This is a genomic window from Pedobacter sp., assembly GCF_041645105.1.
GTDB lineage: Bacteria > Bacteroidota > Bacteroidia > Sphingobacteriales > Sphingobacteriaceae > Pedobacter.
In genome coordinates this window covers 1-57,504 of record NZ_JBAZQQ010000012.1, presented here as the reverse complement: position 1 = coordinate 57,504, position 57,504 = coordinate 1, and the positions used below count along the sequence as shown (strand labels likewise).

43 protein-coding genes are annotated in these 57,504 nt (G+C 36.9%); 27 read left to right on the top strand and 16 right to left on the bottom strand.

The window, feature by feature from the left end:
- Positions 1-6: 6 nt before the first annotated feature.
- On the top strand, positions 7-99 hold the full coding sequence (locus tag WC623_RS24000) for an IS3 family transposase (protein ID WP_372854749.1): 93 nt from the start codon (positions 7-9) through the stop codon (positions 97-99).
- Between the two features lie 66 nt (positions 100-165).
- Here WC623_RS24000 and WC623_RS23995 read toward each other — a convergent pair whose 3' ends face one another.
- Genes WC623_RS23995 through WC623_RS23980 form a run of 4 tightly spaced genes read right to left on the bottom strand, consistent with a single transcriptional unit; the run spans position 166 to position 2,907 of the window.
- Positions 166-972: a M48 family metallopeptidase gene (locus WC623_RS23995; RefSeq protein ID WP_349785985.1), complete on the bottom strand. Its 807-nt coding sequence runs from the start codon at positions 970-972 to the stop codon at positions 166-168.
- A gap of 9 nt (positions 973-981) precedes the next feature.
- A complete protein-coding gene (plsY, locus tag WC623_RS23990) occupies positions 982-1,629 on the bottom strand; it encodes a glycerol-3-phosphate 1-O-acyltransferase PlsY (RefSeq protein WP_349785984.1) in 648 nt (215 codons plus the stop codon).
- Between the two features lie 3 nt (positions 1,630-1,632).
- Positions 1,633-2,475, bottom strand: coding sequence for a carboxylating nicotinate-nucleotide diphosphorylase (gene nadC, locus WC623_RS23985; protein ID WP_372855965.1), 843 nt, complete (start codon positions 2,473-2,475; stop codon positions 1,633-1,635).
- A 36-nt stretch (positions 2,476-2,511) separates the two neighbouring features.
- Positions 2,512-2,907: a DUF4783 domain-containing protein gene (locus WC623_RS23980; RefSeq protein WP_372855963.1), complete on the bottom strand. Its 396-nt coding sequence runs from the start codon at positions 2,905-2,907 to the stop codon at positions 2,512-2,514.
- 149 nt (positions 2,908-3,056) lie between these two features.
- On the opposite strand from WC623_RS23980, the gene gpmI reads away from it, so the two are divergent.
- On the top strand, positions 3,057-4,577 hold the full coding sequence (gene gpmI / locus WC623_RS23975; RefSeq protein ID WP_372855961.1) for a 2,3-bisphosphoglycerate-independent phosphoglycerate mutase: 1,521 nt from the start codon (positions 3,057-3,059) through the stop codon (positions 4,575-4,577).
- Positions 4,577-5,101: a hypothetical protein gene (locus tag WC623_RS23970; RefSeq protein ID WP_372855959.1), complete on the top strand. Its 525-nt coding sequence runs from the start codon at positions 4,577-4,579 to the stop codon at positions 5,099-5,101. Before gpmI ends, WC623_RS23970 begins: the two co-directional genes overlap by 1 nt.
- 68 nt (positions 5,102-5,169) lie before the next feature.
- Here the strand turns inward: WC623_RS23970 and WC623_RS23965 are convergent, their stop codons facing one another.
- The 7 genes from WC623_RS23965 to WC623_RS23935 all read right to left on the bottom strand — a co-directional run bounded on the left by WC623_RS23965 (position 5,170) and on the right by WC623_RS23935 (position 15,138).
- A complete protein-coding gene (locus WC623_RS23965) occupies positions 5,170-6,036 on the bottom strand; it encodes an endonuclease/exonuclease/phosphatase family protein (protein WP_372855957.1) in 867 nt (288 codons plus the stop codon).
- A gap of 19 nt (positions 6,037-6,055) precedes the next feature.
- The gene (locus WC623_RS23960; RefSeq protein ID WP_372855955.1) at positions 6,056-6,928 is read right to left on the bottom strand and encodes an endonuclease/exonuclease/phosphatase family protein; all 873 of its coding nucleotides are present in this window, start codon (positions 6,926-6,928) and stop codon (positions 6,056-6,058) included.
- Positions 6,929-6,940: 12 nt separating this feature from the next.
- Entirely contained in the window at positions 6,941-8,719 is a 1,779-nt protein-coding gene (locus WC623_RS23955) for a RagB/SusD family nutrient uptake outer membrane protein (protein ID WP_372855953.1), read from the bottom strand.
- A 21-nt stretch (positions 8,720-8,740) separates the two neighbouring features.
- A complete protein-coding gene (locus WC623_RS23950) occupies positions 8,741-12,226 on the bottom strand; it encodes a TonB-dependent receptor (protein WP_372855951.1) in 3,486 nt (1,161 codons plus the stop codon).
- Positions 12,227-12,515: 289 nt separating this feature from the next.
- A complete protein-coding gene (locus tag WC623_RS23945; protein WP_372855949.1) occupies positions 12,516-13,655 on the bottom strand; it encodes a FecR family protein in 1,140 nt (379 codons plus the stop codon).
- 70 nt (positions 13,656-13,725) lie between these two features.
- The gene (locus tag WC623_RS23940) at positions 13,726-14,298 is read right to left on the bottom strand and encodes an RNA polymerase sigma factor (protein ID WP_372855947.1); all 573 of its coding nucleotides are present in this window, start codon (positions 14,296-14,298) and stop codon (positions 13,726-13,728) included.
- Positions 14,299-14,511: 213 nt separating this feature from the next.
- On the bottom strand, positions 14,512-15,138 hold the full coding sequence (locus WC623_RS23935; protein ID WP_372855945.1) for a tetratricopeptide repeat protein: 627 nt from the start codon (positions 15,136-15,138) through the stop codon (positions 14,512-14,514).
- A 262-nt stretch (positions 15,139-15,400) separates the two neighbouring features.
- On the opposite strand from WC623_RS23935, the gene lon reads away from it, so the two are divergent.
- Together lon and WC623_RS23925 are read left to right on the top strand one after the other, a co-directional pair.
- The gene (gene lon / locus WC623_RS23930; protein ID WP_372855943.1) at positions 15,401-17,875 is read left to right on the top strand and encodes an endopeptidase La; all 2,475 of its coding nucleotides are present in this window, start codon (positions 15,401-15,403) and stop codon (positions 17,873-17,875) included.
- Between the two features lie 109 nt (positions 17,876-17,984).
- Positions 17,985-18,932: a lipid A deacylase LpxR family protein gene (locus tag WC623_RS23925; protein ID WP_372855941.1), complete on the top strand. Its 948-nt coding sequence runs from the start codon at positions 17,985-17,987 to the stop codon at positions 18,930-18,932.
- A gap of 23 nt (positions 18,933-18,955) precedes the next feature.
- Here WC623_RS23925 and arfB read toward each other — a convergent pair whose 3' ends face one another.
- Positions 18,956-19,366 (bottom strand): alternative ribosome rescue aminoacyl-tRNA hydrolase ArfB, encoded by a 411-nt coding sequence (gene arfB / locus WC623_RS23920; RefSeq protein WP_372855939.1) that lies wholly within the window; start codon positions 19,364-19,366, stop codon positions 18,956-18,958.
- A 146-nt stretch (positions 19,367-19,512) separates the two neighbouring features.
- On the opposite strand from arfB, the gene WC623_RS23915 reads away from it, so the two are divergent.
- The 8 genes from WC623_RS23915 (at position 19,513) to WC623_RS23880 (ending at position 28,712) form a co-directional block, all read left to right on the top strand.
- Complete coding sequence (locus tag WC623_RS23915) at positions 19,513-19,806, top strand: type II toxin-antitoxin system HigB family toxin (protein WP_372855937.1); 294 nt, start codon at positions 19,513-19,515, stop codon at positions 19,804-19,806.
- Positions 19,807-19,834: 28 nt separating this feature from the next.
- Positions 19,835-20,224 (top strand): type II toxin-antitoxin system HigA family antitoxin, encoded by a 390-nt coding sequence (locus WC623_RS23910; RefSeq protein WP_372855935.1) that lies wholly within the window; start codon positions 19,835-19,837, stop codon positions 20,222-20,224.
- Between the two features lie 49 nt (positions 20,225-20,273).
- On the top strand, positions 20,274-20,951 hold the full coding sequence (gene cmk, locus WC623_RS23905) for a (d)CMP kinase (RefSeq protein ID WP_372855933.1): 678 nt from the start codon (positions 20,274-20,276) through the stop codon (positions 20,949-20,951).
- A gap of 165 nt (positions 20,952-21,116) precedes the next feature.
- Positions 21,117-21,704 (top strand): TetR/AcrR family transcriptional regulator, encoded by a 588-nt coding sequence (locus tag WC623_RS23900; protein ID WP_372855931.1) that lies wholly within the window; start codon positions 21,117-21,119, stop codon positions 21,702-21,704.
- A 48-nt stretch (positions 21,705-21,752) separates the two neighbouring features.
- Positions 21,753-22,925: an efflux RND transporter periplasmic adaptor subunit gene (locus WC623_RS23895; protein ID WP_372855929.1), complete on the top strand. Its 1,173-nt coding sequence runs from the start codon at positions 21,753-21,755 to the stop codon at positions 22,923-22,925.
- Positions 22,926-22,956: 31 nt separating this feature from the next.
- Entirely contained in the window at positions 22,957-26,133 is a 3,177-nt protein-coding gene (locus WC623_RS23890; protein ID WP_372855928.1) for an efflux RND transporter permease subunit, read from the top strand.
- Positions 26,134-26,143: 10 nt separating this feature from the next.
- Positions 26,144-27,547, top strand: a complete 1,404-nt coding sequence (locus WC623_RS23885) for an efflux transporter outer membrane subunit (protein WP_372855927.1) — start codon at positions 26,144-26,146, stop codon at positions 27,545-27,547.
- 190 nt (positions 27,548-27,737) lie between these two features.
- Positions 27,738-28,712, top strand: a complete 975-nt coding sequence (locus tag WC623_RS23880; protein WP_372855926.1) for a GlxA family transcriptional regulator — start codon at positions 27,738-27,740, stop codon at positions 28,710-28,712.
- Here the strand turns inward: WC623_RS23880 and WC623_RS23875 are convergent.
- The 3 genes from WC623_RS23875 to WC623_RS23865 form a co-directional block, all read right to left on the bottom strand.
- Positions 28,693-30,048 (bottom strand): PepSY-associated TM helix domain-containing protein, encoded by a 1,356-nt coding sequence (locus WC623_RS23875; protein ID WP_372855924.1) that lies wholly within the window; start codon positions 30,046-30,048, stop codon positions 28,693-28,695. The genes WC623_RS23880 and WC623_RS23875 overlap by 20 nt on opposite strands.
- 125 nt (positions 30,049-30,173) lie before the next feature.
- Complete coding sequence (locus tag WC623_RS23870; RefSeq protein WP_372855922.1) at positions 30,174-31,706, bottom strand: SusD/RagB family nutrient-binding outer membrane lipoprotein; 1,533 nt, start codon at positions 31,704-31,706, stop codon at positions 30,174-30,176.
- A gap of 30 nt (positions 31,707-31,736) precedes the next feature.
- Positions 31,737-34,784 (bottom strand): SusC/RagA family TonB-linked outer membrane protein, encoded by a 3,048-nt coding sequence (locus tag WC623_RS23865; RefSeq protein WP_372855920.1) that lies wholly within the window; start codon positions 34,782-34,784, stop codon positions 31,737-31,739.
- 76 nt (positions 34,785-34,860) lie between these two features.
- Here WC623_RS23865 and WC623_RS23860 point away from each other — a divergent pair, with 76 nt between their 5' ends.
- From WC623_RS23860 to WC623_RS23795, 14 genes are all read left to right on the top strand, one after another.
- Positions 34,861-35,817 (top strand): helix-turn-helix domain-containing protein, encoded by a 957-nt coding sequence (locus WC623_RS23860; RefSeq protein ID WP_372855918.1) that lies wholly within the window; start codon positions 34,861-34,863, stop codon positions 35,815-35,817.
- A 125-nt stretch (positions 35,818-35,942) separates the two neighbouring features.
- The gene (gene rpsA / locus WC623_RS23855) at positions 35,943-37,880 is read left to right on the top strand and encodes a 30S ribosomal protein S1 (protein WP_372855916.1); all 1,938 of its coding nucleotides are present in this window, start codon (positions 35,943-35,945) and stop codon (positions 37,878-37,880) included.
- Positions 37,881-37,999: 119 nt separating this feature from the next.
- Entirely contained in the window at positions 38,000-39,607 is a 1,608-nt protein-coding gene (locus WC623_RS23850; protein ID WP_372855914.1) for a beta-N-acetylhexosaminidase, read from the top strand.
- Positions 39,608-39,746: 139 nt separating this feature from the next.
- Positions 39,747-40,295, top strand: a complete 549-nt coding sequence (gene pyrR / locus WC623_RS23845; protein ID WP_372855912.1) for a bifunctional pyr operon transcriptional regulator/uracil phosphoribosyltransferase PyrR — start codon at positions 39,747-39,749, stop codon at positions 40,293-40,295.
- A 1-nt stretch (position 40,296) separates the two neighbouring features.
- Complete coding sequence (locus WC623_RS23840; protein WP_372855910.1) at positions 40,297-41,229, top strand: aspartate carbamoyltransferase catalytic subunit; 933 nt, start codon at positions 40,297-40,299, stop codon at positions 41,227-41,229.
- Between the two features lie 166 nt (positions 41,230-41,395).
- On the top strand, positions 41,396-44,413 hold the full coding sequence (locus WC623_RS23835) for a tetratricopeptide repeat protein (RefSeq protein ID WP_372855908.1): 3,018 nt from the start codon (positions 41,396-41,398) through the stop codon (positions 44,411-44,413).
- A 9-nt stretch (positions 44,414-44,422) separates the two neighbouring features.
- Positions 44,423-46,126, top strand: coding sequence for a hypothetical protein (locus tag WC623_RS23830; RefSeq protein ID WP_372855906.1), 1,704 nt, complete (start codon positions 44,423-44,425; stop codon positions 46,124-46,126).
- A gap of 53 nt (positions 46,127-46,179) precedes the next feature.
- Positions 46,180-47,556, top strand: a complete 1,377-nt coding sequence (locus WC623_RS23825) for an SPOR domain-containing protein (protein WP_372855904.1) — start codon at positions 46,180-46,182, stop codon at positions 47,554-47,556.
- 2 nt (positions 47,557-47,558) lie between these two features.
- Positions 47,559-48,269, top strand: coding sequence for a MotA/TolQ/ExbB proton channel family protein (locus WC623_RS23820; protein WP_372855902.1), 711 nt, complete (start codon positions 47,559-47,561; stop codon positions 48,267-48,269).
- Complete coding sequence (locus tag WC623_RS23815; RefSeq protein WP_349785943.1) at positions 48,269-48,670, top strand: biopolymer transporter ExbD; 402 nt, start codon at positions 48,269-48,271, stop codon at positions 48,668-48,670. The genes WC623_RS23820 and WC623_RS23815 overlap by 1 nt, the downstream gene beginning before the upstream one ends.
- A complete protein-coding gene (locus WC623_RS23810; protein WP_372855900.1) occupies positions 48,670-49,488 on the top strand; it encodes an energy transducer TonB in 819 nt (272 codons plus the stop codon). Before WC623_RS23815 ends, WC623_RS23810 begins: the two co-directional genes overlap by 1 nt.
- A gap of 40 nt (positions 49,489-49,528) precedes the next feature.
- Entirely contained in the window at positions 49,529-50,815 is a 1,287-nt protein-coding gene (locus WC623_RS23805; protein WP_372855898.1) for a folylpolyglutamate synthase/dihydrofolate synthase family protein, read from the top strand.
- Between the two features lie 123 nt (positions 50,816-50,938).
- On the top strand, positions 50,939-52,597 hold the full coding sequence (gene pafA, locus WC623_RS23800) for an alkaline phosphatase PafA (RefSeq protein WP_372855896.1): 1,659 nt from the start codon (positions 50,939-50,941) through the stop codon (positions 52,595-52,597).
- A 145-nt stretch (positions 52,598-52,742) separates the two neighbouring features.
- Positions 52,743-56,135 carry a methylmalonyl-CoA mutase family protein gene (locus WC623_RS23795; protein WP_372855894.1) on the top strand — a complete coding sequence of 1,131 codons (3,393 nt, stop codon included), beginning with the start codon at positions 52,743-52,745 and terminating at the stop codon, positions 56,133-56,135.
- A gap of 69 nt (positions 56,136-56,204) precedes the next feature.
- Here WC623_RS23795 and WC623_RS23790 read toward each other — a convergent pair whose 3' ends face one another.
- Entirely contained in the window at positions 56,205-57,185 is a 981-nt protein-coding gene (locus WC623_RS23790; protein ID WP_372855892.1) for an acyl-ACP desaturase, read from the bottom strand.
- Positions 57,186-57,504: the final 319 nt, after the last annotated feature.

The window sequence follows — 57,504 nt, the reverse complement described above, 5'->3', positions numbered from 1 at the left end:
GATTATATCTGTTACTACAATAACGAACGATTAAAATTGAATTTAAATGGAATGAGCCCGATGGAATATCGGGCTCATTATAACAAATCTAATAACTAAATTTGTCTAAACTTTTGGGGGCAGTCCATTTTCAGGCAGCCTTCCATTTATCTTATTTAAAAGGAATTATTTTTTCAAATACTTTTGAGCTTCAGGTATAGCTCTTTGTATTTGAGCAATACGCGTAGCATCACTTGGGTGAGTACTTAAAAACTCGGCTGGCTTCTGACTTCCTGCAGAAGCAGCAGACATCCTTTGCCAGAATGCCACAGCATTTTGAGGGTTATAACCTGCCATTGCCATAAAGATCAATCCTAGCTTATCAGCCTCTAACTCCTGATTACGTGAGTACTTCAGCATCATTAAAGGTGTCCCAACACCATACAAGGTATTGAACAAAGATTGCGATTTAGGGTTCTTGGACAAAGCTACACTACCTGCTGCTCCAATTCCTTGAGAAACCATTTCCTGCGACATACGTTCTGCACTATGACCAGCAATAGCATGGGCAATCTCATGTCCCATCACAGTAGCCAAACCTGCATCGTCTTTAGTAACAGGTAAAATTCCTGTATAGACAACAATTTTTCCACCTGGCATACACCAGGCATTCAATTCTTTACTTTGTACAACATTTACTTCCCACTTATAATCTTTAATCAGATCTCCGTAATTGTTGTTATTCATATAAGTTTTAACAGAGGCAATCAGTTTGTTACCTACCATTTTCACTCTTGATGCTTCAGCATTAGATGCAGATAATACAGCCCCCTTATTTTCGGTGAGGAATTCATTGTATGCCTGAAATGCCATTGGCAAAACCTGATCATCACTAACCAGATTTAACCTGCTTCTTCCTGTTAGTGGAACAGTTGAACAAGACGATAAGGCTAACCCAATAGCGGTTACACCTACAATTAATATTCGCTTCATGATTTAAGTTTAATTAGTTTTCTTTTTAAACAGGTACACTTTGGATTCTCTGCCTTTTAATAATCGCTCTATATTTTTTTGATGCGTAACTAAAATCAGTACACATACACACATTCCATATAAGACTTCCGACTTTATAGAAGAATGTAACACAAACACAATACTTAAAGGAAATGTAAAACCTGCGCATATTGAGCTTAATGAAACATATTTTGTAAGTAATAATACGGTTATAAATACCAGAACACAAAGCATTGCTGCCGGAAAGTTAACTGCCAAAATCATTCCAAAAAGTGTTGCCACCCCCTTTCCACCTCTAAAGCCTGCAAATATTGGGAACAAATGCCCCATAACTGCGGTAACACCCAGTGCAAGCTCGTAATTTACAAATTGGGCAGAATGCTGAGGCCCTGTAACAGATAGTCCTATAAAGTAGGCTAATTTGGTTGCAGTATAACCTTTTGCTATGTCAATGGTCATTACAGCAATACCTGCCTTTTTACCCAACACCCTGAAAGTATTGGTTGCACCAGCGTTTCCACTTCCGTATTCCCTTACATCAACGCCATAAAATGCCTGTCCCAACCAAACTGCAGTTGGTATAGAGCCAAACAAATAGGCCAAAAGCACTGCCGAGATAGAATAGATAGAAATCATAACCTAAACGGCTTTTAAACTCATGTCTAAACTTTTAACTGAATGTGTTAATGCGCCCATTGATATATAGTCTACACCACAGGCTGCATACTCCGTAACATTCTCTTCTACGATGCCCCCTGAGGCTTCTGTAATATATTTTTTATCGATCAAGCGAACAGCTTCTTTTAGATCCGTAAAGCTAAAGTTATCGAGCATAATCCTGTTCACATTACCAGAATCAAGTACCTCTCCCAACTCTGTAAGATTTCTTACTTCAATCTCGATTTCTAATTGCTTGTTTTTTTCTTTTAAATATTGATTCGCAGCATTTATCGCATTTGCGATACCACCAGCATAGTCCACATGATTATCCTTGATCAGGATCATATCATACAGACCAATCCTATGGTTAACTCCACCACCAATACGGACTGCCCATTTTTCAAGATATCTTAATCCCGGTGTAGTTTTACGTGTATCTAATAATTGTGTATGGTATCCAGAAAGCAATTGAACAATATGATTTGTTTTGGTAGCGATGCCACTCATACGCTGCATGCAATTTAATACCAAACGCTCTGCAAGGAGAATAGATTGAGAACTTCCCGAAACAGTTAAAGCAATATCGCCATATTTTACAGCTGCACCATCATTGATAAATACCTCTATCTGAAGATTAGCATCAACTTGTTTAAAAATTTCCTGTGCCAGTTCTACCCCTGCAATAATTCCGTCTTCCTTAATCAGCAGTTTGGCTTTGCCTTGTGCATTAGCAGGAATAGTTGAAAGTGAAGTGTGGTCGCCATCACCGAGGTCTTCAGAAATAGCATTTTTTATGAATTGATTTATGATTAGTTTATCCAAAATTAATATTTAAACCCAAAAATAGCATTTTTACTATTATTTATCAGGCTCTATTCTTAATTCTGTTATAAAAAAAGCATTGGCCGATTTTTTCATTGTAATAGAAACCCTGAATTTTCCATTTTTTGTATGCAGGGAAAGTATCCCAAACCTGAAATTAGGATTGGTATTAATCAGGTGAATCACTGTCGATTTAACAGGCGGATACTTAGTAAAAAAGTTTCTTAAGATCTGTTCTGCCTGTGCTTTAGAATATACATCTTCATCATCGATGATGATTAATTCTACACTGGAAGAAAAATTGGCTGCGATCTCTTTTGCATTACCGGCTTTAAAATGTACAGACAAATTGTCTATAATATCGCCTTGAAGCGTATAAGAGGAGGAAGAATGCGTTAAAAATACGAATAAAAATAGTAGGGGCTTTATCATCTCTGTACAGCTAATATAATAACTTCACACAAATTATGCCATTAATAGATCATAAAATGATAACGAAACAGTTTTTGGTTCAAAAAAAAGATTGATTAGACTTATATTTGCTATTGTTCAATGACACATTAAAACAAAGCGAACCACGGATGAACAACAAAAAAGTAGTACTATTAATTCTTGACGGCTGGGGATACGGAAAACAAGATAATTCTGATGCAGCTTATGCGGCCAATACCCCATTTTTTGATGCTGCAATTCGAAATTACCCTAATTCAAAACTGGAAGCATCTGGCGAAGCAGTAGGTTTACCTGAGGGACAAATGGGTAACTCTGAAGTAGGACACATGAACCTTGGTGCAGGCAGAGTTGTATATCAGGAATTAGGAAGAATAAATAAAGCAATAAGTGACAGGAGTCTTTTCCAAAATCCGACTTTGATTGATGCTTTTAATTATGCTAAAAATAACGACAAGGCTGTTCACTTTATCGGATTAACTTCTGATGGTGGTGTTCATGCTCATATTAACCATTTAAAGGCATTATGTGATGCAGCGACAGAACAAGGCTTAAAGGATATTTTTGTACATGCTTTTATGGATGGCAGAGATACGGACCCTAATTCTGGCCTGAATTTCATTAAAGACCTTGATCATCATTTGGAACATACTACTGCAAAAATAGCCAGCTTAATTGGGCGATATTATGCAATGGACAGGGATAGTCGCTGGGAACGTGTAAAACTGGCTTACGACCTATTGACAAACGGAATAGGACAACCAACCAGTGATCCCGCAACAGCTATTGAGCAATCTTACAAGGATGGAATAACTGACGAATTTATTAAACCACTTGTTGTAACTCAGGATAACGGACAACCTGTAGCCACAATACAGCCTGGAGATGTAGTTATTTGTTTTAACTACAGAACAGACCGTGGACGTGAAATTACTGCAGTATTGACTCAGAATGACTATCCTGATTTTGGCATGCACAAGCTTCCTCTTTATTATGTAACCATGACCACATACGATGAGAATTTTGAAGATGTAAAGGTGATGTTTACTAAAGACGATCTTTCTGAAACGTTGGGTGAAGTGCTTGAAAAGTATCATAAAAAACAAATCCGCATTGCAGAAACAGAGAAATACCCACATGTTACTTTCTTCTTTTCTGGAGGCCGAGAGCAGGAATTTAAAGAAGAGAAGAGAATTATGATTCCTTCTCCGAAAGTGGCTACCTACGATCTACAGCCGGAAATGAGTGCTGCAGGTATTACTGAGGCAATCTGTAAAGAGCTGGAAAGCGGATGGCCAGATTTTGTATGCTTAAACTTCGCCAATCCGGATATGGTTGGGCACACAGGTGTTTTTGAAGCTGTTGTTAAAGCAGTTGAAACGGCTGATAGCTGTGCAGAAATTGTAGTAAAAAAAGGACTTGAGCATGGTTATTCATTCATTATCCTTGCAGATCATGGTAACTCTGAATATATGGTGAATAATGATGGTTCTGTAAATACCGCGCATACTACAAACCTTGTTCCTTGTATCCTCATTGATGCAGCTTATACATCTATTGCGGATGGTAAACTTGGTGATATTGCTCCTACTATTTTAAGTATAATGGGTATTCCTAAACCGGCAATTATGACCGGAAACAGCCTGGTTTAATGAGAAGAACTCTATTAATACCAGTCATTCTTTTGGTTTTTTCAGGCTGTAACCCGGCTGAAAAAAGCCAAAAGAACGATTTAAGTTATTTTGATCTTAAAGGATATTTTGAAAAAGAGGCTCTGCGACTTAATAAAAGAAATCCTGTATTTACGAAAACCGTGATGGTAAATAAAAGTTCAGAAACAAAGAAGATTCAAATACGAGATTGGGAAAAAGAGCTTTCTGTATTTTCTGAGGCTGATATAAACCGCAGTGCATGGAAAGGATTATTCCATATTGAAAAAAACATGGAACAGGAAGTTTACACCTCAGATGATAAAAAAGTTCCGGTAAAGGAAGTATTGATTACAAAAAGAGGTGAAAAAGTACAAGGTATCAAGATTCTTATGAGGACGAACAACATGCTTTACAGCTCTGCAGATACCCTATCCTATTATCCAGACAGTCTTTATCAAATCAAGAAAAAGCAGGAGATCAGGTTGCTTTCTGAAAAGAACTATATCATAACAGGTAAATTTTAAGACAGGATCCAAAACAAAATGGCCTCATAGTTTCGAAACTATGAGGCCATTTTGTTTTGGATCTTTTTTTATTTCAGTTCGAAATCCACAATCAATGGGACATGCCTATTTGGTGTATATCCAGCGATATAAAAGTTGGCTACTTTAAAATGTGCTTCAGATGAATAAAAAATATAATCACTGACAGTCGTCGGGTTTGGATAAGAGAAAGTAGCAAGAGGCGTTTCTGTGGTATAGAGGACAAATGCCTCAGTTAATTTATTAAACGATGTTGTACCCACATTGGCAGTCATATTTCCCGCCAGGATTGATGGCATGTCATCAGTCTTAATTCTAATCTTCAACTCCTCTATTTCTTTGAGTCTGCTTGCTTCTTTAGCAAACTCTAACTGAGTCGAAACAACTCTCACTTTTTTACCACTCCCCAGATCTAAAACAACAATTGCGGCACAACGCGCCTCATCATTACCTTCTGTAAACAGCTTCATATTTTCAGATTCGAGAATTGGGTAACGGCTTAATACAGCATTACCAGTTTCTCCACCACTCACTGTACGGGCTGGTGCATAAAAATACTTCATCCCGGTAAGATTTGCGAGCACTGAAGCCTGATCAATATCCATTTGTCCCCTGGTAGTAAACTTATCAACCTGACGCATACATACCACATCTGCTTTATTGCTATTAATAACATCTGCAACAGCTTCGATATCTAAAACACCCGTGTTGGTTCCTTTAAATGCTCTGTTAGTATAATTGATATCATAAGACATTACCCTGATTTCATTATCATTACCACCGGCATTACCACCACCAGGCTTTTCTTCTACGGTTTCATAAGTATGTACTTCTTCTACCTGATAGATCTTTTTACAACCAAATGCAACTGTTGATGCCAGTGCAATAATTACTATAAATATATTTTTGTTTAACATGTTCTTATCTTTTTAATTATTACATACTTAGTTTTACACGTACAGGATAATGATCAGAAGGTATTTTACCATTATAGGTATCGATCAAAATATCATACTGTTCTACATTAAATTGTGGGGTGATGAATACATGGTCTATTCGTGCTTTAGTTTTACGATAGATATCAAATAGATTTAGTGTTCCATTCGGAGCGTTTGGATTTTCTGCTCTGGTATAACAGTCCCTTAAAATTGAGGAGGTATTAAGTGTTCTATAATTATCTCCATTCTGATCATAGTTAAAATCACCGCTCAATAATGCTGGATAATTACCCGCTATTTTAGGAATCATGTTTAGCAACAATTTTGTACTTTCTCTTTGTGCCTGTGCCCCCTGATGATCAATATGTGTATTGAAAACATAAAATTCAGTCCCCGTACTTAATTGTTTAAACCTACCCCAGGTACATATTCTATTTAGCGAAGCATCCCATCCTGGCCCTGGACTTTCGGGTTTAGGTGAAAGCCAGAAGTCACCGGTTTCTAAAACTTCAAATAGATCGTTACGATAAAAAATCTCTACATGCTCGCCGGTGAGTCCATTGTTCCTACCTGCTCCAAAGTGTTTAAACTGAGGTAAACGTGCTGCAAGATCTGCCACTTGATTATCTTTTCCTTCCTGAATCCCAAAAAGTTCAAAACCATGCTTTACCACCATATCGGCAATCAGCTCACGCCTTGCCGTCCAGGGATTATCAACATCGGTATCTGTGTCAGTCCGAATATTGTACGTTGCATAATAAAAAGGCACCAGCGATTTTTTCTCTTGTTTTTCGTATACCTTTTTACAGGAGCTAAACATTGCTATCGAAAGCAATAACAATGTGTATATTCTAAATAAATTCCGATTCATAATATATTTTGATTAAGGAGTTAATGGTAACCAACCTGGGTTTTGTTTAACGTTTTCTCCACTTAATACTACCTGATCTAATGGAATAGGATAAAAATATCTTCTTTCGTCAAATACCTTAGTTACATTACTTAGCCACAACAAATTGCCTTTTGTTCCTTCAGTCAATTGTGATGAACCTCCATTAATGATATAGTAAACAACACCTGCAACAGGATTTGAAGGCCTTGCTGTTACAAATGAAACATCTGGTTTGCCATCACTATTAAGATCCATAGTAGTATTCATTGCTGGCACATACATTCCTTTGAATGGTTTTTGTAAAAGGTTCCCTGCTTTCCAACGAATCAGATCATAGTACCTGAAACCTTCAGCAACCAATTCAATTGCACGTTCTTTGCGGATTTCAATAATTGCAGAATTTGTAATACCCGGGAAAAACTCCTGTTGATAATAGGTATCCATACTGGCTGGCATCACGGCATTGGTAATCCCGCCACGCTGACGAAGTAAACGAATACTTTTATCCCATTCTGCTGAAGTAAATTCACCCAGTTCTGCTTTTGCTTCAGCATAGTTCAATAAAACCTCTGCATAACGTACCACTGGAATTGAGTTATAGCTTTCTGCCTTTCCATCCAGACCAGAATCATCCAGAGTATATTTTATAGGTTGATAACCTGTATAAGAATAACCAAAATCAGTCGCAGCAAGTGTACCATTACTTCGGGCATAATTACCCATTCTGATGGTTTGTTCCAACCTTCTGTCTCTATTCTGTGTTTCCTGCATAAAGTTCATTGTTGCATATCCAGATTGTTCGGTAAAGCGCGCACCATTCAACATCTGATAAGAGTTAATGAAATCTTTAGTCAGGCTCCATCTCGAACCATATGTTGCACTCGTAAACCACCAGTTTGATGAATGCCATCTTCTTAAGGTATTGTTATAAACTACAGCAAGCATCACTTCATCAGTAACAGGATTTTCACTAACAAATAATGCTCTGTAATCCTTTGCCGGGTTATTGGTATTATATACTTTATACATACCACTAGTCATTACTTTATCCGCAGCATCTGCTGCTTCCCTTAAAAAGTCGTTTGCACTACCACTCAGCTGAAGCTGAGGATGGTACTTTCTCATTGTCCCCTCAAACAAACATATTCTTGATTTCAATGCCAGGGCGACATTCCTGGTGATACGGGATGAAGATGTATTTTTAGCCACACGGATATTGGTACATGCGAAATTGAGATCCGCAAGAACAGAGTCCATCACTAATTTACGAGGATCACGAGCTTTATAAAGGTCAGGATCTGTATCACTTAATGTTTTGCTGTACCAAGGCACATCCCCGAACTTTTTAACCATATTATAATAGAACCAGGCTCTAAAAAGACGTGCTAAACCTCCATAATGATTTCTGGCTTCCTGACTGATGGATGGATTATTATAATTTTCCAGAAAGTAATTGATGTTCCTTAATGGGCCCCAATCCCAACCCGAAGCTTGATTTGAGTCGAAACCGCTTTGCAGGTAAGTAGACACATTATTTACCGCTCCTAAGTCAGACAGGTTATCACTTGTAAAATCATGTTTGTAAATCTGATCTGCCTGCGGAAATATTTGCGAAGCATTGTAAAATGAGTTGGTATACAACTCCAAACCCTTTTCAGTGTTAAAAACCGTTTCAGGGGTCATTTTGTCGACCGGCTTAAGGTCAAATATTTTCTTACAACCCCATAAACAAGGAAGCAAGAGGAAAAGCATATATATTTTTTTCATCATGTTTTGATTTTATGGTTATTACTATAATGTTATATCGATTCCGAATGTGAAGTTCTTAAGCATAGGGTAACGGTATCCGTCGCCATTATTTACATTAATATCCGGATCAGCTTTTTCTATAACCTCGGGGTCAAAGTTTTTAGTGATTTTATACATTGGAGAGTAAGTCCATAAATTCTGACCATTTACAAAAACCCTGGCGCCAGAGATACTTGCTTTTGCTAACCATGCTTTCGGTAGGTTATAAGCAATAGTTACGTTTTTAAGTCTGACATAGCTGGCATCTTGTAAATATCTTGTTTGAGTATTACGTAGGGTTCCATTCGTATTTTGTGCCAGATACCCCCTATATCTTGGGAAATAAGCATCCGGATTGTCTGCTGTCCAGTAGTTACCAATAATATGTTGCGGAAGAAACCCATATGGACGGTTATACTGTCCCCAGAAATATCCTGCTTCAGTACTTGGCCACCAATCCCTTTTACCGACTCCCTGAACAAACGCATCAAATGAAAAGTTGTTCCAGGTTAAGCCCAGATTTACACCATAAGTATACCTGGCCTGATCGTTTCCAATAATCGACCTATCGCCTGGATCAGTTACAGTATTCTTCCCATCATTAATAACTCCATCTCCATTACGATCTAAAAACTTGATATCTCCTGGCAAGTAATTGTTTCCTTGAGAAGTTCTGATATAGCTTTGATTAGCATGGTTCCTGATATCCTCTATATTTTGAAAAAGTCCTTCTGTAGTATATCCCCATATTTCGCCTAATCTCATTCCCTTATAATAACCTTCACCTCCCAGACTCATTGTAGGGTTATTGAACTTTGTGATATAAGACGACTGATCAGACAATACAAAACGAAGATTATATCCAATTGGCTTACTGGTATTGATCTTATCAGCCCAGCCAAGTGTAAGTTCCCATCCCTTTGTCTCCAGATCTGCATTATTACCTTTAGGTACTGTAGCCCCAAAAGTCCTAGGTAATGGCTGTAGAGGCGTAAACATATCTGTAGTCTGTCTGCTGTACCAGTCAAACACAAACGTAAAGCGATTTTTAAATAGATTTAGGTCTATTCCCAGATCTAAAGTTGTTGAAGTTTCCCATGTTAATTTAGCAGGTAATACGTCTGGCTGTCCAATTTGTGAAGGAAATACCCCATCCAGGATCATCCCTGATTTAGATGTCCCCATAGTCGTTAAGAACAAATAATCTTTGATATCTCCATTGGCTAGACTTCCATAAGAAGCTCTTACTTTAAAGTTATCTACCCAATTTTTCAATGGTTTCATAAAAGCTTCTTCAGAAACTCTCCAACCTGCAGAAGCAGAAGGGAAGAATCCGAAACGCTGATCAGCAGGGAAGCGGGATGAACCGTCGTAACGTCCATTAAGTTCAAACAAATACCTATTGTCGTAAATGTAATTGAACCTGTAAAATGCCCCGAAAATACCCCAATCTTTACCCCCACCTGTGGTAGTATAATTTAGTCCGTCCATTAAACTAAAGTCCGGAAGTTCGGGATTCAGCAGCCCATCACGTCTTAAACGGTTATTTCTGGTTGATGAATATTCGACATTATACCCAATCATTCCTTTGATATAATGTTTGTTAATTTCCTTTTTATAATCAGCGTATACATTATTAGAATAATACTGCTCATCAACACGGTATTGTTCCAGGTAATTGTTACCTGCAGTTTCCATGACTCCAGGAGAGTTACTATAAGTAACAGGATAAAGCTGGGTCTGTTGTTTATTATTACGCTTCATGAAAGTAAAATCTGCATTGATATTTAGGTTATTATCCAGCAGATTTGCTTTTAACCCAACAGTATTCCTCAACATATTCTCACCTTCTTTTTTGTTGCTGTTCCCGGTTTTAAAGTCACCCACTGTAAATGCAGCATGTTGAGTTAAGCTTCCGTCAGGATTATACATAACAGCCATGGGAAAACCCTGATCTGCTAAGTTTCTTAGAATATGATTGTTATAAATTGAATTTCTAGGCTCTTTATAATCAAATGCAGAAAAATCGAGATTATTCGTCAGCTTCAACCAATTGTTAACCTTAAGTTCCACTTTAGCTCTAAAGTTGTATTTATTAAAGTCATCCGGATTGTATCTATAAATCCCATTTTGCTTAAAATAGCGTCCTGAGATATAATAGTTAAGCTTTTCAGTTCCGCTAGACAAGCTGATGTTCTGTTCTGTACCTGGAGATGTATTTCTGTAAAGCTCATTTAACCAATTGGTGCTTCCAAAATAACGATATCTTCCATTAGATGGGTTAATATCTATTTCTGGTAGTCCGAGTTCAGGACTTTCAGCTCTCTTACGATAATCATCCAGGTAATCCAGATTAAATGGAAAAGCATTGTTGACCCCTGTTGGCGTTGAGGTATAATCATTGTAGGCTTGAAATGATTCCAGAAACATTTTTGCCCAGGTATAACCATCCCAAACCATCTCGGGTTTTGCTGTTTGCTGATTGAGGGTATAGCTGCTATTGAAACGAATCTTTACTTTACCTTCTTTAGATGATTTTGTTGTAATTAAAACAACTCCAAAAGCTCCCCTGGCGCCGTATATAGCTGCAGAGGCAGCATCTTTAAGGACAGTTACATTTTCAATATCATTAGGGTTTAACAAATCCGGATCCCCTGGAATTCCATCTATTAATATCAAGGCACCACCACCACTACGGTCCGTTTCATTGCTAATGGTTGTTGTTCCACGAACATTAAAAGTAGCACCTCTTGTTGGTTTACCATCCGCCATACGGATATTAAGATTAGGAATTGTTCCTTGCAATCCTCTTGTTACATTGGGCATCGGTCTGTTTTCAAATACCTCTGCTCCTACCTGGTCAATTGCTCCCGTAAGATTTACTTTCTTTTGTACACCATAGCCTACAACTACAAGCTGTTCCAGTTGTTGCAGCTCAGGCGTTAATTTAACATTTATGGTTTTGCGACCTTTAACAGGCTCTTCAACTGCAATATAACCAATGAAAGAAATCTGTAACATGGCATTTTCCGGAACATCAGTAAGGGTATAATTACCATCTGAATTGGTTGATGTCACTCTGGTGCTTCCTTTAACTTTAATACTTGCTCCGGGAAGAGGACCATTATTTTCATCGGTTACCCTACCTGTTATTGTTATAGTAGCTTTATTAAGTACATTATGCACTAAACTCTGTTCTACTTTCCTAATAACTACCGTATTATCTTTGACTGTAAAGTTTAGGCGTTGTTTATTAAGTACTTGTGCCAATACAGTTCTCAGTTCTGCATTTTTAAAATTCACATCAACAGGAGTTGTATTCTCCAGCTGTTGAGATTTCCAGACCACATTATATCCGGTTTGTTTTTTTATCTCTCTAAATAGCTCTTTAAGACTTATGTTGTCTTTTTGCAGGCTGATTTTTTGTGCGTAAGTACTGGCACTTACCTGCATTATTAGCGTTAAAAGCAAAATGGTTGTTATTTTCATAACCAATAGCATTTTGTTCGGCAGCCGCATATGCAGACAGCCTAAGTTAAAAGTATAATTTTTCATAACTTTGAACCAAGTTTGGGTTAATACATCATTATATTCATCAATAATTCAATCCGTTAGGATTAGGGTTAACTCAAACAATTGACGTGTCCTGACTGCGAATCAGGACGCGTTTGTTTTTGACCCTTTTTAACTGGGGGGCTATGTAAATTTCTCTGTGCTCATATAATTAATTTTCGGTTTGTTTAATTTGGTTATAAAAAAAGTTTGTTTTTTACAATGATTAGTTTGTCACTATAATTGTTCTATGCTGAATTTTGAAATGTATTCCACCTGTAAGCTCTAATTTTTCAAGTACTTTTGTTACATTTTCAAATCTGGAGATAGATCCTCCAAAACGATCTGTTGGATTAACTCCTTTATATTCTACATCGATATCATACCACCTGGAGATTTGTCGCATGATGCTTTCCAAAGGTTCATCATTAAATAAAAACTCTCCATTTTTCCACGCTATAGCATCTTCTGCATTAACCTGCTGTACACTTAGTGATTTTTCATTCAAGATACCTTGTTCATCAGGTTTCAGAATTGCCCTTTCTGAAGATTTAAGGTTTAATATGCTAACAGACCCAGTTAATAAGGTGGTAGAGGCTTTAGTTTCATCCTTATAATTATTAACATTAAAATGAGTACCCAATACAGTAACCTCTTGTCGGTCTGTTTTTATCCTGAATGGTTTCAATTTATTTTTTGCAACTTCAAAATACCCCTCCCCACTAAGTTCTACTCTACGCTCGTTTTTCCCAAAGTTTACAGGATATGTAAGCATTGAAGCTGCATTTAACCACACTTTAGTTCCATCAGGCAAAAGGACTTGATATTGTCCACCATTAGGGGTTTCAATAGTATTAAAAGCAGAAACGCCTCCTTTTTCCCCTGTATTTGTAACCTTATATATTAATTGCCCATCATCAGTTTTTGTGATGGTAACTCCTTCTTGCTTTGCAAGCGTACCATTTTCTGCCTCAGTTAAAGAAATTCGTTTACCATTTGACAATGTAAGATATGCTTTGTTTCCTCCAGGGATAATCTCACTGGATAAGAGAGCCATTGCCTCCTTTTTCTGCGTTTTATTAAGATTGTAAAAATAAAAACCAACCGAAAGCACAGCCAATACAGAAGCCGCTATAGAAATCATTGGCCATATCCTTATATTCTTTTTATGACTTTCATCGGATGCTTGTGGAAGTGCAGTCCAAATTCCTGCAAGATTTTCTTCTAGTTCTTCATCAGAAATTTCGGCCTTACCTATAGATGCCTGATGATTATACCAACTTTCTAAAAGGGTCAATTCCTCTTTAGTGATGGTACCATTTTCATATTTTTCGAGCAATATAATCGCTTCTTTACTTTTCATCATTACCTATGGGTTGCTTTCTAAGGTTAAGACGAATGAGAATGTACCAGGTATAAGATTAAAATTTTTTTTTTTAAAAGAATGGTATTCCGACCAAAAGAGATGTAATTTTAGGTCGCAATATTTTTAAAGCATTATTAATTTGCTTTTTAACAGTATGATCAGAGATATTAAGCTGGGCCGCTATTTCCCGATGAGACAATTCCTGATTACGACTCATTTCAAATATCTCTTTCATTTTTTTTGGTAATGCTGATACTTCCTTTTCTATCAACCTTGTCAACTCATTTAGCCTAACTTGTTGTTCTGTATGGGGTACTGCTGCCTGGATATATTCCTGAATTGACTCTATATAATTTGTCACAAATTTATTGCGTGCAATATGATCTAATATTCTGTTTCTTACTGCAGCATATAGATAGGAAGAAAGCCTTTCTGATATTAATATATGCTCTCTTTTAATCCATAAGTTAAGAAATAGCTCATGAATGATATCGTTAACTTCCTCTGTATTATTCAATACTCTCAATGCATGTTTATACAGCACACCTTTATATCTATGGTATATTTCTGTATAGGCCTTATGACATCCTTTTTGTAAAAGGGAAACCAATTCGGCATCAGTAAATTTTGAATATATTTCCATGCTTTAACTGCATTACAGCGAAGTAACTGTAACTAAAAAAAGTCCAATATATAAAAAAAAACTTTGCAGGGCAGTCGGTGCCCCTTATCAGTGCAAATATATACCCTTAATATTAAGCCTGCGTTAATTATGGCCAGGCGAGCGTTTCTTTAAAAAAACACCCAATACTAACGTTAATTAATATTGGGTGCATTAAAATACCAGACGATAGTTCTATTTCAGACTTGTAACCTGAGCTTTAACATAATCAATTAGTGAAAGTATGTCTTTACGCTGCGGCTGAACAACCAATACCTTTTGGAAATCCGTGATAGAGTTATTAAATAAAGCAATACAAGCCGCTTTTTCTGCTTTCGTTTTTATCTTATAAGATTTATAAATCGCATAATCTTTATAAGCTAATGCTCTGTTTTGCAACAATTGTGTATCCTCTTCTCCGTTGATCTCAATTGCTTTAGTAAAGTCTTTAATTGCAGCCTGATAAAAATTATCACGCATATTATTCAAAGATTCCTTCGGATCATTAGCTACATTTTGTCTGGCCTTACCTCTGTAATAATAAGCAGAGTAATCTGAAGGTTTTAAGACGATTAATCGACTATATGTATCTATAGAATTTTCGAAATTACCACATTGAAAATAGGAATAGCCTAACATTTTCAACACATTAGCATTATTAGGACTTTTAGTATCTGCCTTTTCAAGCTGATTCACAGCACCTTTATAATCCCCCTTCATCATCGCCTGCATACCTAGTTTATCATACCCGCTATTTTGGGCAAAAGTAGTGCTGGCAGAAAAAACAAATAACAATAAGATCGTTTGCTTGAAATAGTTCATTAATTTCTATTTAAAATAAATATATTTAAAAGGTTTGATATAGGCAACTATCGTACCACATGCAAATATCTAACTAAAACGTCAAATAATACAAATTATGATTTTTAAAATAATTAATTATTAACGCATGACTTTTTAACAGAGAAAAGCAGTCATTCTTTTTTTGGCACAGGAGTTGAAAATACCAGTATACAACACAATTAATAATTTTTAAACGACATGCTGTCAAATTGTCGTTTTTTATTTTAGAAAGACTTATTTAATGAGTAAACGAGATCAATTCGATTTTAGCAACGCACTACCTATCATAAACGAAGACACTGAATTCTTTCCATTAATGTCCCAGCAAGATGAAGATGAAATGAATAATGAGGACACGCCAGAAATTTTACCAATTCTACCATTACGGAACACTGTACTATTTCCCGGAGTAGTAATCCCCATTACAGTTGGAAGGGATAAATCAATAAAACTGATTAAAGAAGCTTATAAGGGAGACCGGATTATTGGTGTAGTTTCACAACGTGATGTCTCTATAGAAGATCCTACTTTTGATGAATTGAACAGTGTGGGTACTGTTGCTCATATTATTAAGATGCTTCAAATGCCTGATGGCAATACTACAGTAATTATTCAGGGTAAACAGCGTTTCCGTTTATTGGAAGAGGTGCAGTCTGAACCATACATCAAAGTAACAATCAGTAAGTTTGAAGAATCAAAACATAAGATTGACAAAGAATTTAAAGCTTTAGTAGCTTCTATTAAGGAAATGTCGAGCCAGATCATTCAACTGTCGCCAAACATTCCAAGTGAAGCAGGTATTGCACTTAAAAACATAGAAAGTACTTCTTTCTTAATCAACTTCATCTCTTCGAACATGAATGCAGATGTTGCAGATAAGCAAAAGATGCTGGAAATGACTAACCTTAGGGAGCGCGCCATGATGGTTATGGAGTTACTAACCCTTGAGTTACAGATGCTGGAACTTAAAAACCAGATTCAATCTAAAGTTCGTGTAGATCTGGATAAGCAACAAAGAGATTATTTCTTAAATCAACAGCTAAAAACAATTCAGGAAGAATTAGGTGGTAATTCATCTGACCTGGAGTATGAGGCTTTGCAGACCCGTTCTAAAAAGAAAAAATGGGATGTTCAGGTTGCTGAACATTTTAACAAAGAGCTTGAAAAGCTGGGTCGCATGAATCCTGCAGCTCCTGATTATTCTGTACAGATTAATTACCTGGAACTATTGCTGGATTTGCCATGGAATGAGTTTACAAAAGATAACTTTGATCTGAAACGTGCACAACGTGTATTAGATAAAGATCATTTCGGTTTGGAAAAAGTTAAACAGCGTATCATAGAGTACCTGGCTGTATTGAAACTTAAGCGTGATATGAAAGCGCCTATCCTTTGTCTTGTAGGTCCTCCGGGAGTTGGTAAAACATCGCTTGGTAAATCTATAGCAAAAGCACTTAACCGCAAATATGTTCGGATGGCTTTAGGTGGGATTAAAGATGAAGCGGAAATCCGTGGTCACAGAAAAACATATATTGGCGCTATGCCAGGCCGTATTATTCAATCCATAAAAAAAGCAGGTGCAGCTAACCCTGTATTTGTTTTGGATGAAATTGATAAAGTAGGTTCTGATTTTAGAGGTGATCCTTCTTCTGCTTTGCTTGAAGTACTTGATCCCGAGCAAAACAATGCTTTTAATGATCATTATGTAGAGGCAGATTATAATCTTTCTAATGTTCTATTTATTGCTACTGCAAATTCACTCAGCTCTATACATCCTGCCTTGTTAGACCGTATGGAGATTATTGAGGTAAATGGTTATACCATAGAGGAGAAAATAGAAATTGCTAAAAAATACCTGTTACCAAGACAAAAAGAGCAGCATGGCATAAAAACCAAAGATATTAATGTTAAAAGTTCGCTGATTGAAAAGGTAATTGAAGATTATACCAGAGAATCTGGCGTACGTGGGCTGGAGAAAAAGATTGGTTCATTGGTACGTGGTGTAGCTACTAAAATTGCAATGGAGGAAAGTTATGATCCAAATCTTAGCTCAGAGGATGTTGAACGTATCTTAGGTGCACCTATCTATGACAAAGACTTGTACGAGGGAAATGAAGTTGCTGGTGTTGTAACAGGCTTAGCCTGGACACAAGTTGGTGGCGATATTCTTTTTATTGAAGCAAGTCTAAGTCCTGGTAAAGGTAAATTAACCCTTACTGGAAATCTGGGTGAGGTTATGAAAGAATCTGCAATTATAGCTCTTGCTTATTTACGTGCACACGCTGATATTTTTGATATCGCATACGAACTGTTTGATCAATGGGATGTACATGTGCATGTTCCGGCCGGCGCTACTCCAAAGGATGGTCCTTCAGCGGGTATAACCATGCTTGCCGCTTTAACTTCTGCATTTACACAACGTAAAGTAAAATCTAACCTGGCTATGACGGGTGAGATTACACTTAGAGGTAAAGTATTACCTGTAGGCGGAATAAAAGAAAAGATACTGGCTGCCAAACGCGCCAACATAAAAGATATTATTTTATGTAAATCAAATCGTAAGGATATTCTGGAAATCAAGGAAAGCTATATCAAAGACCTTAATTTCCACTATGTTTCTGAAATGAAAGAGGTTATTGAACTTGCTTTAACAAAAGAAAAAGTAAAAAATCCTCAGAATCTAAGTATAAAATTAAATCCAGCGAAGGCTGTTTAATCAATTATCATAAGAACGATGTTAAAAAGGAGGCTGTATTACGATATAGCCTCCTTTTTCTTTTAAACTTATCCTAATTCTGATAACTTTACTGCAAACCTAAAAACGGATGAAACACTTACTCCTTGCCTTATTAATCTCTATCTTCAGCATTAGTGCTTTTAGCCAGACCTATAAAAATGAATTTGGTTTCCGAAGCGATAATGATTCCTATCTGGCACAGGGTTCTGACAGGTATTATACCAATGGTTTATTTATCCATTTTAGAAGGGCGCTAAATCAGCAAGATTTAAAAGAAGGTTTGGAGAAAAAGACTTATGAAATTACTGCAGGGCAGGAAATTTATAATGCTTATTCAGGTTACGCTCCAGATCCGGCAAAACAGGATCGTCCGTTTGCAGGCTATTTATATGCTGGTGGAGCATTAAGTTGGTTTTACAGCAATGAAAGCATTTTAAAAACAAGTGTAGAAATAGGTACTACTGGTCCAAATTCACTTGCTGAAGATGGCCAGGAGTTATTACACAATACGGTAGGTTTTTATACACTTGAAGGCTGGGATTACCAGATAAAAAATGCTTTAGCTATAAATTTATCGGCCCAATATACCAGGCTATTGCACCGCGCCTCTAATAAGGCGATAGATTTCTCTTTTGAGGGATATGCCAATGCAGGCACAACATTCAGTGGTGCCGGAGCAGGGATCCTATTCAGAGCGGGTGGCTTAAACCAGCTTTTTAATTCCGCATATACCAATGCTGTAATTGGCAATAACCCAAAAACAAAAACCCTTGTCAAAAGAGAAGTTTTCTTTTATGCTAAACCTCAAATCAACCTTGTTGCTTATGATGCCACAATACAGGGTAATATGTTTAATGATAATGACCCGATTACTTTTGGAGCAAAGCCATTAGTCTTTGCCCAACAAATTGGCTTTAACTATAGTTCACAACGCTTTACATTTGATTTTGGAATGATTTTTAAAACCAAAGAAGTGAAAAGCACAGCTAAAGCACATCAGTATGGTTCTATAAGCATGTTTTACCGGTTTAATTAAAAACCGGGAGCTTCTTAGATTGATTAATCTAGTTGAGGACGTTTTCTAGACTCTTTTTTATGAGCCACAGCTTGTTTATCGGCCAGCCTTTTTCTGATTACTGATTTAGGAGTTTTAGTAGGTTTCCTTTTCTTCTGCACATGCATGGCTGATTTCAGTAAGGCAATAAGTTTAGCAATTGTCTTTTCCTTATTTAGCAGCTGACTTCGGTCTTCTTGTGAAACTACATGAATATTACCCTCCTGATCTAAACGCCCGGCCAGGCGTTCAGTTATTAGTATTCTCTCATCATCTGTTAAAAAACTTGCTGAAGACAAGTTAAAAATAAGCTCAACCTTACTGGAAACCTTATTGACATTTTGTCCACCCTTTCCCCCACTTCTTGAAGTTTTAAAGGTTACAGCTTTTAATATATCTTCTTTTCCAGGTACCATACCCCAAAAATATGAAATTAAAATACCAACATAATACTAAATCTGTATAGACTTACACTATTGTTAACCATTAAGCTGACAATAGCAAATTAATTTTTAAATCGTAGTTGGTAATTTGCCAACTATTAGTATATTTGAATTGAATTATGATAATTATCTATTCACGAAGCCTGGATCGGTTTGCACATAAACATGCAGATGCTGGGAAAAGCTTAAGAGTTTGGAGAACGGTAACAGAACAAGCAACCTGGGCAAAAAGTGCTGATGTTTTAAAAGATTTCCCGAAAGCTAAAATAATTGTAGGTGACCGTGCCAGATTTAAAATTACGGGGAATAAGTACAGACTAGTCATAGAGATTGATTACGATGATGCAATTGTAGAGATCAGATTTCTTGGAACACATTCAGAATATGATAAAATTGATGCTAAGACAATCTAGTGTAGAATATTAATTAGAAGATAAATAAATGGACTTAAAAACACAATGGTACTTAATTGAATCTGAGCATGATTACCAACAGGCAATAAACAGATATCAAGCTATTAAGCAAGCAAAAAAAGGTTCTGAAGATCATAAAGAAAAGCTATTGCTGGCACATCTCATTTCAGAATATGACAAAGTGCATAGCACACTACCCCAAGTTGATCCTATTGAACTTATTAAAATCAGAATGAAAGAATTTGGTTACAAACCATCAGATCTTGCAGAGATTTATGGAGATAAGGGGACCGTTAGTAAAGTACTCAATTACAAGCAGGCTCTTTCTTTAACCATGATCAGAAAGTTTAGTGAGCTGTTAAAGATTCCATCTGAAGCTTTAATAAAAGAATATGATTTAAAGGTGCAAAAAGCTTAATATAAAATTCATTTAAAACAATCCCTCAAAATACTAACTTTGCTTACCTATGAGAAAAAACCTCGTTGTAGCAATTGATGGCTATTCGTCATGTGGAAAAAGCACACTTGCCAAAGCCTTAGCAAAAAAATTAGGATTTATATACATCGACAGTGGCTCTATGTACAGGGCAGTCACTTTATATTTCATCCGTAACCAAATCAATATAAATGATCCCGAAGCAGTAGCAGAGGCACTTCATAACATAGAGCTTAATTTTCACTCACGTGATTATGAATCACATATTACGCTGAATGGCGAAGAAGTTTCTGAAGAGATCAGGCAGATGCCGGTTTCAGAAAATGTAAGTGAGGTTTCTGCGAATAAGTTGGTTCGTAAAGAAATGGTCAAACAGCAACAACGAATGGGCAAGTCCAAAAATATAGTAATGGATGGACGCGACATCGGAACTACTGTTTTTGAAGATGCACAAGTCAAATTCTTCATGACCGCAGACCCTAAAATCAGAGCTGAACGCAGGTATAAAGAGTTACAAAGTAAAGGAGATAAGACTACCACTTTAGAAGAGGTTTTTGAGAATTTAGCTCACCGTGATTATGCGGACACTACAAGAAAGGAAAGTCCACTAACCCGGGCAGAAGACGCCATCATACTGGACAACACAGAGTTAACTGAAAAAGAACAACTTGATTTCGCTCTAAATATGGTACATCAACATTTGCCTTAGTATATTTTTTTAGCCAATTTCTTAATCAGATTTTTTTTCTAGTATCAAATTGCTTTTGCAATTATTTGGTTACAATAATCGTTTTATCTAAACATTACATTTCTGTGTTTTAACTAAACTATGAGACTAATACTTTTGTTTAACAATTTTGTCAAACTCAAGTAAATGACCACAAGAGATACTGGTACTGAACAATTAATTAAGAATACGGCTAAACATCTTTTCTTTGCTGAAGGGAAGTTACATGCTACTACACAAGAGATTGCAGATGCTGCTGGTGTAAATCGTACACTTGTTAATTATTACTTCCGTTCCAGGGATTCTTTATTTGATCAGGTATTTAACGAAGCACAAGAATCACTTGTAAATATGCTTGATGAGGTTATTGAATCTGATATGCCCTTCAAACAAAAAATAGAAAACCTCATTTCAGTTTTCCTCAAAGAGTCTATGCAATATCCGTATCGAGAGTTATTTATCATTACTGAGATGAATAGAAAAGATGTGATCGATTCAAAAAAAGCAAGAGCAAAAAAAGTGAACGCTTTTTTAAAGCAAATAGAATTTGAAATGGATAAAGGGACTATAAAAAGGATGAATCCAAGACATTTTACTTTGAACCTTTTTTCTTTAATGGCATACCCCTTGGTTACGGCCCCTCTCAATAAGATATTGTTTGGCATGAATGATGACGAATACTCCGAATTGCTGGAGGAAAGAAAAAAATTAATTTTTGAAACCATATTCCCTTAAATTCAGTAGTATACAAATCGCTTCTCCAAAAAACATATAATTACATAAATGAAAACTAGAACCAAATCTCTCTACTTATTGCTTCCAGCATTGTTAATTATCGCCTCATGCGGAAATTCGGATCAGAAAAAAGCAGGTGGTCCGCCTCCAGCTCAGGTGCAATCATACCCGGTGGTGGTTTTGAAGGCTCAATCTACTTCTTTGGAAACTGATTACCCTGCAACATTAGAGGGAATTCAAAATATTGACATCAGACCAAAGGTTGATGGCTTTATTGAAAAAATATATGTAGATGAGGGTGCAAGCGTGAAAAAAGGACAAGCTCTTTTTAAGATCAATGCACCTCAGTACGAACAACAGGTTAGAACTGCAAATGCAGCTATTAGTAGTGCAGAAGCTGATGTTAATGCTGCGCAATTGCAGGTAAATAAAACTAAACCACTGGTAGAGAAAGATATTATCAGTAAATATGATCTGGATGCAGCAATGCTAACACTTCAAAGCAGAAAAGCAGCATTGGCACAAGCAAAAGCTGAACTTGTAAATGCTAAGGTAAATTTAGGTTATACACATATTACCAGTCCGGTTGATGGTGTTATAGGCAGCATCCCTTTTAAAACAGGGAGTCTAGTAAGCAGTAATAGCACTAGTCCATTGACAACAGTATCAAACATTTCTAAAATTTACGCTTATTTCTCAATGAATGAGAAACAACTTTTGGATTTCTCACGTAATTATAAAGGTGCTACTATTGAGGCAAAAATGAAGAATATTCCATCTGTTTCTTTAGTTTTGGCTGACGGCACTCCTTATCAGGAAAAAGGAAAAATTGGATCTATAAATGGTCTGATCAATACAGGAACAGGTTCAGCTAGTTTACGAGCTACTTTTCCAAACACACAGAATCTTTTAAGAAGTGGAGCAAGTGCTTCAGTACGTATTCCACAACACTTAGAAAATGTAATTCTTATTCCTCAAAAATCAACTATTGATTTACAAGGTAAAAAGTTTGTATATGTTTTAGCGGATAAAGGCCTGGTTAAAAATACAGAAATTGAGATTATGGAAATCGCAAAAGGTAACTACTATGTGGTTACGAAGGGATTAAAAGAAGGTGACAAAATTGTACTGGAAGGTTTCCAATCTTTGAAAGATGGTCTTGAGATTAAACCTGACGAGAAAAATGCAGATTCAGTTTACGCTGATCTAAACAATAAATAACCTGGTTTTTTAACCTGTTGAAATAGAATATATGTTTAAGAAATTTATAGAAAGACCAGTATTATCTACGGTAATATCTATTATCATTGTGATACTTGGTATACTGGGCCTCATTACTCTCCCTGTATCTCAATATCCAGAAATTGCCCCACCAACGGTACAGGTTTCAGCCTCATACCAGGGTGCAAATGCTGATGTGGTAATGAATAGTGTTGTTATTCCTCTGGAAGAACAAATTAATGGTGTGGAAGACATGACCTATATGACTTCCTCAGCGAGTAATGATGGTACTGCTACAATTACAATTAACTTTAAACTTGGAACGGATCCAGATCTTGCCGCTGTAAATGTGCAGAACAGGGTAGCAAGGGCCAGTAGTTTATTACCTGCAGAGGTTACCAGATCAGGTGTAATCACGGCAAAACGTCAGGCAAGTAATGTGTTGATTTTTGGTATTTATAGTGAAAGTGACTCGTATGACCAGAAATTTTTGCAGAATTATGTGAATATTAACCTGGTTCCTCAGATAAAGCGTATAAATGGAGTTGGGGATGCTACGGCCTTTGGTTTGATGGACTATAGTATGCGTATCTGGCTTAAACCAGATGTGATGGCGACTTATGGTTTAATTCCTAATGATGTAAGTATTGCACTTGCAGAACAGAATATCGAAGCTGCACCTGGTCAATTTGGTGAACAAGGTGAACAATCGTTCCAATATACTTTAAAGTATTCAGGCCGATTGAAGGATGAGATTGAGTTTAGTAACATCATTATCAAAGTTGCAGAAAATGGACAGGTATTACGCTTAAAAGATATTGCAAGAATTGAATTAGGTGCACAAAGTTATGCCAGTACGACAAGGTTTAATGGTAAACCCGCAGTAGGTATTGCAATTAATCAGACTGCAGGCTCAAATGCAAAAGACGTAATTGAAGGTTCATTAAAAGCGCTCGAAGAAGCTTCTCAGACCTTTCCAAAAGGCATCAGTTATACCTCGCTGGTTAATGTTAACGACTTCCTGGATGCCTCAATTGAAAAAGTAATCCATACTCTTATTGAAGCGTTTATCCTGGTTTTCCTTGTAGTATTTATTTTCCTTCAGGATTTCAGATCTACATTAATTCCAGCGATTAGTGTACCTGTGGCTATTGTTGGTACTTTCTTTTTCCTGAATCTATTTGGGTTCACTATTAACTTACTTACCCTATTTGCTCTTGTACTGGCCATAGGTATTGTAGTGGATGATGCCATTGTGGTGGTTGAGGCCGTCCATGCCAAGCTCGATCAGGGTTATAAATCCGCAAAGAAAGCAACATTCGATGCGATGGAAGACATCACAGGTGCAATCATTTCCATTACATTGGTTATGGCTGCGGTGTTTGTTCCGGTAAGTTTTATTCAAGGCTCATCAGGAGTATTTTATAAGCAGTTCGGATTAACACTAGCAATTGCAATTATCCTGTCAGCAATAAATGCCTTGACTTTAAGTCCTGCACTCTGTGCTTTGTTATTAAAGCCACATGCTGATGATCATGGTAAGCCTAAAAATTTTATGCAACGTTTTTATGCTGCTTTTAATACGTCATTTGATACAATGACGATGAAGTACAAACATTCTGTTACCTTTTTGGCCAGAAGAAAGTGGATAGCTGGTTTAGGTGTTGCACTTTTTACCGGGATATTAATCTGGACAATGAACACTACGCCAAAAGGATTTGTACCAAATGAGGATTTGGGAACTATTATGTCTGATATCTCGCTGCCACCCGCAACTTCTTTGGAGCAAACAGCAATAGTCATTAAACAAATTGACAGTATAGCACATACAATTCCTGAAATTAAAAACTCCTTAACCGTTGTCGGACGTAGTATGATCAGTGGGTCGGGCAGTTCCTATGGAATGGTAATTGGGAAATTACTTCCATGGAATGAGCGTAAACGTGATGTCAAAGCCGTAATTGGTGAATTATTTGCTAAAACTGCTAATATTAAAGGAGCAAGAGTAATCTTTTTCGCCCCTCCTACCATCCAGGGTTTTGGTACTAGTGGTGGTTTCGAATTTCAGTTACAGGATAAAACCGGTGGCGACATTAATAAATTTAACACAATAGGAAACGAGTTTTTAGCAGCATTAAGTAAAAGACCGGAAATCCAGTATGCATCTACCTCATTTAACCCTAATTTCCCTCAATATCAGATTGATGTGAATGTGGCTACTGTAAAACAGGCAGGTTTAAGTGTAAGTGATGTATTGAATGTGCTGCAAGGTTATTATGGTGGTGTTTATGCTTCCAACTTTAACAAATATGGTAAGCAATACCGGGTAATGTACCAGGCAGATGCAGCATACCGCGCTAACCAGGCTACGCTGAATAACATTTATGTCAGAAATGCAAAAGGAGAAATGGCTCCAATCAGTAATTTTATTACACTAAAAAAAGTATACGGACCACAGGCTATATCCCGTTTCAACTTGTTTACTTCCATATCTGTTACAGGTAGTCCTAAAGCGGGATTCAGCTCAGGTGATGCGCTAAAAGCTGTTCAAGAAGAAGCTGCAATTCATTTGCCAGCAGGTTATGGTTACGAATTCTCGGGCCTTTCTCGAGAAGAAATGGCAGGCGGAAGTCAAACCATATTTATCTTCTTGCTCTGCTTAATCTTTGTATACTTTTTACTTTGTGCTCAATATGAAAGTTATATCCTTCCTTTAGCGGTATTGATTTCTTTACCAGTAGGTTTGGCAGGTGTATTTATATTCGATAAAATATTTGGCGTTGACAATAACATATACACCCAAATTACACTGATCATGTTGATTGGTTTATTAGCAAAAAATGCGATTTTGATTGTAGAATTTGCGGTAGACAGACGAAGAAAAGGAATGAGTATTGTAAGTGCAGCTATTAGTGGTGCAACCGCTCGTTTACGTCCAATCCTAATGACTTCATTTGCCTTTATATTAGGTCTATTACCTTTAATGCTATCAACAGGTGTTGGTGCTTCAGGTAATAAGTCGATCGGTACTGGTGCTGTTGGAGGGATGTTAATAGGAACTATTTTTGGTATTTTTGTGATACCTGCCCTGTTCATCGTGTTCCAGAGTCTTCAAGAAAGGGTGAGTAATAAACCTCCATTCTTAGAGGGCTACACCGCTGAGCAACAAGCTATTGAGTTCCCTGAAGTTGATACCCGTGAACACTAATTTAAAAAACATGAACACCAGATATTATAAATCTTATTTTCTCATCGGTTTCTCGATACTTGCTTTATCGGCTTGCGTAACTAAAAAATATGAACGCCCTGCTGTAAACAGTAATGACTTGTACCGCGAAAATACCACAACAGATACAACTAGCATTGCAAACTTACAGTGGAAAACATTATTTGCAGATCAGAGTTTGCAGTTATTAATAGAACAGGGCATCAATGGAAACCTTGACCTGAAACAGGCTATTGAAAGGATTAAGGTTGCCGAAGCTACTCTTTTGCAAAGCAGAGCGGCTTTATTACCTAGCTTAATCGGCGATCTATCTGTTACAGATAATAAGCAATCAGTAGCAGCATTAAATTTTCCTCCAGGTATTAACATCAATACAGAAACACAATTGTATAAAGCGCAATTGAGCACCAGTTGGGAAGCGGATATCTGGGGTAGATTGAGTAGTGCAAAAAGGTCTGCTTATGCTTCATTGCTTCAAACTGATGCTGCAAAAAGGGCTGTCCAGACTCAACTCATCGCGAATATTGCCAATGCTTACTATAACTTGCTTGCTCTGGATAAACAATTGTCTATAACAGAACAAACCATCAAAATAAGGCAAGCTGATGTTGAAACCATGAAGTCTTTAAAAGAAGGTGCAGTTGTTAATGGTGCTGCAGTTGTGCAAAGTGAAGCCAATTTATATGCTGCACAGGTTACCCTACCTGATTTAAAGAGAAGCATCAGAGAAACAGAAAATGCGCTAAGCATCCTGTTAGGAAAAGGTCCTGGAAAAATTGATCGGTCAACACTTGATCAACAAACAGCATATAGCAATTTGCAAACTGGTGTGTCTGCACAATTATTACAGAACAGACCTGATGTACAGGCTGCTGAATTTGCTTTCAGGGCTGCTTTTGAGAATAAAAATGTGGCAAGGGCTTCTTTTTATCCAGCTTTAACTTTAACAGCTAATGCAGGTTTATCTAGCTTAACCCTTAAAAACTTTTTTGACAACTCTATTTTTTACAGTCTAATCGGTGGAATTACCCAACCTATTTTTAATAAGGGACAGAACAAAGCACGTTTAAAAACTGCTGAAGCACAACAACAAATTGCGTTCTATAATTTCCAACAGACTCTTTTAACAAGTGGTCAAGAAGTTTCTAACGCTCTTTATGCTTACCAGACCGCTGAAGAAAAAGAAAAAACAAGAGCAATGCAGGTTGCATCTTTAACCAAAGCTGTCGATTTTACCAAAGAATTGCTACGGTATAGCTCTGCAACTAATTACACAGATGTACTTACTTCTGAACAAAGTTTGCTTGCCGCTCAGCTAAACAGTATTAACGACCGTTTGCAAAAACTGCAATCTGTTGTGAATTTATACAAAGCCCTTGGGGGTGGTTGGAAATAAAATTAAAACCTGGTATTTCCTTCAAAAAATTAGATTAGACCATTCTGCTATAAAGCAAATGGTCTTTTTTATTGGTCTTCCTACTTATAGCGCATTTTATAGAAAAAGTATAATTATTTAAATTGAATAACGTTCATGCATAAGCAAATTGTTTATTTTTTCTATTTTGCATTCTCCTAACCATAAAGTAATGACACAGGTAGCATTATTACTGACCAATCAATACCGACTGCTTAGCGTAGCAGCGATATTAGATGTATTTGATACTGTAAACAGCTATTACAAGACTAAAGACGAAGAACCTCTTTTCAAGCTAAATGTACTATATGCTGAAAACAGCAAAAATGAAATCCCAGCATTTAATAGTCACAAACCACAACCTTTAAAATCAGCTGGTAAACATGATTTAATTCTTATTCCCGCCTTTAGTACCTTTGATTTAAAAGCTGCAATTCAAGAGAATCGTGATTTTATACCCTGGCTGTGCAATCAACATGATAATGGGGTTGAGATTGCTTCCTTTTGTACTGGTGCTTTTTTACTTGGTGCAAGTGGTTTATTAAATGGGAAGAGTGCAACTACCCATATCCATGCCAGCACTTCCTTTGCAGAGAGTTATCCCGATGTGTTTTTAAGACCCAATGAAGTAGTTACTTACGATCACGGTATTTATACCAGTGGAGGAGCAACCAGCACCTTTCATTTGTTGCTAAGACTAATTCATAACTATGGAAATAGAGAAATTGCAGTAAGAATGGCAAAAGTATTTGCCATTGACATGAACCGTGGTCAGCAAAGCTATTTTGGCACCTTTATTCCTTCAAGAGATCATGGAGATGACCTGGTTGCTAAAACACAGTTGTCTATTGAGAACCTCTATAATAAAGTTGCTACAGTTGATGATATTTTGCAACAAATACCTGCCAGCAGAAGAAACATTGAACGTAGATTTAAAATGGCAACTGGAAATACCATGATAGAGTATTTACAGAAAACCAGAATAGAAGTCGCAAAAAAATTATTAGAACAGACCAATCAGAGCATTCTCGAAATCATGCTAAACTCAGGTTATAATGACCTTAAAGCTTTCAGACAACTTTTTAAGAAAAGCTCTGGTATGACTCCAAAAGATTACCGCGATAAGTTTAAAGCGCGGGTTGCTTAACCATGCTTTTCTTTTTGCTCTTATTTTTCTTTTTAAGCTTATTTAACCATATAATAGTTCCGGTTATAGGTAAGCTCGTGGCTATTAAACAGGCGAAGAAGTAAATGATTTTGGTAAACATTCCATAAACATCACCTAAGTGCAATGCTTTTATGGAACCAGATACACGCTCATTAAAAGGCTTATCTTTAAATACTTCTATTTTTAAAACAGAAGCATCATATTGATCAAGTAAGATCTTGTCGCCCGCCGATGGAGCAAAGAAGCCTGTTTTATTCTTCATAATTGCGACTGCAGCAGTTGAATCTTTAGGCATACTGATACTGTAATCGCCTGTATAAGGCAATGCTTTGTCTGCTGCTGCAATAAAATCAGTGATATTTAAAGGCTTTACACCTGCTGAACTAAGTTTTGAAATAGGATCTTTTGGAAGTTCCGCGCCTTCAGGCACATGAGTTCCCAAGGTTTTTCTTAATGCTTCACGATACCAGGGAAAAGACCATTGCGGACCGGTTATTCCCATTAGGAACAAGAATATACATGAATACATGCCCAAACTGTTATGCAGGTCATGATTTTTCCTTTTCCAGCTTCCACTCCATTTAATTTTAAATCCTTGTTTCCAGGCTCTAATCTTTTGAGGAAACCAGATTACCATCCCAGTAATTACACCAAGGGTAAACAATATAGTCGCTGTACCCGATATATAACTACCCAATTTTCGATTTTCTAATTCACCGATTAATGGTTTTTCAATCTTATCTAACAACAACCAACGGTGCAGGCTAAACATAGTTTGCATAAAAGATGCAGTAGCTGTTTTCGATGCCGATATATTACCTAGTACTTCACCCGTATATTGATTTACAGCAAATGCTGAAGGGCGTTTTCCACCAGCCGGACCTTCTTTTCCTTTCCCATCTTTTTTATCGCCTTTACCCGATTTATCACGTCCTTTATCTTTTGCCACCTCACTTTTATCCTTACTTCCGGCCTTATCTTTACTCCCCTCTTCCTTATCTTTTAAACGAACCATAAACTGATATGAACGCCCCGGATCTGAGGGGATCTTTACTGAAGCCACCTTTCCTCCTGTGCTTTCTTTTACTTTGGTAATAAGCTCTTCAACAGCGATAGGTTTAGCTCCCTTTTCGTATTTAACATGATACAATTCAGGCGATGCCATCTCACGTAACTCAGTATTGAATACATACAAAGTTCCACTTAAACAAATCAGTATGACAATAATACCACTACCTAAGCCAATCCATAAGTGGATATCATTAAAAAACTTACGGATTTTTTGCCAGGTTGATTTTGTTTTTTGCGCTGTCATTTTTAAAGTGATAAAGTTTGTTTACTTATAATGCCAACAAATTGTCTTTGTTGGCATTATTTATTTTCAAGGTCGCTAAAATACAATTATTTAGATACAGTCTAAATATAATATTAAAAATAATATTATTTCATCCACCAGATCTTGGCGGAAGTAATGTCATCATTTCCTTGTTTAGAAGCTTCTTCATTATTTGTCATTCTTTCCGTTTCCGGATACATTAAACGAAGTGGTCGAGCTGTTGGCGATGGGGCATCTAAAGAGTTAGGAATGTTAGGCAAACCTAGTCGGCGGTAATCATTCCATGCTTCAATACTGCTAATGCTATTTAATGCCAACCACTTTTGCTGAATAATTCTTTCAATCTTTGCATTTGCAGCAGCAGCTGTAAAAGATACTCCTGCTTGCTGATTATAAGCAGTAAAATCACCAGCTGGAACTTCCATATACTTAAATGATTGTTTTATTGCTTCTTCATAATATTGCTGTGCAGTACCTGTAATCCATCCTCTTTGTGCTGCCTCAGCTTGTAAAAACAAACTTTCAAATGAACTCATAAGCACTGAAGGCTGAGAAAAGCTTTTAAATAAGGCTGCTGGATTATTATTATTTTCTGCAGGGCCTTTAAAAGCAGAAGTATTGGCCTGGCTGTATTGTGGATCACTTGAACTCGGATTGCCAAACAGCACACCTTTATAGGTACCACCCACGGCTACATAAAGATTGGCTAGACGTGGGTCATTTAATGCTGAATATTGATTAATAACATAAGTAGTTGGTCTGATTGCAGCATAATTAACTGTAACCTTACCTGCTACTGTTTTATAATAATTTTCCCAGAAAGGGTTCAATTTACCTGAACTATTAAGGTATCCAGGTTGGATAAATGCATTTTCTGTAGCATTTAAATATCCACTACCTTCAGCCACAATCTTAGCAATCTCAGCATCAATATATGCTTGATTGCCAGCTTCACTCTGCCGGATTAAGGCTCTTAATTTTACTGTATTTGCAAACTTATACCACAAGGCCGGAACTCCCTTAAACATAACATCATCTGCGCCCATTTTAGAAATTCCAGGACCATCTTTATGATTTTTAATATCCTGAATACCTGATGTTATCAGGTTAATAGCTTTTTCATAAACCGTTTTACCTGGCTCATATTTGGGTGTAGCAATATCAAAACCTCTCAATGCTTCATCAAAAGGGATATTATTATACATATCAACGAGACGTAAGAATAACCATCCTTGCATGATTTTAGCCGCTCCAGCATGAAACAAAGCTTTTTCATCCAGTGCCTCCTTTTTAATCAACTCTAAATAATAAAGATTGTTATAAGCAGTTTCCCATACAGGAATACCATCTCTTTGGTGCATTATGGCTAGTCCATTATAAGACTTTAGATCCACAAAAGAATTAACAGCCTGGTTTGTAGTACCCCAATAACCACCCCAAAAAGCACCAATCTGGTTAATCTGTCCCTGTTCCTGATTTACGGTTGCGACCAATGCAGCAGGAAATTTAGCACTTAATGATATGGTTTCTTTACCCGGAGCATTTGGATTAGTGTTCACATCCAGAAATTTTTCACATGAGCTAAATCCGGTCACAGTGATTAACCCAAGTGTAAATATTTTAGCAATTCTATTCATCGTATTATAAATAAGGTATATGTAATATGTTTAGAAAGTAAGGTTTACATTAAATCCAAACGTTCTCATTGGAGGTACCTGGCGGAAACTGATATACCCATCCGTATTATTGTATAGATATTCAGGATCGCCCATATCATTATCTTTATGGCGAATGATAAATACATTATTAGCAACTAAACCAAGACTTGCCTGTCTAATCACTTTTTGACCAGCAAGAAACTTAGCAGGGACAGCATAGTTTAAGCTCAACTCTCTCAACTTAAGAAAGTCTGATTTTGCTGCTGTATTAATTTGAATCTCTCCTTGTTTTGTCCAAAATGCCTGATCGCCTTTTGATAAACGATTTGTATTTTCCACATAAACACCCGGTGCGGTTTCAATCACAGAGTTCGGCCAAACAAATGGCTGTCTGTCATATTGAACAGTTGCCGGATGCGTACCTGCACTATACATACGAGGTACAATCTCAGAATATAACCAACCACCCATTCTCCAGTCTAACTGTGCATTTAAGCTAAATCCTTTATAACTAACACCTGTGCTTAATCCCATTAGATATGGCGGGATAAGTGCCCCAAGATTAGTAGTGCCCTGGGCTTTCATTGGCTCTCCATTTGCATCGATAATCACTCTACCCTGAGGATCTTTTGCATAATCACTCACCAATAAGCTAGGGTATTGCTCTCCTTTTACAGCATACGATTGGCGGAAATTGTTGATATTGGTTAATCCTTCTGAAAGATCTTTAACCGTATTTTTGATATAGGTAAAGTTAACACCCATATTCCATTTTACTTCATTGCTTCTGATGATGTCTCCATTAAGGCTTAGCTCAAAAATATTGTTTACCAGTCGGCCAGCATTAATAACCTTCACATTATATCCGGTTGCTCTTGATGCAGTAGAGTTAAAGATTTGTCCGTCAGAGTCTGAATAAACATAAGCACCATCAAAATTTAAACGGTTATTGAATAAACCAAACTGAATACCTGCTTCATAAGAAGAAACAAATTCTGGTTGAATTCCAGGAGCTGTTACACTAAGACTTGGCAAATAACCTACAGAATTGCCAAAAGGGAATCCATTAGATTGTGCATAAGCATTTTCCAATGAGTAGGGCTGTAGGGTCACGTTCCCTGTTCTATTCCATGAAGCATATACTTTAGCAAATGAAATGGTATTGCTATTTTTAATGCTCTGGATTGCATCACTGGCAATAAATGAAGTACTTACTCCCGGATAGAAGAATGAACGATTCTCTTTACTTAATGTAGATACCCAGTCGTTTCTTCCTGTAAACGTTAAAAACAGGTAGTTTTTATAGCCGGCAACAAACTCTCCGTATACAGCCATTGAACGTTGCTGGGTAATTGCTACCGCACCTCCAAGTTCACCCTGGCGACTTCCAGGATTTAACAGATCTGTATACAATAAATTGTTTGCACTGATGTTGTTTTCTTTTCTATAATCAGTACGTGTATTTTGACCTAATAAAAGTTTAGTAGTAAAATCCCCGAAATCCTTTTTGAAATTTAAGATCAGGTCACTATTTAACCTTCTATAATTGTTATTAGCATCATTTACCGAGCCCTGAACATTTCTGGTTCCAGCAGCCTCGAATTTGTTTGTTGATGTACGTATTTCATCAGAAATAGAATAAATACCTATGCGATACAATGCGCTAAACCATGGCGTGAATTCATAATCCAAATCAAGTTTACCATTAAGGATCTGCTGTGTACTATTGTCGCGAATATTATCTATCTGGAAATACGGATTACGCAAGTTTCCTGTTTCAGGAGTAAAATAGTTATGCGGACTAGCCATTGAGTTTACATCTTCCCAATTTTTTAACCTGCTAAAATCAAGGTTTGCAGGCATAGAATATGCACCTATCCAAGGCCCATCAGGCGTAATCGACTTCTTGTTATGAACATAATTGATGTTATAAGAAGTTTTTAATTTATTAAAATTACGGCTTCCGTTAAACCTCAGGCCTATCCTATCATTTTTATCTTTTGGGATGATACCTGTTTGTGTTACATATTGTGCAGATAAGAAATAAGTACTATTCTGATCACCTCCAGAAAAGGAAACATCATTTTGCACATTGATACCTGTTTGAAACAAGCCCAATCTATTATCCTTATTAGGAGCTGCATATAAAAGCTGAGGTTGTGTCCCATCTGGTAAAGGCAAACCAATATCTTTCATTGAACCATCAAATTTAGGTCCCCATGAAGCATATTGTACCGGATCATAAGCACCATTTACACCTTGCCCGTATGTAGTTTGTGCATTTGGCAACAAAAAGGCATTAGAAAAAGTGGTGGTGTTACTTACATTCACAACGTTACTGCCACGAGCACCGTTCTTTGTAGTAATCATTAAAGCTCCATTAACACCTTCTGAACCATAAAGCGCTGCTGCATTTGCGCCCTTTAAAACAGTAATACTCTCAATATCATTCGGATTAAGCCTGTTGATATTTGGAACCGGCATCCCGTCAACTACATATATAGGAGCATTGGTATTTCTACCATCAATACCAGTTGAACGACTTAATGAACGTGTTCCACGAAGTGTAATCTGCGCAACAGGATCCACCTTACTATCATACATATTAATACGAAGTCCGGCAACTTTACTGCTCAATCCAAATAATGGATTTACGGTTTTACCCTGATTTAAGCTCTCGTTACTAACCAGTTGAGCACTTGATCCCAGTTCCCTGGCTGATCTTTTAATACCTAAAGCTCCAGTTACTACGACTTCAGAAAGACTTTTAGGATCTTCAGTTAAACCAATCAATAAGTTTAAGTTGTTACCAACTACAACTTCCTTGGTTACAAAGCCTGTATAAGAAACAGTTAAACGCTCACCTGCTTTTGCTTTTATTAAAAATGTGCCATCAGCGGCAGTAGAGACATTCCCTTTATGTTTGATGATAGTAGCACCAGGCAAAGCAAGACCTGATTCCTGATCAATTACTTTACCAGATATGGTTTTTATCTGAGCGAATGTAACAGCAGAAGTAAAGATGGCTAGTATAAGAGTTGTAACTTTTTTAATCATTCTCGTATTCTTTTTACAAATTAATTTAGAAGTAGTCTTAATAATCATAACTTCGCCGCAAAGATATCATTGACTAATGACGGAAAAGGGAGAACAATTAACGGTTAAGGGAGAGTTTATCTCGCAGGGTTTCCTCCCTGAGTCGCAGATAAGTGTGAACTTTATTAAGCATATGGACGCTGAAAATACTGTTCAGCTAGCTATTGAACCAACAAGTTTATTTAATTTCCTGATGGTCTTTGCTATAAAAGGCGATGTTCATTGTCTGCTTGGCAAAGAACAAAAGAGCATTATAACAGTTAGTAGTCAGCAACATAGTTTAATTGCCATACCAAATGGGGTAACCTTAAAACCTGTTGACCCTAATGCTCCTTACGAAATAGCATATATTAACATCAGTACATTTTTCCTATCAAGATATCTACCGTCTACACATCCGGCATTTAAAATTGTTCAAAGTCCTTCTCTTAATGAACCTGTTCTTTTTTGTGACCGCGTACTTCACCTCAGTCCTGAAATCAGTGTTATATTAAATAGTATTGAAAATTCAGTCCACACCGGTTTCTGTAAGAGGCTCTTTTTAGAATCGAAAGTAATAGAATTATTGGCCTTACAGCTGAGTCAGTTTGAACAAGCACAAAACGATGAACCAGTGAACAGGCTTACAAAAGAAGATCTGGATAAAATGCATGAAGTAAAAGAAATACTAATTGCCAATATAGACAGCCAGTTTTCCCTGCGTACACTTGCCCATATGGTAGGCACCAATGAGTTCAATTTGAAAAGAAATTTTAAGGCAGCTTTTGGTACTACTGTTTATGGTTATTTCAATCAGTACAAAATGGAGCAGGCGAAAATGATGCTATTAGAGGGTGATTCAAAAATCTCGGAAGTTTCAAGCAAAATAGGCTATAAACATGCTACACATTTCACCAGCGCATTTAAAAAATATTTTGGCTATCTTCCTACCAGACTTAAAATGTCTTTGCTAATCTTTGATCCTGAAATTTGTTTATTTTTTATTACGGCATAAGCTGAATTCATTGCTTTTCATTACAATCTGTTCTAAATCAACAAGATTTATCTAAAATTTCTTTGCTGTAAAAAGAATAATTTCTATCTTTGCCGTCCCTCACGGGAAAAGGAGATTTAATTTTAATGGCTAAAAAACAAGTAGCAGAAAAAGAACTAGAGGCTAAAACAGCCGAATTACAAGGCGCAGACGCTCGTCTGGCTGAGAAAGAAACCATTGAGTCAGAAGCTGATTCAGTGTCGATCGAACAGATCAAATCATCATTAGCAACTCCAGATCAAGATTTTGACTGGGATGCAGACGACAAAGCATTCGGAAATTACAGTGATGCAGACCGTAAGAAGTTTGAAGAAATGTATACCGATACTTTCAATCAAATCAACCAAGGTGAAATCATCAGTGGTACTGTTGTGTCAATTAACAACAAAGACGTAGTATTAAACGTAGGATTTAAGTCTGACGGTTTAGTATCTACTTCAGAGTTCCGTGATACACCTGACTTGAAAGTTGGCGACAAAGTTGACGTTTTCGTGGAAGCCCCTGAAGATGCTAACGGCCAGTTAATTTTATCTCGTAAAAGAGCTAAAACCCAAAGATCATGGGAGTCTATTAATGAGGCTCTTGACAATGACAGAATCATCAACGGATTTGTTAAAAGCCGTACTAAAGGTGGTCTTATCGTTGACATCATGGGTGTTGAAGCTTTCTTACCTGGTTCTCAAATTGACATCAAACCTATCCGCGATTACGATATCTACGTGGGTAAAACAATGGAATTCAAAGTTGTTAAGATTAACCACGAATTTAAAAACGTAGTTGTATCTCATAAAATCCTTATTGAGGATGACTTAGAAAGCCAAAAAGTTGAAATCGTATCTAAACTTGAAAAAGGTCAGGTATTGGAAGGTACTGTTAAAAACATCACAGACTTCGGTGTATTCATCGATTTAGGTGGTGTAGACGGATTACTTCACATTACTGATATTTCTTGGGGCCGCATAGAGCATCCGAAAGAAGTATTGAGCTTAGATGAGAAAATCAACGTTGTAGTTCTTGACTTTGATGACGAGAAAAAACGTATTGCTTTAGGTTTAAAACAATTGACTCCTCACCCTTGGGAATCTTTAGATGCTAACTTGGCTGTTGGTTCTAAAGTTAAAGGTAAAATTGTTACTGTAGCTGATTACGGAGCTTTCTTAGAAATCATTCCTGGTGTTGAAGGTTTAATCCACGTTTCAGAAATGTCGTGGTCACAAAACTTACGCAGCCCACAAGAATTCTTGAAAGTTGGCGATGAAATCGAAGCTGAAGTTTTAACTTTAGACAGAGATGATCGTAAAATGAGCTTAGGTATCAAACAATTAACTCAAGATCCTTGGCAAAATGTTGCTGAAAGATATCCTATCGGAAGCAAACATACTGCTGTAGTTAAAAACATGACTAACTTCGGTGTATTTGTTGAAATCGAAGAAGGTATCGACGGATTAATCCATATCTCTGATCTTTCATGGTCTAAAAAAGTTAACCACCCTAACGAATTCACTAAAGTTGGTGATACATTAGACGTAGTTGTTTTAGAATTAGACGTTGAAAGCCGCAAATTAAGCTTAGGTCACAAACAATTAGAAGAAAACCCTTGGGATACTTTTGAAACTATCTTCACTTTAGATTCAATCCACCAGGGAACTGTTGTTAAAGTAACTGATAAAGGTGCTGTTATTGCTTTACCTTACGGTGTAGAAGGTTTCGTACCTACTAAACACATGGCTAAAGAAGATGGTGGTGCTATCAAAGCTGAAGAAACTAATGACTTCAAAATCATTGAGTTTAACAAAGATGCTAAACGTATCGTTGTTTCTCACGCCCGTATCTGGGAAGAGGCTAAAGCTGAAGCTGTTGCAGAAGAGCGTAATGCTAAGAAAAAAGAAGCTAAAGCTTCTAGCACTGCAGTGAAAAAAGTTAAAGATTCAGTTGAAAAATCTACATTAGGTGATTTAGGTGTGCTTGCACAATTAAAACAACAAATGGAAGGTGAAGAAAACAAAGCTAAAAAAGGCGAGTAATCTTTAATACTTATATATTAAAAGCATCCCCTCGCAGGGATGCTTTTTTTTTGCAGTATTTTCTACTCTTTCATCCCTTCATATTTACTACTTTTGAAAAGAACCTATCTTAATCTATTATGAAGAGAACAATCTTTCTATTTCTATTATTGATCAGCACGGTTAATATTGTAGCACAGGATATACATCTTATTCCTCAACCAGTCCATTTAGATATTAAAAAAGGTTCCAAACCTTTTATTATAAACAATAACACAAAAATTGTGGTTAAAGACAATGCTTTATTAAAATCTGCCAACAATTTAAATGATTATTTAAGCAAGCACTTTTCCGTAAAATTGTCTATAACAAATAAAGAAGTTTCAGAAAACAGCATTAATTTAGTACTCAATACTACAAGTAATGAATTTGATGATGCTTACATGTTAGCCACATCAGAAAAGTATATCTCAATTGTCGGAACGTCTGGACCTGGTGTTTTTTATGGCATTCAAACCTTAATTCAGTTACTCCCTTACCACAAAAACAACACCTTAAAGGTTCCTGCCCTATCTATTGCGGATCATCCCCGTTTTACTTATCGTGGCATGCACCTTGATGTAAGCAGACATTTTTTTGATATAGCATTTGTCAAAAAATATATAGATTATCTGGCACTACATAAATTAAACACTTTTCATTGGCATTTAACGGATGACCAGGGTTGGAGAATTGAAATTAAAAAACATCCTAAACTAACCGAAATTGGAGCATGGCGCAATGGCACAATTATAGGTTTATTCCCAGGAACTGGAAATGACAAATTAAGATACGGAGGATATTACACGCAACAAGAAGTTAAAGAGGTTATCCAGTATGCAGCCGATCGTTACATCGATGTTATCCCTGAAATTGATGTACCAGCACATAGCATGGCTATTCTTGCTACATACCCTGCACTAGGAACAGAACCTGAGAAAAAATATGAAGTCGCACAAACCTGGGGAATTTTTAACCGACAAAATAATGTCCTACAGCCAACAGAGAAGACCTTTAAATTTTTAGAGGAGGTGCTTTCTGAAGTTATGGAATTATTTCCCTCTCCTTATATTCATATAGGTGGAGATGAAGCTTCTAAAATGTGGTGGAAAAAATCGGCTGTTTCTCAGAAAATTATGAGGGACAATAACCTTAAAGACGAGAATGCGCTACAAAGCTATTTTATCCATCGCGTAGAAAAATTTGTAAACAGTAAAGGCAAAACAATTATAGGCTGGGACGAAATTTTAGATGGTGGCCTTGCTCCTAATGCAGTAGTGATGAGTTGGCGTGGAGAAAAAGGTGGGATTGCTGCAGCAAAACAAAACCACAAAGTAATCATGACCCCTGAAGCTACAATGTATTTTAATCATAGCCAATTTTTAAAAGATGATTCATTAACTGCTGCAAGGTATTTACCGCTTAAAGCTGTATATGACTATGACCCTACCCCGTCAATACTAACTAAAGATGAAGCCAAGTATATTTGGGGAGGACAAGCCAATTTATGGACTGAGTACATCGCTAATCCTGCCAAAGTAGAGTATATGTTGTTCCCTCGTTTGGATGCACTTAGTGAAGTACTATGGAGCCCTAAAGAAAAACGGAACTATATAGATTTTCAGAAAAGGTTAAAAACACAATTTAAACGTTATGACATGATGGGGATCAATTATAGCAAACGTTATCTAAACAATTTATACCCTTAATTAATATTATAATATCATTTAAATATAAAGCATTTAAGCACAAGCAAGTACAAATACATTTTATAGCTTTTAAATTTAAAAGCGTTTTTATGTATTTAGGGTTACAAATTTTGGCTATATTTGCATAATCTTTTAGTCCATGCAAAAACGAACACTGCTAGACGGTCAAAAATTCCAGATCACAATTAAACGACTTTGTCAACAATTAATTGAGAATCACAACGATTTTTCTAATACTGTTTTAATTGGTATACAACCACGAGGTAGCTATTTTGCCGATCGTGTAAAACATGAGCTTTCTCAAGTCCTGAACAACAGCACTATACAAAAAGGGAATTTAGACATAACCTTTTTCAGAGATGATTTCAGACGAAAAGATGGTATCGTATCAGCAAATAGCAACACCATAGATTTTATCATTGAAGGTAAAAACGTAATCTTAATTGATGATGTATTATGGACCGGGAGGACAATCCGTGCGGCACTAGATGCATTACAAGCTTATGGCAGACCTGCAAAAGTAGAGTTAATGGTACTTATTGACAGGCGTTTTTCAAGGCATGTGCCTATTGAACCAGATTATATTGGTCAACAGGTCGACACACTTGATTCTCAGCAAGTGAGGGTAAGCTGGAAAGAAACAGAAAGAGAAGACAAAGTTATCTTAATATCAGAAAGCAATAAATAATATGGCAGTAGAAACATTATCAACCCGACATCTTTTAGGCATCAAAGATATTACCCGGAATGATATCGAACTTATCTTCGAAACTGCAGATAATTTTAAAGATGTAATTAACAGACCTATAAAGAAGGTTCCATCGTTAAGAGACATCACCATTGCCAATATATTTTTCGAAAACTCAACCCGTACTAAACTATCTTTTGAACTGGCTGAGAAACGACTTTCTGCTGATGTGATCAATTTCGCAGCTTCATCTTCATCTGTAAGTAAAGGCGAAACATTAATAGATACCGTAAATAATATCCTGGCCATGAAAGTGGATATGGTGGTTATGCGCCACCCGTATGCCGGTGCCGGACAGTTTTTGAGTAAGCACATCAAAGCCCAGATTGTAAATGCGGGAGACGGAGCCCATGAGCACCCCACTCAAGCATTGCTAGACGCTTTCTCCATCCGCGAAAAATTAGGTGATGTAGCAGGTAAAAAAATTGTAATTGTGGGTGACATCTTACATTCAAGAGTTGCCATTTCCAATATCCTTTGTTTGCAAAAGCTTGGCGCTGAAGTGATGGTATGTGGCCCTACGACCTTGATTCCTAAACACATCGAAAGCCTAGGAGTAAAAGTGGAACACAATCTGATCAAAGCATTGAACTGGTGTGATGTAGCCAATATGCTACGCATACAAATGGAACGTCAGGACATTAAATATTTTCCTTCTTTAAGGGAATATGCCATGATGTACGGGTTGAATAAACAAATTTTAGACAACCTGGACAAAGAGATTATTGTCATGCACCCTGGCCCAATAAACCGCGGTGTAGAGATTACAAGTGATGTGGCCGACAGCAAACAATCTATCATTCTTGATCAGGTAGAAAATGGTGTTGCTGTTCGTATGGCTGTATTATATCTACTGGCTTCACAAAACGATTGAGAACAGCAAGTCGCTTGACCCTTAATATGTCAATAAATATTTTTTAAGGATCAATACGAACTTTCTTTTATATCCGTTAAACCTGTGTTATCAACACATGTTAATTTCTTATGTTAATAAGACCCAATACTATATTTATATTAGTACCAACCATATTTGAAATCAGATGTCAAAAAAACACCTTTTTATTCCGCTACTGTTAGCAGGCAGCTTTACTGCTGTACATGCCCAAACAAGTGTACTAGTCAACCTGAACAAGAATTATCAAACCGGTCTGGAACTACTGGATAATGAGAAATATGTTGCAGCAGCACAGCAATTCAGACTGGTTGAACAATTGAGACAAAAACCGGGCACACAATCTGAAAGCAATGCAGAATTATCAATGCTTAAAGAAAATGCTAAGTTTTATGCCGCTGTATGTGCCTTGGAATTGGGTAATAGAGATGCTGAAAGCCTGTTCCAAAACTTTATCAAAGATTACCCTTTAAATCCAAATACAAAACTTGCATACTTCCATGTAGGTAAATCATATTTTGATCAAAAAAATTATAAGAAAGCATTGGAATGGTTCGAAAAAACCGACCCTTCTACTCTTTCTGGAAAACAACGTTTAGAATATCAATTTAAACAAGGCTATGCTTATTTTGAACTTGGTGATATTGAAAAAGCTGAACCTTTATTTGAAACCGTAAAAAAAGAAAAGTCTCCATTTCAGGAAAGTGCAATTTACTATTTTGCCTATATCAATTACCTGAATAAAGAGTACAAAACAGCACTGAGCAACTTCGAAAAACTAAAAGGTTCTCCAACTTACGAAGCTAGTTATCCATATTATATAACTTCAATGTATTATCTTGATGAACGTTATGATGATGTGCTTAACTATGCCATTCCAATCTTAAAAACATCGAAACAGCAATATGAAGCAGAAATGCTTAGTCTTATTGCAGCTTCATATTTTGCAAAATCTGATTATGTAAATGCTGAAAAGTATTTCAGAGACTTTTATGCTAAGGATAAATCAAACAATAAAAACAACTTGTTTATCTACCAATACGGATACTCACTGTTTGAATTAAAAAAATACACCGAATCGGTTAGTGTACTTGAAAAACTGGATACCGATGATGTTTACCTGCAAAGTGGTATGTATACCCTGGGTCGTTCTTTTCTTCAATTAAAAAATAAAGAGAAAGCGAGAAGTGCATTTTTCAGAGCATCGAGATTAGATTTCGACAAAACAGTACAAGAAGAAGCCTGGATTAACTATGCTCGTTTAAGTTACGAACTTGAATTTAATCAGCAAGCTTTAGAAGCTACACAGAATTTCTTAAAACAGTTTCCATCATCACGTAAAGTGAATGAAGCTAAAACGCTACTTGGTGAAATCCTCTTAACAAGTAAAAACTACCAGGCTGCAATTGACATTTTAGAACCCATACAAAACAAATCTGAAGAAGCTAAAGAAGCTTATCAAAAAGTAACCTATTTCAGAGGTTTGGAATTCTACAATGAAAGAGCATTCCCAAATGCATTATCTATGTTCCTGAGATCTGAGAAATTCCCTCAGGATGAAGAAATACTTGCTTTAAATACCTATTGGAAGGCAGAGGCAAGTTATGAGCTTAGAAAATTTGGTGAAGCTGTAAAGCATTTTGAAACTTTTCTTGATATGCCGGGGGCCAGTAAAACTGGTGTATATAACTTTGCTAATTATGCCCTTGCTTATTCCGCTTTTGAAGATGAACGCTATGGTAAAGCTGCTACTTATTTTGAACGCTTTTTAAGGGGTAATGATAAAGATCAGAAAACAGTAAATGATGCCACCATTAGGTTGGCCGACTCTTATTTCGTTAATAAAAGCTATGGCAACGCACTTGTTAATTACAACAAGATTATAGGCAACAGGTCGACTGGTGAAGATTATGCATTGTTCCAACGTGGAATGATCCAGGGTTTGGAAAATCAGAATGATGCTAAAATTGCTACTATGGAAAGTCTGCTTAAACAATTTCCAACGTCCAATTATGCAGACGATGCTGGTTTTGAAAGAGCTTACACTTATTTCAATAAAGGGGAACTTGATAAATCTAAGTCAGACCTGATTAGTTTAGTAAGTCAGTATCCTAATAGTAGTTATGTGCCGCGTGCATTGGTTACTATAGGTTTGGTACAATATAACCAGGACCAGGATGATGCTGCATTAGAATCATTTAAAAAGGTGATCAGAGAGTATGCAAGTACTGAAGAAGCAAAGCAAGCTTTAGAATCCATTAAAAACATTTATGTTGACAGAGGTGATTCGCAAGGCTTTATCAATTATGCAACCACTACCCCTCTTGGCAATTATTCAGCTGCAGAACAAGACAATATTATTTTCCAGGGTGCTAACAACCTTTATTTGAAAGGTGATGCTAAAGGAGCATTTGAAGCTGTGAATGCTTATTTTGATAAATTCCCTAAAGCTATACACGATAAAGAAGCGAAATTTATCAGAGCTGAATCATTGGTAAAACTTGGTCGCCCGGACGAAGCTGTTGCTGATTATGAATACATCCTTAACGACTGGACAAGTGATTATACTGAACGCTCTTTGGTAAGCATCTCCAAATTATTCCTGGACCAGAAAAAATATAATGAAGCTATTGTATACTTAAAACGTCTGGAAACTACAGCAGATTACAAAGTACACTACACTTATGCATTAAACAATCTTTTAAAAGCGTATAGTGAGCTAAATATGCCAGATGATGTTTTAAAATATGTACAGTTGATTAAAGAGTCTGATAAAGCTTCAGAAGAAGAGAAAAACAGCTCTGATTTATATGCTGGAAAAGCTTATCTGGCAAAACAAGATACTCCTCAAGCTTTAAAGGCGTTTAACAGTGTAGTTAGTAAAACCAAAACACTGGCTGCTGCAGAAGCAAAGTATAATATTGCTTTGATACAATACGGACAACATGAGTATAAAACATCAACTAAAACTTGTTTTGACCTGATCAACAATATGCCATCTTATGATTATTGGGTAGCTAAAGCGTTTATACTACTGGCCGATAACTATGTTGCTTTGAAAGACAATTTACAGGCTAAAAGCACGCTATTGAGTATTATAGACAACTATGAAGGCAAGGATGATATTGTACCTACTGCCAAAGCTAAATTGGAAAAAATTAAATAAGACCGCGAAATGAGATCGACCAGATTATTATATACTACCCTATTTTTTATTGCAGCAGGGACACTAAGTACCTTTGCGCAAGATCAGAAAACTACAGAGAAAAAAGCAGAAGAAAAAGCGGTTACAGAAGAGATTGAAGTAGTAAGGCCTTACAAACCTGTTTTGGCTGAAGCAGTAAAGCTGAGGAGAAGCCCGGATTTGAATGATGTAAAAACCTACAAAGCAAAATTCAATTATAAGCTGACAGATAGAAAACTTGAGCTTAACTCTGATATCAATAAATTAAAAGCACAGCAACTTGCTGCTCAAAAAGAAGCTGAGTTAATTAACAATTATGTTAAAGGTGCTTTTGGTTCTGCAAGTACCGTTTTAGCTGAGGCCTATGTAAATATCGGCAGAGATGAAGCTTTGCAGGCAGGAGCCTTTTTTAAGCATTTCGGTCAGTCAGGAAGCCTAAATAAGCAGAACTATAACCAACAGCAACTTAGTGCTTTTGGTAGAAGCATTGGCGACCAGGTAACCCTATCAGGAAAATTAAACTACCAGAGACAAGGTTTATACTTCTATGGTGTAGATAAAGCCAGACCTACATTTAATACGGATCCAGCACAACAAGTATTGAGTTTTATTGAAGCGGAGGGAGAGATCGTAAATAAATTCACAGAAGATCCTGATGCATTGAGTTATGCTGCAAAATTGAATGGTTATATTTGGAATGATCAGTATAAAGCTAAAGAGAGTTCTATAGTATTAAACGCTTATCTTAATAAACGGATCAGTAGCTTAAACCTAGGGCTTGCAGGTTCAGTTGAACTTGGAAAAACTAAAGATGAACTAACTAGCTTTGGTAATAACCTGTTAAAACTGAATCCTTATATCAGACTACAAACCAATGGCATTAAAATTAATGCCGGAATAAACTTTGTTCAGGAATTTGGAGCATTCTCCTCAAGCCGAATTTTCCCTGCTGTAACTGCAGATTTCACGTTGATACCTGATTACTTACAGATTTTTGGAGAAGTTAAAGGTGATGTAAACCGTAACTCATTAAAGTTACTGACTGATGAGAATCCATTCTTAAACAGCAATATTGAAATCCAAAATTCAATTGAGAAATTAAGTATCAGTGGTGGTATTAAAGGTACCGGCGGTCCTGGTTTTGGGTATAAAGCAAGATTTTATCACAAACAAATTGAAAACATGCCGCTGTTCGTAAATAACTTTGTTGATTTTAACAAGTTTGATGTGATTTACGATTTTGGTACTATGAAACTAACCGGTTTAGAAGGAGAAATTTCTGTACAAGTGAGTGATGCACTGAAATGGACAGGTAAACTTAACATTGAGGACTATAAACCTGCTGCTGAAACACAAAGCTGGTTTAAACCAAAAATGCGTATCAGCTCTGACTTCATGTATGCTATAACAAAACAGCTTACTTTAAATGCAGCTGTTGCTATTCAAGACGACAGCAAAGCAAAAATTTATAATGCTGCACCAGCTAATCCTTATCTTTTGCCTGATTTAGCAAATGAACAGGTAGTTACTGTTAAAGGTTTTGTAGATCTTGGTGCTGGAGCCAACTATAAAATCAACAATAAGTTTTCAGCCTTTATTAGAGCTAATAACTTGCTGGGTAAGAAATACAGCAAATATTTATACTATGACGCAATTGGAACGAATGTTTTTGGAGGAGTAGCCTACTCATTCTAATGCTTTTCAATTAATAATTGCTTGGTACGGAATTAAAATTTATTTTTACCAGAATGGATATCTTATCATACCTGACTACACTTATAAAAACCCATAAAGAGGTGGGAATTCCCGGATTGGGTACTATTTATAAAAAGAAATCTCCGGGGCGATATGATATAAATACGCATTCTTTTTTACCACCAAGCTATACTTTAAGCTTTACTTCAGATTTAAAGGAGCAGAGATTATTAAGTGAACTGATCAGTAAGAATAAGAATATTTCAATTGATTCGTCAACATACTTTGTAGAGCAGTTTTCGCAAAATATTCTTGATGAACTTGCTGGTCATCAGGAATCCGATTTTGGTGACCTAGGCACATTCTCTACTGCTTCAGGCAGTCTTACTTTTATTCCAAAACAAGATAGTAACCTGGGCTTTGATTTTTATGGTCTACCTCAATTAAAGGCCGATCCTGATACCGATACGGTGAAAGTTCTTGAAGAACCTGTGAAGGAAGAAGCAGAAGTGGTTAAGTCTGGGGAATTGGAGGGGGTTGAAGAGGTACCAGAAAGAACAGAGACGCCAGAAACGGTGGAAGTTCCGGTAGAAGTTCCAATAGAAGAAGATTTGCATCTAACAGAAGAACAGCTTGAACTTGAGAATAACAATGCTGATCTGAGTGATGGTACGGAAGATAATGATGAACAACCCGTATATGAAGAAATAGCCGAAGTAGTACAGCCTAAAGCAACAACTTCCTCTCTTCCTGTTGTAGAAACGCCAGAGAATATTGTCGAAGATGTTATTGATACACCAATTGTACAACCTGTTGTAAATATTGACAAACCAGAAGAAGTTCATTTTTCACTTGATTACACCAGTGAAGAAAAAACTGGAATGCCTGCCTATCTGAAAGTAATTTTAGCCCTGGTTATCCTGGCAGTACTTGCAGCAGTACTATATCTGGCAAAACCAGATATTTTTGATGGTTTGTTTAAGAAAACAGCGGCAACACAGCAGCCTATTATTGTTCCTGAGAACAAACCAGTTATTGAAAATATTGAACAAGAGAGGTTAGACTCTATTGCTCATGCAGATAGTTTAAGGATAAGTAATGAAAAGGCTATCCTTGCGGCTGATTCTGCAAGAGATTCAATGGCAGCTGTTAAACCTGCAACTCCAGCTACTGCTGCACCAACGTTCACTTACGAAATTATAGCAGCTTCCCTGCGTGATCAAAAGGAAGGAGATAAGTTCCTTGCCGATATGAAAGCAAGAGGTATACCTGCAAAGGTTGCTGATATGCCCGGCAGAAGAGTTAAAATAACTATCGGCTCTTTTACCAATGAGGAGGCAGCAAAAAAAGAACTTGAAGTCCTGAAGAAAACAACAAGAATTCCAGGCATCTATGTAATAAAAGTTAGACACACAAACAATCCTAAATAATTATGATCGCATTAATTCAAAGTGCCACTGATACCATTACCCAGCTTACTGATACCGCGAATGCCTTAAATCAGGGCGTTACACCGGCCCCTCCTGAATTACATTTTATAGACTTGTTATTAAAAGGCGGCTGGGTTATGCTTCCTCTTGCATTTTTAGCCTTTCTTGGGCTTGTAATTTTCGTTGAAAGATACCTTACTATCAGAAAAGTCTCAAAAACTGAGTCTAACCTGATGCTTCAGATTAAGCAATATATACATGAAGGAAGATTAGAGAATGCTATTGCACTATGTAGAAATAACAACTCTCCTTTAGCAAGGATGTTGGAAAAAGGGCTTAAACGTATTGGTCGTCCAATTAAAGATATCGAAGCTGCAATTGAAAATAATGGTAAACTAGAAGTATCTAAGCTTGAAAAAAACATTGGCATACTTGGTATCATTGCAGGTATTGCGCCAATGCTAGGTTTCGTAGGAACAATTATTGGGGTTATTGCAATTTTCCACGATGTTTCCATTAAGGGAGCTATCGAAATCGGAACAATATCGGGTGGTCTATATACCAAAATGATCACTTCTGCAACCGGACTAATCATAGGTATCATTGCTTATGTATTATACCATATTCTTAATATGATGGTTGAACGTATCATTTTAAGAATGGAAACTGATTCAATTGAATTTATTGATTTATTAGAGGAGCCGGGTAAATAATGAATCTACGCAAAAGAAAAAAAGGAACAGTAGAGGTTCATACCTCTGCCCTGAATGACATCATGTTCTTTCTGCTGCTGTTTTTCCTGTTGGCTTCTGCCGTAGTTAACCCACAAGTAGTGAAATTGTTACTACCCAGATCGGAGTCAGGACAGCAATCTTCAGCACAAAAAACCGTTACAGTATCTATAGATGAGAAACTAAATTATTTTGTAGATAAACAAAAGGTTACGCTGGATCAGATGCAGGCCACAGTAGAAAGTTACCAGAAAGCATCTCCCGATCTAACCATCGTACTTTATGTAGCGAGAGGCGTTTCTATAGAAAACACCATGCAGGTATTTGATGTGGCAAACAAATTAAAACTGAAAGTTGTACTAGCTGTAGAACCTAAGAAATAATGACCTATCCTAAAGAAGAAAATAATTATCCAAAGGCATTAGCCATATCAACCGGAATTATGGCCGCGTTGCTGGCGCTCAGCTTTTTCATTGCTATCGGTACTTTTAAACCGGAAGTTGAAGCTGGCATGGGGGGTATGGTGGTTAACTATGGAACTTCTGTTGAAGGTATGGGAACTGATTATACCAGTATCGAAGAGCCATCGGCTGATCCAAATGCTAACGAGCAAGCCCCAGATAAAGTTGTGGTAGAAGAACCTACCCCGCAAACATCTACAGCGCAAAGCAGTGATAAGGAAATTGTAACACAAAGCACCGAAGATGCAGTAAGTGTTAAAACGAAATCAACAAAAAGTACCTCTACCCCCGTTGCTACGGCCACAGAAACTAAGCCAGCGAAGCCTGCTATCAACCAAAATGCCTTGTATAAAGGTAAGGCCAATAAAGGGACTGGTGGTGGTGATGGTACCGGTACAACTCCCGGCAATCAGGGAAGTGTTAATGGAGACCCACTTGCTAATAATTATGGCGAAGGTGGCTCAGGTTTTGGAGAAACACCAATTGCTTTAAGGAAGTTTACAAACTTAGTAACTCCACAAGATGATGGACAAAAAACAGGAAAAATTGCGGTTAGAATAAAAATCAATAAAAGTGGGGTCGTTATAGACGCAACACCTGGAGTAAAAGGAACTACACTTAATGATCGCGAATTATGGCAGAAATGTAAAGATGCCGTAATGGGTGCCAGGTTAACACAATCAGAATCTGCTCCTGATGTTCAGATCGGTGTGGTTGTTTTCAATTTTAAAGTGAAATAATTCATCAGCTTATGTAATTTTGCCAAATCAGGCATTACAAATGAATTACAACGAATCCATAGATTACTTATACAGCAAGCTGCCAATGTTCACACGCATTGGCGCTGTTGCTTTTAAAAAAGATCTGCACAATACAATCGCACTTTGCGAAAACCTTGGAAACCCGCAGAACAAATTTAAATCTATCCATGTTGGTGGTACAAATGGCAAAGGGTCAACATCCCATATGCTGGCAGCTATTTTTCAGGAAGCAGGATATAAAACTGGTCTATATACTTCTCCCCACCTTAAGGATTTTAGAGAACGTATTCGTATAAACGGAAAGATGATCTCCAAAACCTTCGTTACTGATTTTATAAATCAACAACGCACAATAATTGAAGAAGTAAGTCCATCTTTTTTTGAAGCTACTGTAGCCATGGCTTTTTCTTTCTTTGCAGAAGAGAAAGTAGATATTGCCATTATTGAAGTTGGATTGGGTGGCAGACTGGATTCTACCAATATCATTACGCCTGAGTTATCTGTAATCACCAATATCAGCCTGGACCATACCAATATATTGGGTGATACACTTGCTGAGATTGCAACAGAGAAAGCAGGAATTATTAAATCTGGGGTCCCTGTTGTGATTGGCGAGAAGCAAGAGGAAATTGCAGCCATATTCCTTGAAAAAGCGAAGGAAACAAATAGTGAGCTTACGTTTGCCGACCAGGAATTACATACAGACCATACGGTAAGGGATAAAGAATATCTCCATAGTTCTATATACAAAGGGACAACTGTACTTTATAATAATCTTGAACTTGATCTTAATGGTTTTTATCAGTTAAAGAATGTAATTACTGTATCACAGTCTGTATCCATTTTACAAAAAAAAGGGTATTTAATATCCGAGAACCATATTTATGCTGCCTTAAAAAATGTTAAAGAACTAACAGGTCTACAAGGCAGATGGCAAAAACTAAGCGAACAGCCACTTATCATTTGCGACACAGGGCACAACATTTCTGGCATTACAGAAGTGATGCAAAACATCCTTAAAACGGAATATGAACAACTTCATATGGTTATTGGGATGGTAAAAGACAAAGATATAAGTGGTGTACTCGCACTTCTGCCAAAGAATGCAACTTACTACTTTTGCCAGCCACAATTAGAAAGGGCTTTACCCGCATCGGAATTGGCAGAGAAAGCTAAAGAACATAACCTAAATGGACAGTTTTTCGATTCAGTTAGCATTGCCATACAAGCCGCAAAAGAAAATGCTACAAAAGATGACCTGATCTTTATAGGAGGAAGTACATTTGTAGTCGCTGAGGCCATATAATAACTAAAAGATAACTATCGTTACTTATAATTTCTTGAATTTTCTTATTAAAAATAAGGTTGAAAGTTTCATAAGCTTACAAAAAACAATAAATTAGCTTATCTAAACACAGAACAACACACAATGAGAAAAATTTATTTAGTATTTGCCGCACTAATCCTGGTCGGCCAGGTAGCTGTTGCGCAACAAAAATCAACTAAAGCAAAAGTATCCTCTGAGGGAGTAAAAAGACCAAAAATTGTAGTTGGATTGATCATAGATCAAATGAGATGGGATTATCTTTATAGATATGCAGACAGATATTCAACCGGAGGTTTTAAAAGATTAGTCAATGAAGGCTTTTCTGCAGAAAACACCTTAATTCCTTATACACCAACTATCACAGCCTGTGGGCACTCTAGCATTTATACTGGTGCCACTCCTGGGATCAACGGAATTATAGCAAATGAATGGTATGACAGGAAGTTAAAAAGAAATATGTATTGTGCAGAAGATTCGACGGTTACTTCAGTTGGAAGCAGTACAAGAGCAGGTGTAATGTCTCCAAAAAATATGCTGACCACAACCATTACGGATCAACTTCGTTTAGCTACTAATTTTAAAAGTAAAGTAATAGGCATTTCTCTTAAAGATCGGGGATCTATTTTACCAGCAGGGCATTCAGCTAATGCTGCTTATTGGTTTGATGGACAAACTGGAGACTGGATTACCAGTACATATTATATGAAAGAGCTGCCTACATGGCTTCAGGAATATAACAAACAAAAACCTGCAGATAAGTTTTATGCACAAAACTGGAATACCTTATACCCTATTGATAGCTACACACAAAGTACAGCCGATAATAAACCTTACGAAAGGAAAACAAGAGGAGAAGAAACACCAACTTTTCCCCATCCTTTAAAACTTTATGCCGGTAAGAACTACGAAATCATTAAAAGTACTCCACATGGAAATACAATGACTCTTGATCTGGCTAAGCTAGCTATTTCAGCAGAAAAAATGGGTCAAGGCAGTGCAACTGACTTTTTAGCAGTAAGCTGCTCAGCAACTGACTATGTGGGGCATCAATATGGTCCTAATTCTGTTGAAGCTGAAGATACTTACCTTAGACTAGACAAAGAACTGGAAAGTTTCTTTAATTACCTGGATAGTAAATTCGGTAAAGGCAATTATCTGTTTTTTCTTTCTGCAGATCATGGTGCAGCACATGTGGCAGGCTTTATGACAGAAAACAAATTACCTGGAGGTCCATTCAGCGAGAGCCCTGTAACTAAACTTATAAATACAGCAATTGAGAAAGAGTATAATATCAAAAAATCAATTGAATCTTCAGGTAATGGACAGCTATATTTTAATCGCAATGCTATAAAAGCAGCTAAAGCTGATTTTGATGCAATAAAAGCATTAGCTATAGACATATTAAGAGAACAGGATGAGGTTTTTGATGCAGTAGATTTAAGTAAACTAGCGACAACAACTTTACCTGAACAGATTAAGAAATCGCTGACTTATGGTTATTACCAGGGAAGAAGTGGCGATGTTTATTATATTTTGAAATCCAACTATTACAGTGGAGGTAAAACCGGCACAACACATGGTGCATGGGCACCATATGATTCACATATTCCATGTGTATTTATGGGCTGGAACGTTAAACCCGGGAAAACGAACAAGCAGCATTACATGACTGATATCGCAGCAACTCTAGCCGCTATGTTACACATACAAATGCCAAGCGGCTGTATTGGTGAACCCATTACAGAGCTTACGCATCAGTAAAAATTGGTTTAAACCGATATAAAGGCTGTTCTGGAACAAAAACCAGAACAGCTTTTTGTTTTATAGCTTTTGTAATTGTACAAGCTCGTTTTTACCTCCCTCCCTCAGTTTTTGTTACCTTTGTGTACCGATTATAAAACCCACTATGGAGCAAATTCAAATCTATAAACCCAAACATAAAATCCGTTTTGTTACAGCTGCTGCACTTTTTGATGGGCATGATGCAACAATAAACATTATGCGCCGGATCCTTCAATCTTCAGGAGCCGAAGTGATACACTTAGGTCATAACAGATCGGTTGATGAGGTTGTGAACTGCGCAATTCAGGAGGATGTTCAAGGTATAGCAATGACATCCTATCAAGGTGGGCATATCGAGTATTTTAAGTATATGTACGACCTGTTAAAAGAGCGTGGCGCTACACACATCAAAATATTTGGTGGCGGGGGTGGTGTAATACTTCCTTCAGAGATCGCTGAGCTTCACGAATACGGTATTACAAGAATATATTCTCCGGATGACGGTCGGAAAATGGGCTTGCAAGGCATGATTAACAACATGCTGGAGCAAACTGACTATATCACGGTAAAATCTCTTAATGGAGAATTGAAATCTATACCTGAAAAAAACATTAAAAGCATTGCTTCGGCCATTACAGTAGCAGAAAATGATCCGGAAGCTGCGCAACAGTTTGTTGACGAATTAAAAAAACTAACATTAAGCAATCAGGCACCTGTTTTAGGTATTACCGGAACTGGTGGGTCTGGTAAATCATCTCTTGTAGATGAATTGGTCAGACGCTTTTTAATAGAAGTTAAAGATAAAACGCTTGCGATTATATCTGTAGACCCATCCAAACGTAAAACTGGAGGAGCATTATTAGGCGATCGTATTCGCATGAACGCGATTAACAACAATAGGGTGTACATGAGATCACTGGCCACAAGACAGGCCAATCTTGCTTTGTCTAAAAACGTACAGGAAAGCATTGATATCTGTAAAGCGGCCGGATATGACCTCATCATTGTAGAAACATCAGGAATTGGACAATCTGATACTGAAATCACAGAACACTGTGATGTTTCTCTATATGTAATGACTCCAGAATTCGGTGCAGCAACACAATTGGAAAAAATAGATATGCTGGATTTTGCCGACCTGGTAGCCATCAACAAATTCGATAAAAGAGGCGCTTTAGATGCGTTAAGAGATGTGCGTAAGCAATATAAACGCAACCACAATTTATTTGATGCCAAAGACGAAAACATTCCTGTATTTGGTACTATGGCTTCGCAGTTCAATGATCCTGGCATGAATAATCTTTTCAGCGCATTAATGGATAAGATCGAAGAAAAAACAGGTGTTAAGTTCGATGCGCAAATGGAACTCACTACAGAGCAGTCAGAGAAAATCTATATTATTCCACCTGACAGGATCAGATACCTCGCAGAAATTGCAGAATCTAGTCAGACATATAACGAATGGGTCGACAAACAAAGTAGTATTGCCCGCAAACTTTATCAGCTTCAAGGGGTAATTGATTTATCAAGAGACGAAAAAGCGACTAAAGATATGCAAGTGGGAAATACACTCACCAAACCTCTTGAGGATATTTACAATCACATTGAAGAACAATTGGATGGCGATTGTAAACGCTTACTTAGACAATGGCCTGAAACTAAAATCAAATACAAACAAGAACATTTCATTTATAAAGTGCGTGATAAAGAAATCAAACAACCTTTATTTTATGAATCATTATCTAAATTACAGATACCTAAAGTATCGCTTCCCCGTTATGAAGATTGGGGAGATATCTTACGCTGGCTTTTAACTGAAAATGTTCCCGGAGAATTTCCATATGCAGCTGGTGTATTCCCTTTAAAACGCGATGGTGAAGATCCTACCAGAATGTTTGCTGGAGAAGGTGGTCCGGAAAGAACCAATAAAAGGTTTCATTATGTATCCTTGGGCCAACCTGCCCACCGTTTATCCACCGCATTCGATTCTGTTACGCTTTATGGTGAAGATCCACACATCAGGCCAGATATCTATGGAAAAATAGGCAACTCTGGTGTAAGTATAGCTACTATTGATGATGCTAAAAAGCTATACTCAGGTTTTGATCTTTGCGCACCATCAACCTCAGTTTCCATGACCATAAATGGTCCGGCACCTATGTTATTGGGCTTTTTTATGAATGCAGCTATTGATCAGCAATGTGAAAAGTATATTATTGAAAATGGTCTTGAAAAAGAGGTTGATGAAAAAATAAATAAAATTTATAAGGCAAAAGGACAGAAAAGACCTACCTATAGTGGCAATTTACCAGAGGGTAATAACGGATTAGGACTAATGCTTTTAGGTGTTACTGGTGATCAGGTACTTCCTGCCGATGTATATTCAAAAATTGCAGCCTACGCAATCAGTACAGTCCGAGGAACCGTACAAGCAGATATATTAAAAGAAGATCAGGCACAAAATACCTGCATTTTTTCTACTGAATTTGCATTAAGGATGATGGGCGATATTCAAAGCTATTTCATCAGTGAAAAAGTTCGTAACTTCTATTCCGTATCCATATCAGGATACCATATTGCAGAAGCAGGTGCTAATCCAATATCTCAACTTGCTTTTACCTTAAGTAACGGCTTCACCTTTGTTGAATATTATTTAAGCAGGGGGATGAACATAGATGATTTTGCTCCTAACCTATCTTTCTTCTTCTCTAACGGCATAGATCCTGAGTATTCGGTAATTGGTAGGGTAGCTCGACGAATATGGGCAAAGGCGATTAAAAACAAGTATAAAGGAAACGACAGATCACAGAAATTAAAATATCATATCCAGACTTCCGGACGTTCATTACATGCACAAGAAATCGATTTTAATGATATTCGTACCACATTACAAGCCTTGTATGCAATATATGATAACTGTAATTCACTACATACCAACGCTTATGATGAAGCTATTACTACGCCTACGGAAGAATCTGTACGTAGGGCAATGGCTATTCAACTCATTATAAATCGTGAATTAGGACTTGCTAAGAATGAAAACCCATTGCAAGGCGCTTTTATCATCGAAGACCTTACAGACCTTGTAGAAGAGGCAGTATTACTTGAATTTAAGCGCATAAATGACAGAGGTGGTGTTTTGGGTGCGATGGAAACCATGTATCAACGAGGTAAAATCCAGGAAGAAAGTCTGTATTACGAAACCTTAAAACACACTGGCGAATATCCAATAGTTGGTGTCAATACCTTCCTGAATAAAAATGGCTCGCCGACAATAGTTCCAGGAGAAGTAATCCGTGCTACTGAAGAAGAGAAAGAATATCAAATAACAGCATTAAAACTATTCCAGGATAGAAATTCAGACAAATCTGAAACTGCCCTAAAAAACTTACAAAAATCAGCTATTGCTGGAGATAACATATTTGAGCAGCTAATGGAGGTATGTAAAATATGTTCCTTAGGCCAAATTTCCAATGCCTTGTATGAGGTGGGAGGACAATATCGTAGAAACATGTAAAGAAAAGTTGCGATAAACAATAAAGCCTGGATAAAATATCCAGGCTTTATTGTTTGCATCTATATTTTGTTAAGCATGTATCCAGCTAAACTTATAATCCATTGTTGGTGCTTTCATACGCTCAGCAACACGTAACAAACGCGATGGGAGTGCCATGATATAATCACGGGCCTTTTCACCAGCATCATTCAAATCTCTCATGCTATCCAATTTCCACTCTTCTATCAACTGTTGCATAATCTCAACATAATCAATAGCTGTATAAACTCCTAAACGTTGTGCAGCATCAGTAAAATGACCAAAAGTCTGTCCAATTTTCATTCCCATTTCACGAAGAAAATGAGCTGGCATAACAATCTTCTGACGCATCATATCTTCAAAAGCAACCATAGCTTCATTAGGATCTACTTCAAAAATCTTACTCATAAAATCCTTATAAGCTTTTGCATGCCTTGCTTCATCAGAAGCAATCACACCACACATTTTTGATAATAATGTATCACCGTCCCTCTTAGCTAAAGAAGCTACTCTTCTATGAGAAATATTTGTAGCCAATTCCTGGAAACTGGTATAAATAAAATTTCTATATGGATCATGGCCAGTACCAATATCAAATCCATCCGCAATTAAATATTGTGTAGAAATTTCCATCTGACGCATATCAACTCTACCAGAAAGATAAAGGTACTTGTTTAATAAATCACCATGTCTATTCTCTTCTGCAGTCCAGTGACGATTCCATCTCATCCATCCACCGTCTTCCCTGCGACTTACACCTTCTACCATGGCTAACCATGATTCATATGTTGGCAAGGCTTCTTCGGTGATCGTATCTCCAATTAAAACAGCTACTAGATCATAAGAAAGATCTTTTGCTTTCTCACGCAATGCTTTTATATCCTGGAAAAATGTATCGCTTGTTGAATCAGGCAAAAAATCAGATGGCTGCCAATTTGTATCAATCGGTTTCAAGTATGAATCCATCATTTCCAGCATATAACCTTCAATGTGCACCATCACTTCCCCTCTTTTTTCTGCGAAAAAACTCATTATTTTATAATTTAATTTTGTATCAAAGATAACCAAAAAATGTACAAAATCTGTGATGAACATCACTTATTCACAATTTAGTTCTATATAATTTAAATAAATAAGTTAAAAATTGGTCACAAGCACAAAGTAACTTCAGTTGTAAGTATAGCTGATGCATAGCATTAACGCCGATTATAACAATCACTTTAAAAATTATTATAAACAAGAAAAGCCGGTAGTCATTTGAACTACCGGCTTTCTTTAAGATTTGGCACCGACCTACTCTCCCACGTGTTACCGCAGTACCATCGGCTCTGGTGGGCTTAACTTCTCTGTT

Excerpts from the sequence above, each read along its gene's own strand:
- WC623_RS23995 (WP_349785985.1), bottom strand. The coding sequence starts at position 972 with ATGAAGCGAATATTAATTGTAGGTGTAACCGCTATTGGGTTAGCCTTA.
- plsY (WP_349785984.1), bottom strand. The coding sequence starts at position 1,629 with ATGATTTCTATCTATTCTATCTCGGCAGTGCTTTTGGCCTATTTGTTT.
- WC623_RS23980 (WP_372855963.1), bottom strand. The coding sequence starts at position 2,907 with ATGATAAAGCCCCTACTATTTTTATTCGTATTTTTAACGCATTCTTCC.
- gpmI (WP_372855961.1), top strand. The coding sequence starts at position 3,057 with ATGAACAACAAAAAAGTAGTACTATTAATTCTTGACGGCTGGGGATAC.
- WC623_RS23970 (WP_372855959.1), top strand. The coding sequence starts at position 4,577 with ATGAGAAGAACTCTATTAATACCAGTCATTCTTTTGGTTTTTTCAGGC.
- WC623_RS23965 (WP_372855957.1), bottom strand. The coding sequence starts at position 6,036 with ATGTTAAACAAAAATATATTTATAGTAATTATTGCACTGGCATCAACA.
- WC623_RS23960 (WP_372855955.1), bottom strand. The coding sequence starts at position 6,928 with ATGAATCGGAATTTATTTAGAATATACACATTGTTATTGCTTTCGATA.
- WC623_RS23955 (WP_372855953.1), bottom strand. The coding sequence starts at position 8,719 with ATGATGAAAAAAATATATATGCTTTTCCTCTTGCTTCCTTGTTTATGG.
- WC623_RS23950 (WP_372855951.1), bottom strand. The coding sequence starts at position 12,226 with ATGAAAATAACAACCATTTTGCTTTTAACGCTAATAATGCAGGTAAGT.
- WC623_RS23945 (WP_372855949.1), bottom strand. The coding sequence starts at position 13,655 with ATGATGAAAAGTAAAGAAGCGATTATATTGCTCGAAAAATATGAAAAT.
- WC623_RS23940 (WP_372855947.1), bottom strand. The coding sequence starts at position 14,298 with ATGGAAATATATTCAAAATTTACTGATGCCGAATTGGTTTCCCTTTTA.
- WC623_RS23935 (WP_372855945.1), bottom strand. The coding sequence starts at position 15,138 with ATGAACTATTTCAAGCAAACGATCTTATTGTTATTTGTTTTTTCTGCC.
- lon (WP_372855943.1), top strand. The coding sequence starts at position 15,401 with ATGAGTAAACGAGATCAATTCGATTTTAGCAACGCACTACCTATCATA.
- WC623_RS23925 (WP_372855941.1), top strand. The coding sequence starts at position 17,985 with ATGAAACACTTACTCCTTGCCTTATTAATCTCTATCTTCAGCATTAGT.
- arfB (WP_372855939.1), bottom strand. The coding sequence starts at position 19,366 with ATGGTACCTGGAAAAGAAGATATATTAAAAGCTGTAACCTTTAAAACT.
- WC623_RS23915 (WP_372855937.1), top strand. The coding sequence starts at position 19,513 with ATGATAATTATCTATTCACGAAGCCTGGATCGGTTTGCACATAAACAT.
- WC623_RS23910 (WP_372855935.1), top strand. The coding sequence starts at position 19,835 with ATGGACTTAAAAACACAATGGTACTTAATTGAATCTGAGCATGATTAC.
- cmk (WP_372855933.1), top strand. The coding sequence starts at position 20,274 with ATGAGAAAAAACCTCGTTGTAGCAATTGATGGCTATTCGTCATGTGGA.
- WC623_RS23900 (WP_372855931.1), top strand. The coding sequence starts at position 21,117 with ATGACCACAAGAGATACTGGTACTGAACAATTAATTAAGAATACGGCT.
- WC623_RS23895 (WP_372855929.1), top strand. The coding sequence starts at position 21,753 with ATGAAAACTAGAACCAAATCTCTCTACTTATTGCTTCCAGCATTGTTA.
- WC623_RS23890 (WP_372855928.1), top strand. The coding sequence starts at position 22,957 with ATGTTTAAGAAATTTATAGAAAGACCAGTATTATCTACGGTAATATCT.
- WC623_RS23885 (WP_372855927.1), top strand. The coding sequence starts at position 26,144 with ATGAACACCAGATATTATAAATCTTATTTTCTCATCGGTTTCTCGATA.
- WC623_RS23880 (WP_372855926.1), top strand. The coding sequence starts at position 27,738 with ATGACACAGGTAGCATTATTACTGACCAATCAATACCGACTGCTTAGC.
- WC623_RS23875 (WP_372855924.1), bottom strand. The coding sequence starts at position 30,048 with ATGACAGCGCAAAAAACAAAATCAACCTGGCAAAAAATCCGTAAGTTT.
- WC623_RS23870 (WP_372855922.1), bottom strand. The coding sequence starts at position 31,706 with ATGAATAGAATTGCTAAAATATTTACACTTGGGTTAATCACTGTGACC.
- WC623_RS23865 (WP_372855920.1), bottom strand. The coding sequence starts at position 34,784 with ATGATTAAAAAAGTTACAACTCTTATACTAGCCATCTTTACTTCTGCT.
- WC623_RS23860 (WP_372855918.1), top strand. The coding sequence starts at position 34,861 with ATGACGGAAAAGGGAGAACAATTAACGGTTAAGGGAGAGTTTATCTCG.
- rpsA (WP_372855916.1), top strand. The coding sequence starts at position 35,943 with ATGGCTAAAAAACAAGTAGCAGAAAAAGAACTAGAGGCTAAAACAGCC.
- WC623_RS23850 (WP_372855914.1), top strand. The coding sequence starts at position 38,000 with ATGAAGAGAACAATCTTTCTATTTCTATTATTGATCAGCACGGTTAAT.
- pyrR (WP_372855912.1), top strand. The coding sequence starts at position 39,747 with ATGCAAAAACGAACACTGCTAGACGGTCAAAAATTCCAGATCACAATT.
- WC623_RS23840 (WP_372855910.1), top strand. The coding sequence starts at position 40,297 with ATGGCAGTAGAAACATTATCAACCCGACATCTTTTAGGCATCAAAGAT.
- WC623_RS23835 (WP_372855908.1), top strand. The coding sequence starts at position 41,396 with ATGTCAAAAAAACACCTTTTTATTCCGCTACTGTTAGCAGGCAGCTTT.
- WC623_RS23830 (WP_372855906.1), top strand. The coding sequence starts at position 44,423 with ATGAGATCGACCAGATTATTATATACTACCCTATTTTTTATTGCAGCA.
- WC623_RS23825 (WP_372855904.1), top strand. The coding sequence starts at position 46,180 with ATGGATATCTTATCATACCTGACTACACTTATAAAAACCCATAAAGAG.
- WC623_RS23820 (WP_372855902.1), top strand. The coding sequence starts at position 47,559 with ATGATCGCATTAATTCAAAGTGCCACTGATACCATTACCCAGCTTACT.
- WC623_RS23815 (WP_349785943.1), top strand. The coding sequence starts at position 48,269 with ATGAATCTACGCAAAAGAAAAAAAGGAACAGTAGAGGTTCATACCTCT.
- WC623_RS23810 (WP_372855900.1), top strand. The coding sequence starts at position 48,670 with ATGACCTATCCTAAAGAAGAAAATAATTATCCAAAGGCATTAGCCATA.
- WC623_RS23805 (WP_372855898.1), top strand. The coding sequence starts at position 49,529 with ATGAATTACAACGAATCCATAGATTACTTATACAGCAAGCTGCCAATG.
- pafA (WP_372855896.1), top strand. The coding sequence starts at position 50,939 with ATGAGAAAAATTTATTTAGTATTTGCCGCACTAATCCTGGTCGGCCAG.
- WC623_RS23795 (WP_372855894.1), top strand. The coding sequence starts at position 52,743 with ATGGAGCAAATTCAAATCTATAAACCCAAACATAAAATCCGTTTTGTT.
- WC623_RS23790 (WP_372855892.1), bottom strand. The coding sequence starts at position 57,185 with ATGAGTTTTTTCGCAGAAAAAAGAGGGGAAGTGATGGTGCACATTGAA.